Source organism: Streptomyces smyrnaeus, from assembly GCF_017676345.1.
GTDB lineage: Bacteria > Actinomycetota > Actinomycetes > Streptomycetales > Streptomycetaceae > Streptomyces > Streptomyces smyrnaeus.
Genome location: NZ_JAFFZM010000011.1, coordinates 224,782 through 269,565, shown reverse-complemented (window position 1 = coordinate 269,565; position 44,784 = coordinate 224,782). Strand labels below are relative to the sequence as shown.

The following is a 44,784-nucleotide window of genomic DNA, read 5'->3' as shown; positions in this document are numbered from 1 at the left end:
TATTCGTGAAGAAAGGCCCCGCCGATGACATCGGCGGGGCTTTTTTGTTTTTCACGGCATCTTCCGTGCCCGGTTTCCGCCGGCGGTTCCGCACCAGCCCTAGCCCTCCCTTCTCCCGCATCCCCTGTCTCCGTGAACAAGTCTTCGTCGTCAGCAGGCCATCGTGCGCAGTGTCCCCGACCCCGTGCACGCTCGGTGAGTGCTGCCGGGTAGGGTCGGGGGGTAGCGTCGGCACGGTTGCTCAGGAGGCCCACGGGTGGAGGTCCAGGAGACGCGGGTCCAGACGGATCGGGTCCTCACCATCCCGAACGTCCTCAGCATGGCTCGCCTGGTGGGCGTACCGGTGTTCCTGTGGCTGATTCTCTGGCCCGAGTTCGGCGGTCCGAACTGCGATCTCTGGGCGCTCCTCGTGCTCGCGCTGAGCGGAGTGAGCGACTACCTGGACGGCAAACTCGCCCGTAGGTGGAATCAGATCAGCAGTCTCGGCCGCATTCTCGATCCGGCCGCGGACCGGTTGTACATCCTCTCCACTCTGGTGGGTCTGACCTGGCGGGAGATTCTGCCGCTGTGGCTGACCCTCACTCTGCTGGCCCGGGAACTGCTGCTCCTGGTCATGGTGTGGATCCTGGACCGCCACGGCTATGCGCCGCCGCAGGTCAACTTCCTGGGCAAGGCCGCGACCTTCAACCTGATGTACGCCTTCCCGCTGCTGCTGCTCAGTGACGGAAGTGGCTGGGTTTCATCACTCGCAGCGATTTTCGGGTGGGCGTTCGCAGGTTGGGGTACTGCTCTCTATTGGTGGGCAGGGATCCTCTATGTGGTCCAGGTCCGCCGTCTGATCAGGGCGGACCCCGAGACGACCGGCTGAAACCCGCCTTTCCTCGCTTCGGAGGCCGGTTGCCCTGATTGAGCCTTTGTAGGTCATCCTGGAGGGGTCATGGTCGGGATGACCGTCGTCTGTACGAGGAGGACGCTTCCGATATGAAGGCCGTCGTGATGGCTGGCGGCGAAGGCACGCGCCTTCGGCCGATGACTGCGAGCATGCCCAAGCCGCTCCTGCCGGTGGTGAACAAGCCGATCATGGAGCACGTGCTGCAGCTGCTCAAGCGTCACGGGCTCACCGAGACCGTCGTGACCGTGCAATTCCTGGCCTCCCTGGTCAAGAATTACTTCGGCGACGGCGAGGAGCTCGGCATGGAGCTCACGTACGCCAACGAAGAGAAGCCACTGGGGACGGCCGGCAGCGTCAAGAACGCCGAGGAGGCCCTGCGGGACGATTCGTTTCTCGTCATCTCCGGGGACGCGCTCACCGACTTCGACCTCACCGACCTCATCAGGTTTCACCGGGAGCGCGGTGCGATGGTCACCGTGTGTCTGACCCGGGTACCGAATCCGCTGGAATTCGGCATCACCATCGTGGACGAGGACGGCAAGGTCGAAAGGTTCCTGGAGAAGCCGACCTGGGGGCAGGTCTTCTCCGACACGGTGAACACCGGCATTTATGTGATGGAGCCCGAGGTCTTCGACTACGTCGAGCCGGACGTGCCCGTCGACTGGTCCGGTGACGTCTTCCCTCAGCTGATGAAGGAGGGCAAGCCGATCTACGGCTACATCGCCGAGGGCTACTGGGAGGACGTCGGTACCCACGAGAGCTATGTGAAGGCCCAGGCCGACGTGCTCGAGGGCAAGGTCGACGCGGAGCGGGACGGCTTCGAGATCTCGCCCGGTGTCTGGGTGGCCGAGGGCGCAGAGGTGCACCCGGACGCGGTGCTGCGCGGCCCGCTCTACATCGGCGACTACGCGAAGGTGGAGGCCGGCGCGGAGATCCGCGAGCATTCCGTCATCGGCTCGAACGTCGTCGTCAAGAGCGGCGCCTTCCTGCACCGCGCCGTGGTGCACGACAACGTCTACATCGGCCCGCAGAGCAATCTGCGCGGCTGTGTGATCGGTAAGAACACCGACATCATGCGGGCCTCGCGCATCGAGGACGGCGCTGTCGTCGGGGACGAGTGCCTCATCGGTGAAGAGTCGATCGTCCAGGGGAACGTCCGTATCTATCCCTTCAAGACGATCGAGGCGGGCGCGTTCGTCAACACGTCCGTGATCTGGGAGTCCCGCGGCCAGGCGCATCTGTTCGGTGCCCGCGGTGTCTCCGGCATCCTGAACGTGGAGATCACCCCGGAGTTGGCCGTACGGCTGGCGGGCGCCTATGCGACGACGCTCAAGAAGGGCTCCACCGTCTGCACGGCCCGCGACCACTCCCGAGGCGCGCGTGCCCTCAAGCGGGCCATCATCTCCGCGCTCCAGGCGAGCGCCATCGACGTACGCGACCTGGAGAACGTGCCGCTTCCGGTGGCCCGGCAGCAGACCGCGCGAGGCAGCGCCGGCGGCATCATGATCCGTACGACGCCCGGTGTTCCGGACTCGGTCGACATCATGTTCTTCGACGAGCGGGGTGCCGATCTCTCGCAGGCCCGGCAGCGCAAGCTCGACCGCGTCTATGCGCGTCAGGAGTACCGACGGGCGTTCCCCGGCGAGATCGGTGACCTCAGCTTCCCTTCCAGCGTCTACGACTCGTACACGGGCTCGCTGCTGCGCGCCGTGGACACCACCGGCGTCGCGGAAGCCGGCCTGAAGGTCGTGGTCGACGCTTCCAACGGCAGCGCCGGGCTGGTCCTGCCGAGTCTGCTGGGTCGGTTGGGCGTGGACTCGCTGACCATCAATCCGGGTCTGGACGAGTCGCGCCCCACGGAGACGGCGGAGAGCCGGCGGGCCGGGCTGGTGCGGCTCGGGGAGATCGTGGCGTCGGCCCGTGCGGCGTTCGGAGTGCGCTTCGACCCGGTGGGGGAGCGCATCTCGCTGGTGGACGAGCACGGCAGGATCGTGGAGGACGACCGGGCCCTGTTGGTGATGCTCGACCTGGTGGCGGCCGAGCGGCGCAGCGGCCGGGTTTCGCTGCCGGTGACCACGACCCGCATCGCCGAACAGGTCGCCGCCTACCACGGCACACAGGTCGAGTGGACGACGACCTCTCCCGACGACCTCGCCCGGGTCAGCCGGGACGACGGCACCGTCTTCGGCGGGGACGGCCGGGGCGGTTTCATCGTCCCCGAGTTCAGTTCCGTCTTCGACGGTGCGGCTGCTTTCGTTCGGCTCATCGGGCTCGTGGCACGTACCCAGTTGACGCTCAGCCAGATCGACGCGCGTATCCCGAGGGCGCATGTGAGCCGACGTGATCTGGCAACGCCCTGGGCCGTCAAGGGACTTGTGATGCGTACCGTCGTGGAGGCGGCCGGGGACCGGTCGGTCGACACCACGGACGGGGTGCGTGTGGTCGAGTCCGACGGCCGCTGGGTGATGGTGCTGCCCGACCCGGCCGAGGCGGTCACCCATCTGTGGGCCGAGGGTCCCGATGAGGCCTCCGCGCAGGCTCTGCTGGACGAGTGGGCGGCCGTGGTGGACAGCGCGGGCCACTGAGCGTGACGGACTGAGCCCGGCGGCGGGACGTGCCCTGGCAGGGGCAAGTCCCGCCGCCTGAGGCAGGGGTGGGTGCATTCGGCGGCAGGGGTCTCGACGTGCGACGATGTGCGGCATGTCGCAGCAGCACCCCACTCGGAGCACCTCGTCGCGGTCCCCGCGGCTCGACGCTTCCATGTCGCTGCTGACCAATGTGATGGAGCACAGCCTCGACGACGGTTACGCGGAGGCCACCGCACGCCGGGGCGAGGTGGGCCGCTCCAGAATGCCGCGCACACTGCGGGCGAAGCTGGGGCTCGCCCTCGGGCTGGTGCTGGCGGCGCTGGTGGTGACCGTGGGGGCCGCGCAGGCGCAGATCTCCGCGCCGAGCGTGGCCAAGGAGAAGCAGGAGCTCATCGAGCGGATCGAGGCGGGCGGCGATCGGGCCGACCAGCTCCAGAAGGACGTCGACAAGCTGCGGGCCTCGGTCGAGCGCCGGCAGCGGAAGGCCCTGGAGCAGCACGGTGACGAGCGGGGGAAGACCACGGCCCTGCTCTCCGGTGCGACGGCGGTCGAGGGGCCGGGGCTCAAGCTGGTGGTGGACGACGCCGAGGACACCGAGTCCGGTGAAGGCGACGGGCCCCGCAAGACCGACGGTTTCTCCGACACGGGCAGGATCCGCGACCGCGATCTTCAGCGCGTCGTCAACGGACTGTGGGCGGCGGGCGCCGAGGCCATCTCGATCAACGGCCAGCGCCTCACGTCACGCTCGGCCATCCGCGCGGCGGGCGACGCCATCCTGGTCGACAACAAGCCGCTGGTTCCGCCCTATACGCTGCTGGCGATCGGGCCGGGGCAGCAGTTCTCCCGGACCTTCCAGGACAGCGTCGACGGCCAGTACCTGTACGTCCTGCACAAGGACTACGGTGCCAGAACGAGTATTTCCGTCCAGGACGAGGTGCGGCTGCCTGCCGCGCCGAGTCTGATTCTGAGAACAGCTGAACCTGTGCGGACAGGGAAGGGCAGCACATCGTGATCGCCGTACTGGGCCTCGTCGTGGGAGTCGTGGCCGGACTTGTCGTCCGGCCCGTGGTGCCGCTGGCGGTCGAACCGTATCTGCCCATCGCCGTCGTCGCAGCGCTGGACGCGGTCTTCGGTGGACTGCGCGCCATGCTGGACGGCATCTTCGACGACAAGGTGTTCGTCGTCTCGTTCCTGTCCAACGTGGTGGTGGCCGCGCTGATCGTCTTCCTCGGCGACAAGCTCGGGGTCGGTGCCCAGCTGTCCACCGGTGTGGTTGTCGTCCTGGGTATCCGGATCTTCTCCAACGCGGCCGCCATCCGTCGGCACGTGTTCAGGGCGTGAGGCCGATGAGTGACGACAGCACGCCGGGACAGGGACTTCCTCCGGAGCGCGGGCTGCCTCCGGAGCGCCGACTCCCACCGGAGCGCGAGCTGCCTCCGGAGCGGCAGGAGACGGCGGACGCGCAGGGCCGGGAGACGGCGGGCGCGCAGGGTGAGGACGGCGGCCCGCGGTTGACGGGACGGCAACGGCTCGCCAAGGCCGTATGGCCCCCGCGGGTGACGCGCGCCCAACTCATCGTCGCGCTCCTGCTCTTCGTCCTCGGCCTCGGGCTGGCGATCCAGGTGCGCTCCACGAGCGAGAACAGTGCGCTGCGCGGCGCCCGGCGCGAGGACCTGGTCCGTATCCTCGACGAGCTCGACGACCGCACCAAGCGGCTGGAGGACGAGAAGCGGCAGCTGGAGGGGCAGCGTACGCAGCTGGAGACCTCCTCGGACCAGGCCGAGGAAGCCCGTAAGCAGACCAGGCAGAAGGCGGCCCAGCTCGGTGTGCTCGCCGGTACGGTGGCGGCCGAGGGGCCCGGCATCCGGATGACGATCAAGGATCGGGCCGGGGCGGCGGATTCGGACGCGCTGCTCGACGCGGTCCAGGAGCTGCGGGCCGCCGGCGCCGAGGCCATGGAGGTCAACGGGGTGCGCGTGGTGGCGAGCACACATTTCACCGACAGCGGCGGCGGGGTCAGCGTGGACGGGCATAGGATCGAGCAGCCTTACCGTTTCGAGGTGATCGGCAAGCCCGCCGACCTGGAACCCGCGCTGAACATCCCCGGCGGAGTCGTGCAGACGCTGAAGAACAAGCAGGCCACGGTGGATGTGACCCGCTCGGGGAAGATCACTGTGGACGCCTTGCGACAGGCGAAGCGGCCTGACTACGCTCGGTCGTCATCACAGTGAGATGGTGATAGGAGTTTCGGGGGGTCGGCGGGCGAGTTGGGCACCGCGTGGTGGAAACTGTCTACGGGTCACGGACGTTATCCCGGCGTCGGAAGTGACCAGTGAGAGCATCGAGGGTCTGTCCTGCCCCACGGGCGGGTCTGTTTCGTGCGAGGGGAATCGCCCGTGAGTTTTTTTTCGAAGTTGTTCGGCAAGGGCCGCCGGGGCGGCGACACGGGTACCGCACGGCACCGTGCCCCTCAGGGCGCGGACCCGGCGGGAGCGCCGGAGGGCACCGAGCGCCCGCTCTTCCGTGATGAGGTGGCCGGACCCGGAGGAGACAATTCGGGTGGTCACGGGGCGTTTTCTGTTGACCCTGGCACACAGGGGCGCATAGGTTCCCAGGCACCGCCAACCTCAAATCCGGGTGGAGGTCCTGCCTTGCCGGTGTGTAACAGGTGTGGAGCCCGCGTCGCGGAAGCGAGCCGGTTCTGCTCCAACTGCGGCGCCCCCCTGAGGGGCGGTGTGCCTGCGGAAGGGTCGTCCGAGACGACGTCCACGATCTCCATCTCGGGGCTGGAGGCCTACGACTCCGAAGCGACCGGTCAGCATGTCTCTCCGGTGTTGCCGCCCGAGGCGCAGGCCGCGGTGGACGCGCTGCCCATGGGCTCGGCACTGCTTGTCGTACGGCGCGGCCCCAACTCGGGCAGCCGGTTCCTGCTCGACGGGGAGCTGACCACCGCCGGGCGTCACCCGGAGAGCGACATCTTCCTGGACGATGTGACCGTCTCGCGCCGTCACGTCGAGTTCCGGCGTGGGCCCGACGGTGTCTTCACCGTCTCCGACGTCGGCAGCCTGAACGGTACCTACGTCAACCGGGAGCGGATCGAGACGGGAGTGCCGCTCGGGAACGGCGACGAGGTGCAGATCGGGAAGTACCGGCTGGTCTTCTACGCGAGCCCGCGCACCTACTGACACCCCCGGCAGGGAGGCTCATGCTGCACACGCCGTCCGGCGGTGCCCGAGGGGGCACCGCCACCGGGCAGGAGAGCGAGCCGATGAGCATCGGCGCCGTCCTCCAGGCGCTCCGTGCGGAGTTTCCTGAGGTCACCGTCTCCAAGATCCGTTTTCTGGAGGCGGAGGGGCTGATCGAGCCGGCGCGTTCTCCGTCCGGGTATCGCAAGTTCCGGTCCGAGGATGTCGAGCGGCTCAGCTGTGTGCTGCGTATGCAGCGGGACCACTATCTGCCGCTGAAGGTCATCAAGGAGCATCTCGAAGCGGGCGGTGAGGCGGCCGACCGCCCGGCTGTCCCGGTGGTGCCGCCCCGCGATCCCAAGGAGCCGGAGGCGATCCCTCCGGCTCCCGCCGTGCGCATCGGGCGCCGCGAGCTGCTCCGGCTCGTGGGCGCGCGGGAGGCGGAGCTGGCCGAGTGGGAGAAGTACGGGCTGCTCGCCGCGGCCGAGGACGGTACCTACCGGCCGGCCGATGTGACCGTGGCACGGCTGGTGGCGCAGCTGGGCCGCTACGGGGTGGAGGCACGCCATCTGCGGGCGGTGAAGGCCGCGGCGGACCGGCAGCTGGATCTCGTCGAGCAGCTCGTGGCGCCGCTTCGCCGCCATCCGGACCAGCGGACCAGGACGCGCGCCGAGAGCACCGCCGAAGAGCTCACGGACCTCTCGGTGCGGCTCTACGGGGCCTTTGTGGAGTCCGCCGCGGGGGCGGCCCGCACGCGGGGTGACTGAAACAGCACACGGATGCCGGGGCCGGACGGCTGCCCGACTACCCAAACAGGCGCGGCACGGCCTAGGGTTGCTGTGTGAATGAGCTCGACGTCGTGGGTGTCCGGGTGGAAATGCCCACCAACCAACCGATCGTGCTCCTGCGAGAAGTGGGAGGCGACCGCTACCTCCCCATCTGGATCGGCCCCGGGGAGGCGACCGCGATCGCCTTCGCCCAGCAGGGCATGACTCCCGCACGCCCACTCACCCATGACCTGTTCAAGGACGTCCTGGAAGCAGTGGGTCAGGAGCTGACCGCGGTCCGCATCGTGGACCTGCGGGAAGGCGTGTTCTACGCGGAACTGGTCTTCGCCAGTGGTGTGGAAGTCAGTGCCCGTCCGTCCGACGCCATAGCGCTCGCTCTGCGTACCGGCACGCCGATCTACGGCAGTGACGGTGTGCTGGACGACGCGGGTATCGCGATTCCGGACGAGCAGGAGGACGAGGTGGAGAAGTTCCGCGAGTTCCTCGACCAGATCTCTCCGGAGGACTTCGGCACCAGCAGCCAGTGACGCTCCGCCGGGAGCCGCCGCCGGTCCGGGACTTCTCCCGGCCGGAGGCCGGGGAGAGGTGTGCGAGCGAGTCTGGCGCCGCTGACCAACCGGCCAGCTATTCCCCGGCCTAGGGCACGCGAAACCACTCTCCGGGGGATTATCACTCGCCGTGCCGAGTGTGGCGATCGTTGACGCACTCGGAGTGACTGCCTACCTTCATGTGGGCAGGTTCCGGGGGTAACCCGGGATGTGAAGGACGGAGGTCGGCGTGACAAGCACCGGCGGCGAAGGTACGGCGGCTGGCGACTCGTCCCTACCCGACGGCCCACCCCCGGCCTCCGGCCGGGAGATGCCCCCAGGGCGGCCGTCCCCCGCACCGACCCCCGGCCTGCGGCCGGGAGACGTCCCGGGGCCCCAGCCCGGCACTCCTGCCGAGCAGGTCGGCTACCGGGGTCCGACCGCCTGTTCGGCGGCCGGGATCACGTATCGGCAGCTGGACTACTGGGCCCGTACCGGGCTGGTCGAGCCCAGCATCCGCCCCGCCTACGGCTCGGGCACCCAGCGCCTCTACAGCTTTCAGGACATCGTCGTCCTCAAGATCGTCAAGCGGCTGCTGGACACCGGTGTCTCGCTGCAGAACATCCGCGCCGCCGTCCGGCATCTGCGCTCCCGGGGCCGAACCGACCTCGCCCGGATGACGCTGATGAGCGACGGGGCCACGGTCTACGAGTGTTCCTCGCCGGACGAGGTGGTGGATCTCCTGCAGGGCGGCCAGGGCGTCTTCGGTATCGCTGTCGGCGTGGTCTGGAAGGACGTCGAAGGCGCTCTGTCCCAGCTGCACGGGGAGCGCGTCGACACCGGCGAGACCCTGATCGGCAACCACCCCGAGGACGAGCTGGCCCGGCGCCGCAATCGCGCCGGCTGACGAGGCGACCCCACGCCGACCGGGGCTGCCCCTGGCCGTTGTACCGGCGGCATCACCGTCGGACCGAGCCACAGCGTCCGGTTGTCAGTGGTGTGCGGCACCATCAAGGGCGTGAGAGCGTCGCCGACCATCCTGCATCTGGACATGGACGCCTTCTTCGCAGCCGTGGAGCAGGCGTCCAAGCCCAGCCTGCGCGGGAAGCCGGTGGTGGTCGGCGGTCTCGGGCCGCGTGGGGTGGTCTCCACCGCCTCCTACGAGGCCAGACGCTTCGGGGTGCACTCCGCGATGCCCACGGCCCAGGCCAGAAGGCTGGCGCCGAACGCGGCGTATCTGGGCACGCGGTTCGGGCTCTACCGCGCGATCAGCGAGGTGGTGATGGAGTTGCTGCACGAGCTGTCGCCCCTGGTGGAGCCCCTGAGCCTCGACGAGGCCTTTGTGGACCTGGAGGCCGGGGAGGCGCTGGGAGGGACGCAGGGCGGCGCCGAGGGGGCGCGAGAGGTCGGTGAGCGGCTGCGGCGGGACATCGCAGCGGCCACGGGACTGACCGGCTCGGTGGGGCTCGCGGGATCCAAGATGCTGGCGAAGATCGCCTCGGAGCAGGCGAAGCCGGACGGCCTGGTCCTCATCCCGGTGGGCACCGAGCGCGACATGCTGGCGCCGCTGTCCGTGCGGACGCTGCCCGGGGTGGGTCCGGCCACGGCGGAGGTGCTGCGCAGGGCCGGTATCACCACCGTCGGGGAGGTCGTGGAAGCGGGCGAGGACGAGCTGCTGCGGCTGCTGGGCAGGGCGCACGGCACCTCGGTCCACGCGATGGCCCACGGCATCGACGACCGCCCGGTGGTGGCCGAGCGGGACGCCAAATCGGTCTCCGTCGAGGACACCTACGACGTGGACCTCACCGACCGCACCCGGGTGCGGCTGGAGGTGGAGCGGCTGGCCGGGCGCTGTGTGACGCGCCTGCGCGCCGCGGGCCGCTCCGGGCGCACCGTGGTCATCAAGGTGCGCAGCTACGACTTCTCCACCCTCACCAGGTCGGAGACGCTGCGCGGGCCCACCGACGACCCCGGCGTCGTCAAGGAGGCGGCGCTGCGGCTGCTGGACGGGGTGGACACCACGGCGGGCGTGCGGCTGCTGGGGGTCGGGGTCAGCGGGCTCGCCGACTTCACGCAGGAGGACCTGTTCGCGCAGGCCCAGGCCGCGCTGAGCCAGGAGACGGCGGACGGCGGCCGGCCGGAGGGTGCGCAGTCCCCGGCCACGGCCGAGGAAGGCCCGCGGGAGGGTGAGGGGCCGGTGCGGGCGGAGGGGGCGGCGAGGGAGCCGGGCGCCGCCGTCGAGGAGCCGGGCGCGGCGGTCCCCGCCGACCGGCGCTGGATCCCCGGCCGGGACGTGTACCACGCCCGGTACGGCAGAGGCTGGGTGCAGGGCAGCGGTGTCGGGAAGGTCACCGTCCGCTTCGAGGAGCCGGACACGCCGCCGGGCCGGGTGCGCACCTTCTCCGTCGACGACCCGGAGCTGGCGCCCGCCGAGCCGAGGATGCTGGACGCGGAGATCGCCGCGGTGCTGGCAGCTCAGTCCCCGGCGCCGGCGACCCGCCCGAAGTCACGGTCCGGGGGAGTGGGGGCGTCCCCGCCCGCCGGGACGTCGAGCCCGTAGTGGCGGTAGAGCTGCAGCTCCTGCTGGGGGGAGAGGTGCCGGCCGACGCCGAAGTCGGGCGCTCCCTTGATCAGGGCCCGCTCGAACGGGACGCGCAGCCCGGTGTCGTCCAGGCTGGCGGGCTCCAGCGGGACGAAGGCGTCACGGCTGAAGATGCCGGTACGCAGCGCCGCCCACTCCGGTTCGCCCGTGGCGTCGTCGAGATACACCTCGTCCACCGTGCCGATCTTGACTCCCTCGCTGTCGAACGCCTTGCGGCCGATCAGGCTCCGCGGATCTATGTCGGTCTGCACGGGTCTCCTCCACGGTGTCGCGACGTGTTCTTCACGCTCGTACCACCACGAAACGGCACTTTTCGGTTGATGGCTACTCGAGTTCGCTGCTTGAGTGCACTACGGGTTACCACTCAAGGGGGCGCTGATACTCTCGAAGTGGCTGTCGACCCCGTGCGGGAGAGTCCTCCGGCGTACGTTCCGGAGGCGCCGAAGGAGCAACTCCTCCCCGGAATCTCTCAGGCTCACGTACCGCGCGGACGAGGTCACTCTGGAAAGCAGGGCGGGCCCGGACCAGCACCGAAGCCCCTCCTCACCGACGGTGTAAGCCGAGCCTCCGGCACCTGGTGGCTCGGTGAAACTCTCAGGTCGAGATGACAGAGGGGGAGGCCGTCCGGGCACCCGTAAAGGTGCCCCTCGCAGGTCGCACAGACCAGGAGGCCCCCGCAGATGACTTCCCATCGCACCCCGCTCTCGGCACTGGAGAGCGGCACTCCCTTCGAGAGCCGCCATATCGGACCCGACGCCGGCGCGCAGGCCAAGATGCTCGCGCAGGTCGGCTACGGATCGCTGGACGAGCTGACCGCGGCGGCGGTGCCCGACGTGATCAGGAGCACCGAGCGGCTGCAGCTCCCCGAGGCCCGGAGCGAGGACCAGGTGCTGGCCGAGCTGCGCTCCCTCGCGCGCCGCAACCAGGTCCTGCACTCCATGATCGGCCTCGGCTACCACGGCACCGTCACGCCGCCGGTGATCCTGCGCAATGTGCTGGAGAACCCCGCCTGGTACACCGCGTACACGCCGTACCAGCCGGAGATCTCCCAGGGGCGGCTGGAGGCGCTGCTCAACTTCCAGACGGTCGTCGCCGATCTGACCGGGCTGCCCACCGCCGGAGCCTCACTGCTGGACGAGCCCACGGCCGCCGCCGAGGCGATGGCTCTCTCCCGCCGCGTCGGCAAGGTCGGCAAGAGCGGCGGCGGCGTCTTCCTGGTCGACGCCGACTGCCTGCCGCAGACTGTCGCCGTGCTGCGCACCCGCGCCGAGCCCACCGGTGTGGAGATCGTCGTCGCCGACCTGAGCGACGGCATCCCCGACGAGCTCGCCGAGCGCGGCGGGGTCTTCGGCGTGCTGCTCCAGTACCCCGGTGCCTCCGGCGCGGTGCGCGACCAGCGCCGGGTCGTCGAGCAGGCGCACGAACTGGGTGCCGTGGTCACCGTCGCGGCCGATCTGCTGGCGCTCACGCTGCTGACCTCGCCCGGTGAGCTGGGGGCCGACATCGCCGTCGGCTCCAGCCAGCGCTTCGGTGTCCCGATGGGCTTCGGCGGGCCGCACGCCGGCTACATGTCGGTGCGCGAGAAGTTCGCCCGCAGCCTGCCCGGCCGTCTGGTGGGTGTCTCCAAGGACGTGGACGGCGAGCAGGCCTACCGCCTCGCCCTGCAGACCCGCGAGCAGCACATCCGCCGTGAGAAGGCCACCAGCAACATCTGCACCGCACAGGTGCTGCTCGCCGTGATGGCCGGAATGTACGCCGCCTACCACGGCCCCGACGGACTGGCCGCCATCGCCCGCCGCACCCACCGCTACTCGGCGCTGCTCGCCGCCGGGCTGCGGGACGGCGGCGTGGAGATCGTCCACGACAGCTTCTTCGACACCGTCACCGCCCGTGTCCCGGGCCGTGCGGCCGAGATCACCGAGCGGGCCCGCGAGGCCGGAGTCAACCTGCGGCAGGTCGACGCCGACCACATCGGCATCGCCTGCGACGAGACGACGGGCCGCGAGCAGCTCACCGCCGTATGGCGCGCCTTCGGGGTCCCCGCGGACGCCGACCTCGACGAACTGGACGCGGCGACCGAAGAGGCGCTCCCCGGTGACCTGCTGCGCACCGACGAGTACCTCACCCATCCGGTCTTCCACGAGCACCGCTCCGAGACGGCGATGCTGCGCTATCTGCGGCGTCTGGCCGACCGCGACTACGCGCTGGACCGCGGCATGATCCCGCTCGGCTCCTGCACGATGAAGCTCAACGCCACCACCGAGATGGAGCCGATCACCTGGCCCGAGTTCGGCGCGCTGCACCCGTTCGCGCCCGCCGAGCAGGCCGAGGGCTATCTGACGCTGATCCGCGAACTGGAGGAGCGGCTGGCCGAGGTCACCGGCTACGACAAGGTCTCCCTCCAGCCCAACGCCGGCTCCCAGGGGGAGCTGGCCGGACTGCTGGCCGTACGCGCCTACCACCGGGCCAACGGTCAGGCACAGCGCACCGTCTGCCTCATCCCGTCCTCGGCGCACGGCACCAACGCGGCCAGCGCCGTGATGGCCGGGATGAAGGTCGTGGTCGTCAAGACCAGCGACAACGGTGACGTGGACGTGGCCGATCTGCACGCCAAGATCGAGCAGCACGGCGACGAGCTGGCCGTCCTCATGGTCACCTACCCCTCGACGCACGGCGTGTTCGAGGAGCACATCACCGAGGTCTGCGCCGCCGTGCACGACGCCGGTGGCCAGGTGTACGTGGACGGCGCCAACCTCAACGCCCTGCTGGGGCTGGCCCGCCCCGGCCGCTTCGGTGCCGACGTCTCGCATCTGAACCTGCACAAGACGTTCTGCATCCCGCACGGTGGCGGCGGCCCTGGCGTCGGCCCGATCGGCGTACGCGAGCATCTGGCGCCGTACCTGCCCAACCACCCGCTGCAGCCCGCCGCGGGTCCCGAGACGGGCATCGGGCCGGTCTCGGGGGCGCCGTGGGGCTCGGCCGGGATCCTGCCGATCTCCTGGGCGTATGTGCGGCTGATGGGCTCCGAGGGGCTGCGCAGGGCGACCCAGGTGGCGGTCTTGAGCGCCAACTACATCGCCAAGCGGCTGGAGCCGCACTACCCCGTGCTCTACACGGGCCCGAACGGACTGGTGGCGCACGAGTGCATCATCGACGTACGCCCGCTCACCAAGCAGACGGGTGTGAGCATCGACGACGTCGCCAAGCGGCTGATCGACTACGGCTTCCACGCGCCGACGATGTCCTTCCCCGTCGCGGGAACGCTGATGATCGAGCCGACCGAGAGCGAGGACCTCAACGAGGTCGACCGGTTCTGCGAGGCGATGATCGCCATTCGTGCGGAGATCGAGAAGGTCGGCACGGGGGAGTGGGACAGGGAGGACAACCCGCTGCGCAACGCCCCGCACACCGCCGCGATGCTCGGCCGCGAGTGGCAGCAGGGCTACGGACGCGAGGAAGCCGTCTTCCCGGCCGGTGTGCAGGCGTCCGACAAGTACTGGCCGCCGGTGCGCCGGATCGACGGCGCCTACGGTGACCGCAACCCTCATATGCGGTCGACTGCCGCCGCGCGCTAGGCGGCGGTGATGACGTGGCGCGCGCCGAGCGGCTTGTGCGGCGCGATGATCTGGCCGTCCGGCAGCAGCTCACCCGTGTCCTCGAAGAGCAGAACTCCGTTGCAGAGCAGGCTCCAGCCCTGCTCGGGGTGGTGGGCCACGGCGTGCGCGGCCTCCCTGTCGGCTGACTCCGCTGTCGGGCACGGTGGCTGGTGCTGGCACATTGTCGGTGTCGTCTTCCGTAGTGTTGTGGCGTCTGTCCTGCGGCTCTTGCTGTGCATGGCCGTTCCCCCGTAACCCCGTACGTGCGTACGTTCCGGTCCATCTCCCAGTGTTCCGCTGCTGGCTCGAATCCGCAGGGATTTCGCGTCAGCTCGTACCCAACCGCACAGACGCATCACCCGGGCGGGCGGTTGCGCCCAACTGCGCGGCTGTTCCGGGGGGTTCGGGTAATCGCGAAGAGTAGCCCATCCGGTGGAGCGCACAGCGGTGCAGGTGTGTCGCGGGACGGACGCCGGTCCCGCTCCGCCCCCGAGCCGGTCTCAGGCCGTACGCAGCAGCCCGGCCGCCTGCGGGTCCGTACCGGGAGCCGGCTGCGCCGCAGCCGCGGAGGCCACCAGCCTGCGCGTCAGTACGGGCAGCAGCGCATCCACCCGGTGCGCGGTGTGCGGGGCGATGCCGGGCGGCGCGGGGGCCAGCGGTATCAGCAGGTCGGCCGGGTCCGGCACGCCGCCGCACGGGTCGGCGGAGACGTCGGCGTGCAGCCACAGGGTGAGCATGTACAGCTCCGGCACCGACAGCAGCCGCGGCTGGTAGGGCGTCGGCAGCAGTTCGGCCTGGCGCATCGCCCGCACGGTCGACAGGACGTAGGGGCCCTGCCGGAACTGGCCGAAGGCCCAGCCGTCCGCCGTCATCACGGCTTCCGCCGTGCCGACGTACGCGCCCTGTGCGCCCTCACCGGCGGTTCCGTCGTCGGACAGCAGGAAGCGCCAGCCGGTCAGCCGGGTGCGCGGGGAGGCGGTCGCCGGTTCGTCGGCGCGTTCGGCGACGCGCTCCATGGCACGTTCGCGGGAGTGCGGCGCCACGCGTGCCATCTCGTACGCCGGGAGCGGGAGTTCGGGACGCAGGGGGCCCTGCGCGGTGCGCAGCGCCATGGGGGCTCGGGAGCCCCTGACCGCGCTCGGGGAGCCGAGAGCGGTCAGGACACTGCGCAGGGCGGGGGCCGGGGCCGAGGGTACGTGCAGCGGCATGGCGGGTCGCCTCTCTTGGGAGACACAAGGTGCTGGCGGGGGCGCGACGGCTGTGTCGGCGCGGGATGGGCCGCGGAAGCGGCTGGGAGGGGTCGACGGGGGCGGGCCGGGATCGCCAAGTCTCTGCCTCGTTCGCGCAGTTTATACGAGATGTGTTCGAGGAGTGTTTCCGCTAACGTGCCCCGTTGTTTCCCGTAAGGTCGTAACCGGTCGAATCTGCAGGCTTTTCACCTGCGGCGACGACGGGCATACGGGGTTGACCTCGGAATCTGGGGGAAACGCGGTCGGCCGGAAGATGCCGGTGTTTTTCACGGAAGCTGTGCCGCTGGGGCTGGACGCCGCCGTATGCCGAGGGAATGTGCCGTCCTGCATCCGCCAGCCTAGCGGCAGTTACCCGCCGCGTCAGCCCTGCCAGGCGTTATCCGTAGCGCGGCAGGGCATCATCGGTGCACGCTCGGCCGGGACCTCCGGCAGCATCCACCAGCAGGGAGGAAGCCCCCGATGGGAGAGAAGGTCGTCGCCGACAGGTTCGACCTGTCCGATCGACGGCGGTACCGACAGAAGCTGCACAAGTGCCTCCAGGGGCTGTGGCAGCTGCTGGAAGAGAAGAGGTTCGACCGGCCCAGGAATCTGATGGGGCTGGAGATCGAGCTGAATCTCTCGGACGCCCAAGGTCAGCCCCTCATGGTGAATGCGGAGGTTCTCCAGCACATCGCGAGCTCGGATTTCCAGACCGAACTGGGGCAGTTCAACCTCGAAGTGAATATCGTGCCGCACGCGCTCTCCGGAAGAGTTCTCGACCAGCTCGCCGAGGAACTGCGCACCGGGCTGGCCTACGCGGACCGGCAGGCCCGTGAGGTCGACGCGCGCATCGTCATGATCGGTACCCTGCCGACGCTCACGGCACGCGATCTGACCTTGGCCAACCTCACCGAGGGCGACCGCTACCGGCTGCTCAACGACCAGATCATGGCAGCACGCGGCGAGGAGATCTCCCTCGACATCGACGGTGTCGAACACCTGGTGAGCACCTCGGAGTCGATAGCGCCGGAGTCCGCCTGCACCTCCGTACAGCTCCACCTGCAGGTGACGCCCGGCCGGTTCGCCGACGTATGGAACGCGGCGCAGGCCGTCAGCGGCGCGCAGATCGCCATGGGCGCCAACTCGCCCTTCCTGTTCGGGCACGAACTGTGGCGCGAGTCGCGGATCCCGCTCTTCCTCCAGGCCACCGACACCCGCCCGCCGGAGCTGAGCGCCCAGGGAGTACGCCCGCGCACCTGGTTCGGGGAACGCTGGATCTCCTCCGCGTACGACCTGTTCGAGGAGAACCTGCGCTACTTCCCCGCCCTGCTGCCCATCTGCGACCAGGAGGACCCGCAGCGCGTGCTGGCCGCCGGCGGGGTGCCGGCGCTGCCGGAGCTGACCCTGCACAACGGCACCATCTACCGCTGGAACCGGCCCGTCTACGGAGTGATGGAGGGGGCCGCGCATCTGCGGGTGGAGAACAGGGTGCTGCCGGCCGGACCGACGGTGACCGATGTGCTGGCCAACGCCGCTTTCTACTACGGGCTGGTCCGGGCGCTGGCCGACGACCCGCGGCCGGTGTGGAACCGGATGCCGTTCGAGTACGCCGAGCGGAACTTCGACGCGGCCTGCCGGTACGGCATCGAGGCCGAGCTGTGGTGGCCGCGCTCCGGCCGGGGCACCGGGCTGGTGCGGCAGCCCGCCACCCGGCTGGTGCGCAACGAGCTGCTGCCGCTGGCCGCAGCCGGTCTCGACGCCTGGGGGGTGGAGCCCGCGGACCGCGACCGGTACCTGTCGGTGATCGAGGAGCGCTGCCGACTGCGGGTCAACGGCGCCTCGTGGCAGGCGGCGGCCTACCACCGCGCTGTGGACTCCGGACTCGACCGGGAGAAGGCGCTGGCCGCCGTCGCGCGTGCCTACTGCGAACGCGCGGCGGACGGCGCCGCCGTACACACCTGGGGCGAGGGGCCGTAGCCGGACGTGCGGAGAACGGCCGGGACAGGGCACCCCGATCGGCAGCGTTCCCGGCGTGTCGCCGCGGGCCGTTCCGTGGCGCGGGGCCCGGACTTCGGACACACCGGGCCCCGCACGTCGGCGCACCGGGCCCCCGCACGTCGGGCGCACCGGAGCCGTCGGGCAAGCTGGGACGTGGCAGGTCCGGTGGCGGTGCGACAGGAGGAGACGGGATGAGCACGGCGTCGGGAACTGGAGGTGCGCGTGCGCGCACAGGCGCCTGACGACCCGCTGCCCGCACCCGCGGCAGCCACCGCCGACGGGCTGCCGCGGCAGGCGCTCCGCAGCGAACTGCTGCTGGTGCTCGCCCTCTCGCTGGGAGCCAGCGCCGTCTCGTCGCTGATCAGCTTCGTCGGTGCGCTGACCCGACCGGGCGGGCTGGCCGACCAGGCCGCCCGGCTCAACTCCTCGCAGGCACCCGGCCGGCCCTGGCTCGACCTGGCCTGGCAGCTGTTCGGGATCGCGACCGCGCTGGTACCGGTCGCGCTGGTCGCGCACCTCCTGGCGCGCGAGGGGGCTGGCGGCCTGCGGGTACTCGGCTTCGACCGTCGCAGGCCCGCCTTCGACCTGAGCTGGGGCGCGGCTGCGGCTGCGGGTATCGGCGGCTGCGGCATCGGCCTCTATCTGCTGGCGCAGGCCGGCGGCTTCAACCTCACGGTGGAGCCCGAGTCACTGCCCGACGTGTGGTGGAAGTACCCGGTGCTGATCGCCTCCGCCGTGCAGAACTCCGTGCTGGAGGAGGTGATCGTCGTCGGCTATCTGCTGCGTCGGCTCGACCAGCTGGGTTGGTCGCCGCTCGCCTCGCTCTTCGCGAGCGCCGTGCTGCGCGGCTCCTACCATCTCTACCAGGGCATCGGCGGGTTCTTCGGCAACCTGGCGATGGGGCTCGTCTTCGGCCTCCTCTACCGGCGTTGGGGCCGCGTGGGGCCGCTGGTGGCGGCCCACGCGCTGATCGACATCGTCGCCTTCGTCGGCTACGCGCTGCTCGCGGGTCGGGTGGACTGGCTGCCCACACCGTGAGGCCGCGGCGATGAGCGGCACGGGCCGCCGCAGGACCTACAGCCGTGTACGCAGCTTCGCGTCCAGCACCGTGATCGCCTGACCGTTCAGCAGGGTGCGGTCGCCGCGCAGCGTGGTGCGCACATAGCCGGTGCGGCGCGACGCCTGGAGGCCGGTCAGCGTCTCGCGTCCGAGCCGGCGTGACCACAGGGGCGCGAGCGCGGTGTGCGCGCTGCCGGTGACGGGGTCCTCCGGGAGCCCTTGGGAGGGTGCGAAGACGCGGGAGACGAAGTCGTGCCCCGGCTCGCCCGGCGCGGCGTGCGAGGACGGTGCCGCCGCGGCCGTCACCACCACGACCGGGGTGGGGAGCGCGGCGACGGCGGCGGACTCGGGGGTCAGTTCGCGCAACGTCTGCTCGTCGGCGAGCTCCAGCACCAGCATCCCCAGCGTGCCGGTGTCCCAGGCGGCCACGGCGTCGGCGCCGAGGGCCTGCGGGACGCCGTCCGGCACCGGGACCGGCGCCGGACGGGCGGTGGGGAAGTCGAGGGTGAGCGTGCCGTCCGGCTCCCGGGTGGCGCTGAGCACCCCGCTGCGGGTACGGAAGCGCACCCGCTCGCCCTCGCCCAGCAGGCCGTCCTCGGCGAGCACATGGGCGGTGGCGAGCGTGGCGTGACCGCACATGTCCACCTCCGTCGTCGGTGTGAACCAGCGCAGCGCCCAGTCGGCTTCGGGGTCGCCGGGCACCGGGTGCGCGTAGGCGGTCTCGGACAGGTTGAGCTCGGCTGCGACGGCCTGGAGGCGGGAGTCGTCCGGCAGTCCGTCCTCGTCCATCAGGACGACGGCGGCGGGGTTCCCGGTGTAGGGCCGGGCGGCGAACGCGTCAACGGTACGGAGTCTCATGGCCCGGGACGGTACGACGCCGGGGCGGCCGGGGGCAGCGCCAATTCCCCGCGCGTGGCTTGAACAGCTGTGCGAGAGGCGCTGCTCAGGTGCAGGGTGCCCCGGGATGTGCGCTGCCGACCCCCGGAGCCGGCCGAGCCCGGCTCAGCACCGTTCGTACAGGTGCCCGTCCTCTCCCTCCGGCCGGACATCCAGATCCCGCCGGACGATCGACAGCCGCTCGCCCCATGTGCGGCAGGCCGCCGCGAGCCCCTTGGCCGTGTACTCGACGTCCAGCACCCGGTCGTCGTACGCCTTCGCGTAACTCCCGCACTCCTGGTACTGCCCGCACTCCTCCGTCACGGCGAAGTCGAACCCCATCGCGGCGCGCTGGTCCAGCAGTTCCTGGGCGTTCTTCTGGCCGGCCGCCATCCCGCTCCGGTGCGCGCGCCGGGTCAGCAGTGCGGCGAACTTCACGTTGTCGGCCCGGGTGAGGCGCTTTCCGGAGCGCTCGTAGGAGTCGAGGTTGTCCAGTTCGACCGCCTGGAACCCCTTGTCGGCGCAGCCCTCGATCCAGCCGCCGACGATACGGGCCAGCGCCTTGCGGCGCGCGGCGGTGGAGGTGTCGAGCAGTGCCTCGTTCCAGTCGGTGTCCATCACCGGCTTGCCGCCCGCCCCGTGCAGCACCAGGTCGGGGTGGTGCCGCTGCCACCAGTCCAGGGCGTCGGGCTGGGCCTGGAAGCCGTTGACGTAGCAGATGCTGTACCGCCCGGCTGCCGGCTTGTGCGCGCGGTCCCGGGAGACCACGCGCACCCCGTCGGGCGGCGGGTAGGCGCCGCCGATCTGGTAGTCGAAGCCCGCGTGTACGGGCGGGGGTGCGGGGCGGTCCGCCGTGGAGGTGCGGTCGCGCTCCGGGGTGCTGTCGCCCGGTTCGGCGCCGCACCCGGCGAGCACGGCCACCGCGAGAAGGGCGGCGACGAGTGCCGGAACCCGGCGGTTGCGGTCCGCTGAGACGACACGGGTGGACATACGGGCGACTCCTGACGCTTGCGGGAAGGCGCCGGCCGCCCCCCGGCGCCCAGCTTACGGAGCCGGTCGTGGCCCGCCCGCAGAGCTCCCCGTACGGCAGAAGGGCAGGTCGGCGGGGTGGTGGCCGGTGCTCGGCCGCGCGATGGCGGCAGGTGCTTGCCGACCGATGCCTTCCGATATATCGTTGAAGCATCGCGACGGATCAAAGATACGATGTGAAGGAGTCAGCGATGTATCCCTACGGAACGGAACACGAAATGGCACAGGGTGCTCGGCAGTACGGCCCGGGCCGCGAGCGTGGCGGAGGGGGAGCCGGTGGCGGTCCCTGCGGCCCGCACGGTCATGGCCCGGGCCGCGGATACGGCCCCGGGCGGGGGCGGGCGGCCTTCGGCCCCTTCGGGCCGCCCTTCGGCGGCGGACCCTTCGGCGGCCGTGGGCGCGGCCGGGGCGGGCCCCGGGGCCGGGCGCGGCGCGGCGACGTCAGGGCGTCGATCCTCGCGCTGCTCAAGGACCGCCCGATGCACGGCTACGAGATGATCCAGGAGATCGCCGAACGCAGTGGCGGTGCCTGGAAGCCCAGCCCCGGCTCCGTCTACCCGACCCTCCAACTGCTGGAGGACGAAGGCCTGATCGTCAGTGAGAGCGAGGGCGGCAAGAAGCACTTCTCGCTCACCGACGCGGGCCGGACCGAGGCCGAGGCCGGCGCCGAGGCCCCCTGGGAGGACGCGGGGCGCGGTGCCGACTGGGAGGCCCTGCAGGAGGTGCGTACCGCGGCCGGAGGGCTCGCCTCGGCCTTCCAGCAGGTGTGGGCGACAGGCACCGAGGAGCAGCGCGAAAAGGCGCTCCGGGTCGTCAACGACGCCCGCAAGAGTCTCTATCTGATCCTCGCCGAGGAAGACTGAGGCCCCGCCGCCCGCAGGGCGCGGAGTCGCGCGTCTCCTTCCCAAGGAGGAGACGTCCGACATCCGCGCCCACCCATGGGGGGACCGGCATATGCCACGGCACGCCGATGATTTTTCACAGGTGTGTGTGATGTGGTGGTTCGGTGCACAGTTCTACACCGCCCAGTCTCTCGGCCGAAGCGGGGTTCGACGCCGCCGTCGACCCGCAGGCCAGCGCTGCGCTGGCCGATGTGATCGCGACCGCGCGCCGCCGCGCGGCGCGGGACGGCGACCAGCAGATCGACACGGCGCACCTGCTGCACAGCCTGCTGGAGTCAGACAGCGGCACCTGGGAACTGCTGGACGGCGGCGGCCCGCAGATCGGCAAGCTGCTCGGCTATCTCGTGCAGCGCAGCATCGGCTACGGCCTGCGCTGGCAGAGCACGGTGGAGGATTCCGGCGCCGTGCCGGCCGTCTCCGACCAGCCCGGTGCGGTGCCCGGTTGGTCGCCCAGCGCGCAGGCGGCCCTGGAACTCGCCGCCCGCCGCGCCGGGCGGCTGGGGAGGGCGCGGACGGAGGGCGTCGACCTGTTCGCCGGTGTGGTGGCCGACCCGGAGTGCCGGGGCGCGGAGGTGCTGCGCCGCGCGGGGGTCGACGTGGAAGAGCTGGCCGCCCGGCTCGGGGTCGCCGACGGCGCCTGAGGCCACCTGGTGGGGCCCGAGGCCGCTGCGTCCCCTCGGCGGCAGGGGGCCGTACGCCGACGAGACCGTGCGCCGACGGCTCGGATCCGTCCGGACCGTGGATGTCAGGGGTATCGGGGATGACACTCCTGTCGGCGCTTGAGATGATGCGGCGATGCGCACCGACTCGTCCACCACGGGCGTCTCCCGCGCCCGCACCTCGGGCCTCGTTCTCGCGTTGGTCTCCGCCTGCGCGTTCGGCAGTTCGGGCGTCGCGGCCAAACCGCTCATCGAGGCCGGGCTGGAGCCCCTGCACGTCACCTGGCTGCGCGCCGCGGGCGGGGCGCTGGTCATGCTGCCGCTGGCCTGGCGGCACCGGGCGCTGGTACGGGAGCGGCCGTGGCTGCTGGTGGGCTTCGGGTTGCTCGCGGTCGCCGGTGTGCAGGCCTTCTACTTCACCGCGCTCTCCCGCATCCCGGTCGGCGTCGCGCTGCTGATCGAGTATCTTGCCCCCGCGCTGGTGCTGCTGTGGGTGCGGTTCGTCCAGCGCCGTGCGGTGACACGGGCCGCCGCCGTCGGCATGGTGCTCGCGGTCGGGGGCCTCAGCTGCGTCGTCGAGGTGTGGGCCGGGCTGCGGCTCGACGGGCTCGGACTGCTGCTCGCGCTGGGGGCCGCCTGCTGCCAGGTGGGGTACTTCGTGCTCTCGGACCACGGCAGCAGCGTCGAGGAGGGTGACGCGGCCAGGCCGCCCGCCGACCCGATCGGGGTCATCGCCTATGGACTGCTGATCGGCGCGTTGGCGCTGACCGTGGTCGCCAGGCCCTGGCACACCGACTGGTCGGTGCTCGGCGGCAGCGCCCAGTTGCAGGGCACCGGGGTGCACGGGCTGGCGCTGCTGGTCTGGATCGTGCTGGTGGCCACCGCGACCGCATATCTGACCGGAGTCGTTTCGGTACGGCGGCTGTCTCCCGCGGTGGCGGGTGTGGTGGCCTGCCTGGAGGCGGTCATCGCCACGGTGCTCGCCTGGGTGCTGCTCGGCGAGCACCTGAGCGCCGTCCAGTTGACGGGTGGTGCCGTGGTGCTGCTGGGCGCCTTCATCGCCCAGCGGTCCACCCCCAAGGCGCCGGCCGACGACGCCGCACCGGTGGCCGGGTCCCCCGGTCCCGCCGGTGCGGCGGCGGACGTCAGCGCGCGGTGAGGTAGCCGGGCAGCGGGATGTCCGGCGAGAGGTCGCCGGCCGGTATCGGAGCGCCGTGGACGGTGGAGACGGGCAGTACGCCGCTCCAGTACGGCAGGCCGAGGTCTTCCGGCTCGTCGTTGGGCCCGCCGGTGCGGGACTTCGCCGAGACCTCCTCCAGGTCCAACCGGACGACGGCAGTGGCGGCCAGCTCCTTCGGATTCGCCCTGCGTGAGTCGTCGGCCCGGCCCGGTACGGCGTTCTCCACGATCGCGTCCAGCGCCAGCAGCCGTTCCTCCTGATCGGTGACCTGGTGTGCGAGGCCGTGCGCCACCACGGAGCGGTAGTTGACCGAGTGGTGGAAGGCCGACTTGGCCAGAACCAGCCCGTCCAGATGGGTGACCGTCACACACACCGGCACCCCGGCGTCGTTCCGGCCCGCCTCGCGCAGCGGGCGGGAGCCCGTGGAGCCGTGCACATACAGCCGTTCCCCCACCCGGGCGTACAGCGTGGGCAGTACGACAGGCGCACCGTCCCGGACGAAGCCGAGATGGCACAGGTAGCCCGCGTCGAGGATGGCGTGCACCGATTCGCGGTCGTAGGCCAGGCGCTCGCGCGCCCGGCTGCCGGTGGTGCGCGCGGTGGGGGTGTAGGTCGCCGGGGTGGAGGGCGGGTCGTCCATTGCACACTCCTATTGCACTAGTGCATAATATTTTTTGTGCTAGGATACTACCGGATCGAAGGTCGTGGCGCAGCGGAGATCGCGGACAGCGTGGAGCGGGGCGTGGGCAGCGGTGCGCTCACGCCGGGCGAACCGCTGCCGCCACTGCGGGAGCTGGCGGCCGAGCTGGGTGTGAACCCCAATACCGTGGCTGCCGCCTACCGCACCCTGCGTGACCGCGGCGTCATCGAGACCGCGGGGCGACGGGGCAGCCGGATCCGGCAGCGGCCGGCCACCGCACCCCGCGAATCGGTCCGGGTCGAGCCACCCGCGGGCGGTGTCGACATCTCCACCGGCAACCCCGACCCCGCGCTGCTTCCGCCGCTCGCCACCGCCTTCGCCGCCTCCGCCGACCGGGCGGCACACGCCCCGGTGCTCTACGGCGCACCGGACGCCGACCCCGGATTCGCGGCGCTGGCCCGGGCGGCGCTGGATGCCGACGGAGTGCCCGCCGGGCCGCTCGCCGTCACCTCCGGCTCGCTCGACGCCATCGAACGTGTCCTGGCGGCACATCTGCGTCCCGGAGACGCCGTCGCCGTCGAGGACCCCGGCTGGGGCAGCCTGCTCGACCTCGTACCCGCGCTCGGACTGCGCCCGGTGCCCGTGGCCGTGGACGACGACGGACCGCTCCCCGCCGAACTGGAGCGTGCCCTCGGTCAGGGGGCACGCGCCGCCGTCGTCACCGACCGCGCGCAGAACCCGACGGGCGCCGCTGTCTCGCAAGCCCGCGCCCGGGAACTGCGGGCCGTGCTGAGGGACCGTCCCGGGACGCTGCTGATCGAGGACGACCACGGGCACGGCATCGTCGACCTTCCGCTGCACCCCCTCGCGGGCGTCACCCGGACGTGGGCGCTGGTGCGTTCGACCGCCAAGGCCTACGGGCCCGATCTGCGCCTGGCCGTACTGACGGGTGACCCGCTCACCGTCGACCGGGTCCGCGGCCGCCAGCGGCTGGGCCCCGGCTGGGTCAGCCACCTGCTGCAGCGCGCCGTCGCCCACCTGTGGGAGGCCGGCGCGACGGACCCGGCGCGGGTGGCCGGCGCGTACGACACCCGGCGCACGGCGCTGGTGGACGCGCTCGCCGCGCGGGGCGTCACCGCGCGGGGACGCAGCGGTATGAACGTATGGGTGCCGGTGCGGGACGAGACCGGTCCGGTGGCGCGGCTGCTCCAGGCCGGCTGGGCGGTGGCCCCCGGTGCCCGCTTCCGGCTCGCGTCCCCGCCGGGGCTGCGCGTGACCGTCTCGCCGCTGGCGCCGGGCGACATCGACCGCCTCGCCGACGACCTCACCAGGGCGCTGCGTCCGGCTCAGGCGGGGCGCTACGACTGACCTGGGCGGCGCCGGTTCCGCCGCTCACAGCTTGCGGAAGTCCCAGGAGGCGACCGACTCGGGCACCAGCTTCAGCCAGGCGTGCCGCCCGTCGTACGGCATCTGCGCCATACCGAAGTACTTGGCCGGGAACAGCCGTTCCACCTCGGCCAGTTCCGGGAAGGGCGCTCCGCCGCGCGGGGCCTCCCCGACGAACTCGGCGCTGCCGGACAGTTCGACGCCGCGCAACTGCCCGTACTCCTCGCCGTCGTCCACCAGTACGGCGAGCCGGGGGTCGTTGCACAGTTGCGTCCACCGTCTGCTGCGGACGAGCGAGTACAGCCACAGCGCCTCACCGTCCCAGCAGAACCACAGCGCGCCCACATGCGGTGCCCCCTGTCGGCTCACCGTGGCGACCCGGCAGGTGCGCTGGGCGCGCAGGAAGGCGTCGCGTTCTGCCGGCGTCATCATGATGCGGCGTCCTCGCCGCTGCTGTGCCTCGGCCATGCGTCTCCGCCTTCCCGAGCCGAACCGGGTGTTCCCGACCGAGCTGTTGCTGACGAACCGTCAGGAAATCATGGTGGCTCTTCCCGTCCGACGCAACGGTCCCTATCCTGCGGGCGCCCGACGACCCGGCGCCCGCAAGCCCTCACGACGGAAGGGAAACTGGGATGCCCCCGACCGATCGGCTCGCCGCTCAGCTCGACCCGGCCACCACCGCACTGCTGACGGTCGAATGCCAACGCGGCGTCGTCGGCGAGGAGAGCGCCCTGCCCGAACTCGCCCACCAGGTACGGAGCACGGGCGTGCTGGACCGGATCGCGCAGCTGACCGCCACCGCCCACCGGGCCGGCGTCCAGGTGCTGCACGCCGTCGCCGAGCGCCGCCCCGACGGCAGGGGAGCCGGCCGGAACGCGCGACTGTTCCGCGCGGCGGAGCGGCTTGCCGTGCAGCAGTTGACGGGATCGACCGCCGTGCAGGTTGCCGAGCCCGTCCCGGTGGCCGACCAGGACCTCGTCGTACGGCGGCTGCACGGGCTCTCGCCGCTCGCCGGTACGGACGTGGACGCGCTGCTGCGCAACCTCGGTGTGCGTACGCTCGTGGTCACCGGTGTCTCGGCGAACGTGGCGGTGCCCAACGCCGTCTTCGACGCCGTCAACCTCGGCTACACCGCCGTGGTACCGGCCGACGCCATCGCCGGGGTGCCGGCCGACTACACCGCCGCGCTGGTGCGTCACACCCTGGCGCTCGTCGCGACGGTCACCACAGCCGACGAGGTGGCGGGCTGCTGGCGGGACTGAACAACCGCTCACCCTGGCAGGGGCGCTGACCCTGGACCGGGTGCGGGGTCGTCCGGGCCGCTGTCAGCTCTCCGTGCGGAGTCGTCCGCTGGCCTCACCCGGGTCGAGGGTGATGGCCCCGGCGGGGCAGAGGCCGACGGCCGTGCGGGCGGCTGCCCGGTGCTCGGGGGCCGGTGCGGGGCGCAGCAGCACGACCAAGCCTTCCTCGTCGTCCTGGTCGAAGACCTCCGGAGCCGTCAGGGCGCACATACCCGCCCCGGCGCAGCGCCCACGGTCGACGCTCAGCAGCAGCGGCTGCGGTGTGTCGCTCATGGTGCTACTCCTTGTCCCAGGTGACGGGCAGGCTGATCACGCCGTAGATGTTGGAGCGGTCGCGCAGCGGCACCTCCTGCGGCGGCACGGCGAGGCGCAGGGTGGGGAAGCGGGCGAACAGCGCGGGGAACGCGACGGTCATCTCGACACGGGCGAGCTGCTGGCCGAGGCACTGATGGGCGCCGTGGCCGAAGGCCAGGTGTCCGGTGGCCCCGCGGTGGAGGTCGAGCCGGTCGGGGTCGGGGAACCTGCGCGGGTCGCGGTTGGCGGCCTGCACGGACACGGTCACCGTCTCGCCCGTCCGGATCAACCGGCCCTCCACCTCGACGTCTTCGAGCGCGGCCCGCGGAATCGGGTCGGCCACGCTGAGGTAGCGCAGCAACTCCTCCACGGTCTGCCCGGCGAGAGCGGGGTCGGCGCGCAGGGCGTCGAGCTGGTCGGGGTTGCTCAGCAGGGCGAAGGTGCCCAGGCCGAGCATGTTCGCGGTGGTGTCGAGACCGGCGGCCAGCAGCAGCCCGCCGATTCCCGCCAGCTCCTCGTCGGTGAGGTCGGAGGTGGTCAGATCGCTGAGCAGGTCGTCGGTGGGCTCGGCGCGCTTGGCGAGCACCAGTTCGTTCAGGTAGTGGGACAGCGCCGTATAGGCGTCGCCCTTCGCCTCCACCTCCGCCGTCTGGTCGAAGAGGGCCGCCACCTGGCTCTGGAAGCGCTCCCGGTCGGCGTACGGCACGCCGAGCAGTTCGCAGATCATGAGTGCGGGTACGGGCTGCGCGAAGGCCGCGACCAGGTCGGCCGTGGGCCCGGCCTGTTCCATGGCGTCCAGGCACTCGGCGGTGAAGTGCTGGACGCGCTCGGTGAGGCGACGCATGCGGCGGACGGTGAACTTCCCCGTGAGCAGGCGCCGGTAGCGGGTGTGCTCGGGGGCGTCGAGGCCGATGATGTCGCCGACCGGCGCCGGTGGCAGCTGTTCGGGCAGCCCCGGCATCGGTATCGGCGGGTGCAGGAGTTCGTAGCGTGAGCTGAAGCGCGGGTCGGACAGGACCGCGCGGGCCGCGGCATGGCCGGTGACCAGCCAACCGATGTGTCCGTCGGCGCAGCGCATCCGGCGCAGCGGCTCGTCGCTCGGCGCGGTGAGTCCGGTGGGCGGATCGAAGGGGCAGCCGGTGCGCCGGTCGGTGGGCAGGGTGGGCGGCCCTTCGGTGGTGGCGGCGTCGGCGGTGGTGCCGGCGGCCGTCGGGTCGTACGACATGGGTCCTCCTGCGAGCGTCGTTGCGGGACGTGGAAGGTCCGGATCGGCGCACTGGCTCGATCGGCGCGGTGGTTACCGCTTGGCACCCGCCTTGAAGGTGCGGCGCGCCCACACGTAGCCGACCAGGCACAGCGCCACGCACCAGGTGAGGCCGACGGCCGCGCTGGAGCCGATGCCGGTGCCGAGCCACAGGCCGCGCAGGGTCTCGATGATCGGTGTGAACGGCTGGTTATCGGCGAACCAGCGCAGACCGTCCGGCATGGACTCGGTGGGTACGATGGCGCTGCCGATGAACGGCATGAACGTCAGCGGCATCGGTATGTTGCTGGCGGTCTCCGGGTTCTTGGCGACCAGGCCGATGCCCGCGGAGATCCAGGTCAAGGCCAGAGTGAGCACGGTGAGCAGGCCGAGCGCCGCAACCCACTCGACGGGCGTGGCGTCGGGACGGAAGCCCATCAGGAGGGCGGCGGCGATGACGAGGGCGATGCTGGTCATCGTCTGGATCACACTGCCGACGACATGGCCGGTCAGGAACGAGGCCCGGGAGATCGGCATCGTACGGAACCGGTTGACGATGCCCTCGGTCTTGTCGACACACACGCTGACCGCGGTGGTCAGGGCCCCGGAGGTGGCGGCCATCAGGATGATGCCGGGCGCGACGTAGTCGATGTAGTCGCCGCCGCCGGTGGGCATGCCGCTGATGCCGGTGCCCAGGGCGCTGCCGAAGACGTAGTTGAACAGCAGCAGCATCATCAGGGGCATGATGACGACGGTCAGCGTCAGCGACGGGTAGCGCATGGCCTTCTTGAGGTTGCGCCGCAGCATCGTCCTGGAGTCTCTCGCGGCGTAGGACACGGTGGCCATCAGGCGTTCTCCTTGGGCGAGTCGACGGCGTCGGCGGGACGGGACTGACCGGTGAGGGTCAAGAAGACGTCGTCAAGGTCGGGGGTGTGCACGGTGAGCGACTCGGCCTGGACGGCGGTGGCCTCCAGGGCGTCGAGGACGGCCCGCAGATTGGGGATGGAGCCGTCGCTGGGGATCTGCAGGGTGAGGGACTCCTCGTCACGGGCGGCGATACCGAAGATGCCCGCGGCGGTCTCGAGGCTCTGGGCGTCGGCGAACCGCACCCGGATGTGGCCGCCGGGGATGCGCTGCTTCAGCTCCTCGGCAGTGCCCTCGGCGATCAGCCTGCCGTGGTCCAGCACGGCGATGCGGTCGGCGAGCTGGTCGGCCTCTTCGAGGTACTGGGTGGTCAGGAAGATGGTCACGCCGTCGTCGGCGACCAGACCGCGGATGATCTCCCACATGGTGCGCCGGCTGCGCGGGTCGAGACCGGTGGTGGGCTCGTCGAGGAAGATGATCCGGGGGTCGCCGACCAGGGTCATCGCCAGGTCCAGCTTGCGCCGCATACCGCCGGAGAAGGTGTGGGCGGTCCTGCCCGCCACCTCGGCGAGATCGAAGCGGCGCAGCAGGTTCTTGGCCCGCCGCTTGCCCTCGCGCCGGTCGAGGTGGTGCAGATCGGCCATGAGGAGCAGGTTCTCCTCGGCCGTCAGCAGATTGTCGACGGCCGAGAACTGGCCGGTGACGCCGATCGCGGAGCGCACGGCGTCGGCGGCCCGGGTCAGATGGCAGCCTGCGACCTGGACCTCGCCGGCGTCGGCGTCGATGAGGGTGGAGAGGATCTCCACCGTGGTGGTCTTGCCGGCGCCGTTGGGCCCCAGCAGCGCGAAGACGGTGCCTTCGGCGATGTTCAGATCGATGCCGTCGAGCACGAGTTTGTCGCCGTAGGACTTGCGCAGCCCCTCGGCGGTGATCGCCGGCGCCGTCGCCTTCGGGGCGGTCGGCGCGGATGTCCGGGTGGCAGTCATGCCGCTTTCCTCTCCGGGATGGGACGTTCGTTGGCGGTGCACGAGTCAGGCGCGGCGGACGACGATGTCGCCGACCCCGCCGCGGGCGTACACCTCGACGGTCTCGTCCGAGGCCGCGGGACCTGCGGCGGAGCCGAGCGAGTTGCGTACCGCGCCGTACTTGGTGGTCACGTCGAGCCAGGCGGCGGTGCCCTCGTGGATGCCCACTTCGAGGTCGCCGACGGAGGTGCGCAGGTCGATCCGGCCACGGGCCACGTCACCGACGCGGATGCCACCGGTGGCGGCCACCGCGGTGACCCCGGCGTGGGCGACACCGATCTCGGTGCGGCCGTTGGCGGACTTGGTGCCGACGCTGCTGTGCGCGGTACCGACCCAGATGTCGCCGTTGGCCGCGGAGATCTTCAACTCGCCGGTGACCTCACCGATCCCGGTCGCGCCGTTGCTGTTCTTGATGCCGGCCGCGCCGGCGACCGTGCCGATCTCGATCCGGCCCCCGCCGAGGACTTCGATGTCCCCGGTCGCGCGGGCCAGGCGGATGTCGCCGAGGTCGGTCCTGAGGTCGGCAGCCGCCACCTCATCGACCTGGAGGTCGCCGAACCCCGTCTTGAGCGTGACGTCCCCCAAGCGGCCTTCGCAGAACAGACCGCCCATGCCCGAGGTGGCCCGGACATCCGATCCGGCGGGCAGTTCGACGCTCACCTCGATGGCGCCCGGCTTGCCGAACAGGGACCGCTTCTTGGGTGTCTTGACGGTGAGGCGGCCATCGGAGCAGGTGACCTGGGTCTGCTGCACGGCGCGTACGTCGTTGTCGTCGGATCCGTTGCGCGGCAGCACCTCCACGACCGTGTCGGTGCGCTCGCCCGCGCTGATGCGGGCGGTACCGACCTCCAACTCGAAGGTGGCAGAGATCGGTTCCGGGGTCTCGAAAGCAGGCATGGCTGTCCCGTCCTCTTGGCTTGGGTGGGTGATCCCGCTGGTGAGGCGGGTGAGGAGTGACGTCGGCCGGATCGGCGATCGGCCGGTGACGGAGGGGCAGGGGCCGGGCGTGCGGCCCTAGCGGACCCAGCCGGTGAAGCCCCGGCCGCCCGAGTCCTTGCCGCGGCCCGGCGAACTCGGGCGCTCCGCGCCGTCGAGGGCGGTGGACACGGCCCGCACCAGCCAGGCGTTGACCGACAGCCCCTCCGCCGCAGCGGCGCCCTCGGCGCGGGCCTTGAGGTGCGCGGGAAGACGGAAGTTGATCCGGGCCATGGTGCTGTCGTCGGTGTCGGCGGGCGGGGGCGGTGGGGGCGCGGCAGCGGCGGGTTCCGTGACCGGCTCCCGCACCTCCGGGAACGGCTCGGGAGCGGGTGGCGCCGTCACCACGAACTCCGGGTCGAGGCCGCGCAGTCGTACGTCGACCGAGCCCGGCGCCAACTCCCGGGTGACCTCGCCCATGGCGGCGGACAGCGCGTTGAGGAGGGTCAGACGGGCGGCCGACTCCAGGGGGGCGGTGAGCCGCTCGGCGAGGGCGCGGGCGTCGTCGCCGCCGGCGTCAGCGGCGACCGCGAGTTCTTCCCGGAGGTTGTCGACGTAGGGCGTGAGGTCCATGGCGCCATGATGGCACATCTGTGGCGCCATGGCGAGCCATCGTGGCCAGCGTCGGCTCCCTCGGTGCCTTTGTCGGCTCTGACCTGGGGCTCCTCCCTTTCAGCGGGAAGTCGGGGTGTACGTGTCGATGCGGAGCCGTACCTGTGCGGGCGCCATGGTGACGCCATCATGGCGCCATTTGAGGGGTAGGCCTGGTGCCACCGCGTCGGTGGCTGCTGCGCGCGATGTCTGCCGTCCCGTACCTCCGGTGAGCGCGGGGCCGGCTCGCCGGTGGCGGCGTACGTCCACGGGGCGCGACCCGGTGAGGCGGTCGTCCCCGGGTCCGCCGGACACGGCAACCGGACTGCCCGGGCGGGCCATGTGGCGCCGCGCCCACCAGGCGCCACCCCGCACGCGTTTCGCCATCGTCAGGCCGACGAGTTCAAGCGTTGGCGCAGGGTGGCGGCGAAGTCCTGGGCCATCTCCAGGCGGGCGCGCAGCGTCTCGCAGCGTGCGTCGGCCACCTCGCGGTACGCATCGAGCCTTGCGCGGAGCCGCTGTCGCTCCTCGTCCGTGGGCGGGTCGTCCGTGGCGGCGATCCGGTCGGTGATCTCCAGCAGGTCCCGCATCTCCTCCAGGGAGAAGTCCAGCGGCTTCATCCGGCGGATGACCATCAGGCGCTCGACATCGGCCTCGGTGTAGAGCCGGAACCCGCCCTTGCTGCGGGCCGAGGGGATGACGAGACCGACTTCCTCGTAGTGCCGGATGGTGCGTAGCGACAAACCGGTCCGTTCGGCAACCTCACCGATCTGCATCTGCCGCTCACTCATCGCCGTGCCTTCTCCTTCTGCTGTACGCCTGGTTGCGACATCGTGACGCTTTCGGGCGCACGTAGCGTCAATCACAGGATCTCAAGGCGGGTTCACCTGTGATCCACGGTCCGCGGGCCGCACTCTTCCCTCACGTCAGGGTAGAGTGTTCATGTGTTCGCCTTCGCCGGCCAGTCGTCTTCGCTGTCCCGTACACGCTAGAGGCGATCTGGCCGCGGCAAGGGCCCCGACCGGGCCTTGGTGGCACCCGAGTCTTCCGGGCAATGATGCCCGATCGGCAACCGCGCGGTTGCCGTCCTGGTCCGGCGAGGTCCCCGCTGAGACGGCCGGGCCGCCGGGGGTTCCCACTCCTCGCGGAGTCAGTACGACGCGTGTGCGTCCACGGCCTGGACGCACGCCCGAACAGAAACGGTTGCATGTCCTCACCGCTGTCGGCAGCTGCCAAGCTGCGCCTGTCCAAGCCGGAATGGCTCGCCTCTCCCAAGGTGCTGCGCACCGAGGTGCTGGCCGGTCTTGTGGTGGCCCTCGCACTGATCCCCGAGGCGATCTCCTTCTCGATCATCGCCGGCGTCGACCCGAAGGTCGGCCTGTACGCGGCCTGCGTCATGGCGGTGGTGATCTCCATCGTCGGTGGCCGCAAGGCCATGATCTCGGCCGCCACCGGAGCCGTGGCCCTCGTGGTCGCCCCGCTGAACAGCGAGTACGGGCTGGGTCATCTGATCGCCGCCGTCATCCTCGGCGGCGTCTTCCAGATGATCCTGGGGGCTCTTGGCGTCGCCAAGCTGATGCGGTTCGTCCCCCGCAGCGTGATGGTGGGCTTCGTCAACGCGCTGGCCATCATGATCTTCATGGCCCAGGTGCCGGAGATGACCCATGTGCCGTGGCCGGTCTACCCGTTGATCGCCGCGGGCCTGGTGCTGATGGTCCTCTTCCCGAAGATCACCAAGACGGTGCCCGCGCCGCTGGTGTCCATCATCATCCTGACGGTGGTCACCGTCGCCGCCGGTATCGCCGTACCCACGGTCGGCGACAAGGGCAAGCTGCCCAGCTCGCTTCCCGTCCCCGGCCTGCCCGATGTGCCCTTCACTCTGCACACGCTCACCGTCATCGCCCCCTACGCCCTGGCGCTCGCACTGGTCGGGCTCATGGAGTCGCTGATGACGGCCAAGCTGGTCGACGACATCACCGACACCCGCTCCAACAAGACCCGTGAGTCGATCGGTCAGGGCATCGCCAATGTCGTCACCGGCTTCTTCGGCGGCATGGGCGGCTGCGCCATGATCGGCCAGACCATGATCAACGTGAAGACGTCCGGCGCGCGCACCCGCCTGTCCACCTTCCTGGCCGGGGCCTTCCTGCTCGTGCTGTGCATCGTCTTCGGCCCGGTGGTCTCCGACATCCCCATGGCGGCGCTCGTCGCGGTCATGGTCCTGGTGGCCGTCGGCACCTTCGACTGGCACTCGATCCAGCCCAGGACGCTCAAGCGCATGCCGGCCGGCGAGATCGCGGTCATGGCCATCACGGTCGTCGTGGTGGTCGCCACCGACAACCTCGCCATCGGTGTCGTCGTCGGTTCGATCACCGCCATGGTGATCTTCGCCAAGCGCGTCGCCCACCTCGCCGAGGTGTCCGGAGTCGTCGATCCGGAGGGCAAGCAAGTCGTCTACGCCGTCACCGGCGAGCTGTTCTTCGCCTCCTCCAACGATCTCGTCTACCAGTTCGACTACAAGGACGACCCGGACGACGTCGTCATCGACCTGTCCGACGCACACATCTGGGACGCCTCCTCCGTCGCCGCCCTCGACGCGGTGGAGACCAAATACGCCCAGCGCGGCAAGAAGGTCACGATCGTCGGCCTGAACGAGCCCAGCGCCGATATGCACCAGCGCCTGGCCGGACAGCTGACCGGCAGCCACTGAACAGCCCACCGCCCGGCCCACCCTGCGCCTGGTGCCTGTCTCCGGTGATACGCGGCCGTCGACGTGCTGGACGGGACCCGGCGGCCGCGAGCTCCCCTCCTGGGGGCACCCCAGGTTCTCGCCCCGCCTTCTGCGTCGGGTGCAGGCGCAGAAGGCGGGCATCGCCGCGATGGGCTTCGCGGCGCACCGGGCCCTGATGTGCCGGTGTCACCACCTGAAGCTTTCCAAGGACGAGCCTTGCGGCGGCACCGGGAGGCGGCCGGTGCCCCGCCACGGATACCAAGGACAGACGGGCGTATAACCTGGGAAAATGCTCCCCGAAGTCACAGCCACGCGCTACGTCACGGCACTGCGCGAGGGCGGTTCGCTCCCCGGTCTGGTCGAGGCCGACGACCTGGGGACCTATGTCATGAAGTTCACCGGCGCCGGGCAGGGCCGTAAGACGCTGGTGGCCGAGGTGCTGTGCGGCGGGCTCGGCCGACGGCTCGGCCTGCGGGTGCCCGAACTGGTGCAGGCCTGGCTCGACCCGGTGATCGGGTTGTCCGAGCCCGACGAGGAGGTCCAGCAGCTGCTGAAGGCGAGCGGCGGGCTCAACCTCGGCATGGATTTCCTGCCCGGCTCGCTGGGCTTCGACCCGCTCGCCTACCAGGTGGGCCCCGAGGAGGCCGGGCGGGTGGTGTGGTTCGACGCGCTCGTGAACAACGTCGACCGCTCCTGGCGCAACCCCAACATGCTGGTGTGGCACGGCGATCTATGGCTGATCGACCACGGTGCGACGCTGGTCTTCCACCACAACTGGCCCACCGCGCAGGCCGCCGCCGAGCGGCCCTACGACGCCTCCGACCACGCACTGGCCCCCTTCGCACCGCTGACCGACCAGGCCGCGGCAGAGCTGGCGCCGCGGGTCACCGAGGAGCTGTTGGCCGAGTGTGCCGCCGAGATCCCCGACGAGTGGCTCGTGGACGAACCCGGGTTCGCCGGCCCGGACGAGGTACGCGCCGCGTACACCCAGGTCCTGGCCTCCCGCGCCCGTACGATCCATGAGCGGATCACGCTCGGCGAGCCGAGCAAGGACGGGCCCTCGCAAGCGCCGGGGTGGCTCACCGGGAAGGGCGGCGGTGCCAAGTGACGCGGATTCGTACGGCAACAGGTGCGCGTGGCGGTCGCGGCGATCTCGATGTGTTCGAGTACGCGCTGCTGCGTGTTGTTCCCCACATCGAGCGCGGGGAGCTGATCAACGCGGGTGTTCTCGTCTACTGCCGGGCGCGCTCCTTCCTCGCCGCGCGTACCCATCTCGACGAGGACCGGCTGTACGCCCTCGACCCGTGCGCCGACGTCCAGGGCGTGCGGGCGGCACTGCACGCGGTGGAGGGGGTGTGCGACGGGGGGCCGCAGGCGGGACAGGCGGCCGGGGACGATGTGGGCCGGCGCTTCCGGTGGCTGGTCGCGCCGCGCAGCACGGTCGTCCAGCCCGGACCGGTGCACACCGGGCTGACCGCCGACCCGGAGGCCGAGAGCGAGCGCCTGCTGGATCTGCTGGTGCGGTGAGGCGCACCGGGGGCCTCTCCACCGGGAGGCCGGGCCGGGCCAGGGGCGGCGTCGGCCGTGGCCGGGGCCTCCGGCTCCGCCCGTGGGCGGGCGTTGACACCGCATCGCCCGCCCCATAGCGTCACGACTGCCAAAGGTACTAAGCGGTTGCTCACCCACTCAGGCCGAGGAGAGACCAGCATGTCCAGCACCGAGCAGCGAGTCGCGATCGTGACGGGGGCCGCCCGAGGGATCGGCGCGGCCACGGCCGTCCGCCTGGCGGCCCAGGGCCACGCCGTCGCCGTCCTCGACCTCGACGAGGCGGCCTGCGCCCAGACCGTCGAGCAGATCAGCCAGCAGGGCGGCAAGGCGCTCGCCGTCGGCTGTGACGTCTCCGACTCCGCGCAGGTGGAGACTGCTGTCGCCCGGGTCGCCGAGGAACTCGGTGCGCCCGTCGTACTGGTGAACAACGCCGGGGTGCTGCGCGACAACCTGCTGTTCAAGATGAGCGACAGCGACTGGGACACGGTCATGAACGTGCATCTGCGGGGTGCCTTCCTGATGTCCCGGGCCTGCCAGAAGCACATGGTGGACGCGGGCTACGGCCGTATCGTCAACCTCTCCTCGTCCTCCGCGCTCGGCAACCGCGGCCAGGTCAACTACGCGGCGGCCAAGGCCGGTATGCAGGGCTTCACCAAGACCCTGGCCAAGGAGCTGGGCAAGTTCGGTATCACCGCCAACGCGGTGGCCCCCGGCTTCATCGCCACCGACATGACCGCCGCCACCGCCGAGCGGGTGGGCATGGGGTTCGAGGACTTCAAGGCGGCAGCGGCCGGCCAGATCCCCGTTCAGCGGGTGGGGGAGCCGGAGGACATCGCCAACGCCGTCGCGTTCTTCGCCGACGAGAAGGCGGGCTTCGTCTCCGGTCAGGTGCTGTACGTCGCCGGCGGACCCCTCAACTGACGGCCGGCAAGGAGCGGAACAGATGACAGAGCAGACAGCGGGCGGCCCACGGCCCGACACCGGGAAGGTCGCCCTCATCACGGGCGGCAGCCGCGGCATCGGCTACGGCATCGCCGAGGCGCTCGTGGCACGCGGCGACCGGGTGTGCATCACCGGGCGGAACGAGGACGCGCTCAAGGAGGCCGTCGACAACCTCGGCCCCGACCGGGCGATGGCCGTCGCGGGCAAGGCGCACGACCTCGCGCACCAGGCGGCGGCCGTCGAGCGGGTGATGGAGGCCTACGGGCGCATCGACCACCTGGTCAACAACGCGGGTACCAACCCGGTGTTCGGACCGATGGCCGAGCTGGACCTGGCCGTCGCGCGCAAGGTGTTCGAGACGAACGTGATCTCGGCACTGGGCTTTGCGCAGCGCACCTGGGCCGCCTGGCAGCAGGAGCACGGTGGGACGATCGTCAACGTCGCCTCCATCGCGGGCGTCTCGGCCTCCCCGTTCATCGGCGCCTACGGTATGAGCAAGGCGGCGATGGTCAACCTGACCCAGCAGCTCGCGCACGAGTTCGCGCCGAAGGTACGGGTGAACGCGGTGGCGCCCGCAGTGGTCAAGACGAAGTTCGCCGTCGCGCTCTACGAGGGCCGCGAGGAGGAGGCGGCCGCGCGCTATCCGATGGGCAGGCTCGGCGCCCCGGAGGATGTGGCGGGCGCGGCCAAGTTCCTCACGTCCGACGAGGCGGGCTGGATCACCGGTCAGACGCTGACCGTGGACGGCGGCCTCTTCCTCAACGCGGGCGTCGAATAACGTCGAACAACACGGCGGGCCCGCTCGTGCGGCCGTCGACCAGGTGCCGGACCGCACGGTCCGGCACCCCGTCGGCACCGCGCCGGGACCACTCCCGCGCCCGGAAGCCTGTTCCGATCCCGTTCCGCTCCGTCACGGCTGTGGCTGGGGTAATGTCCAAGCGTTTTCCCGCAGTTGGGTGCCGCCCAGTACCGAGGGCGCACCCCATGGGCACCGCACCAGCAGTACAGGCACCGCCGACTGAGGAGCGCGCACGTGTTCGACCGGAAAGGGCTGCTGAGAGCCGCAGCGACCATACTCACCCTCGTTCTCGTGGCCGGGTGCGGTTCGCTCCCGGGTGGCGACGGGGACGAGGAACGCAAGATCGTGGTCGGTACCACAAGCGCTCCCAGCACTCTCGATCCGGCTGCCGCGTGGGACGGCTCCTGGGAGCTGTACCGGAACATCTTCCAGACCCTCATGACCATCCCCAGCTCCGGTACGACGCCCGAGCCGGAGGCCGCCCGGAACTGCGCGTTCACCGACTCCGCCAGCCGGATCTACCGCTGCGAGCTGCGCAAGGGGCTGAAGTTCTCCAACGGCCGGCCGCTGGACGCGGAGGCGGTCAAGCACACCTTCGACCGCATCACGTCGATCGAATCCCCGTCCGGCCCCGCCGCGCTGCTCGCCAATCTGCGCCGGGTCGACACCCGGGGCAGTCACGTCGTGATCTTCCGGCTGGAGAAGTCGGACGCGACCTTCCCGTTCATCCTCTCCACCCCGGCCACCTCCCTCGTCGACCCCGAGGAGTATCCGGGCGCCACCTTGCGCCCGGGCAACACGGCGACCGGTTCGGGCCCGTACGAGCTCAAGAGCTACCAGCCGGGCAAGCGGGCCGTGCTCGTCGAGAACGACGACTACAAGGGCACCGCGAAGATCAGGAACGACGCGGTGACCATCAGGTACTACAAGCGGTCGGCGCAGATGGTCAGCGACCTGGAGGCCGGCCGGATAGACCTCACCTACCGGGGCCTGACGCCGAGCCAGATCATGGAGTTCCAGGACGCGGCCGCCACGGGTGACACCTCCGTCGACCTGAGCGAGATGACCGGCTCCGAGGTGCATTTCCTGGTCTTCAACCCGAAGGACAAGCAGGCCGGCAAGCTCGCCGTGCGCCGCGCGGTCGCCCAGCTCGTCGACCGCAAGGAGCTGGTGCGCGAGGTCTACGACCGGACGGCCACCCCCCTCTACTCGATGGTGCCCACGGGCATCGCCGGGCACACCAACGCCTTCCTCAACCGTTATGGGGAGCCCGATCCCGACCGGGCGCGCAAGACCCTCCGGAATGCTGGAATCACCGACAAGGTGCGACTGACCCTCTGGTACTCCGAGGGCCGCTACGGGGACTCGACGAGCCGCGAGTTCGCCGAACTCAAGGAGCAGCTGGAGGACTCCGGCCTGTTCGACATCACCCTCAGGTCCCGTTCCTGGGACGCGTTCCAGAAGGGCTACCTCGCCGGCGAGTACCCCGTCTTCGGCCGCGGCTGGTCCGGCGACTTCCCCGACGCCGACAACTACATCACCCCCTTCCTGGGTGAGGAGAACGCGGTGGGAACCCCGTACCGGAACCGGGAACTGACCGAGGAGCTGCTGCCGTACTCGCGGCGGCAGAGTGACCGCGGAGCTGCCGGACAGTCGTTCGCCAAGGCGCAGCGGATGATGGCCGACGACGCGCAGCTGCTGCCGCTGTGGCAGGGCAAGATCTACATCGCCGCGGAGAAGGACGTCGCGGGTGTCGAGTCGTCGGTCGACGCCTCCGTGATCATGCGCGTGTGGGAGCTGTACAAGAAGTCGAGCTGGTAGCAGGCCTGTCAGTGCCGGGCGATACCTTCGGTGCGAACAGTGAGCACCACCCATGAGCACCACCGCAGCGGAGGTATCAGCGCGTGAAAGAGATGCTGCCCCAGTCCTGGCAGGGCGTCCTCGGGGAGGAGACCGAGAAGCCCTACTTCAAGGAACTGGCGGAGTTCGTCGAGGAGGAGCGGCAGCGCGGCCCGGTCTACCCGCCCCGCGAGGAGGTCTTCGCCGCCCTCGACGCGACCCCGTACGAGCAGGTGAAGGTGCTCGTCCTGGGCCAGGACCCGTACCACGGTCCGGGCCAGGGCCACGGCCTGTGCTTCTCGGTCCGCCCGGGCGTCAAGACGCCGCCCTCGCTGCGCAACATCTACAAGGAGATGCGCGACGAGCTGGGCCACCCCGTGCCCGACAACGGCTATCTGATGCCCTGGGCCGAGCAGGGCGTGCTGCTGCTGAACGCGGTGCTGACCGTGCGCGAGGGCGAGGCCAACTCGCACAAGGGCAAGGGCTGGGAGAAGTTCACCGACGCCGTGATCCGCGCCGTCGCCGACCGTCCCGACCCGGCGGTGTTCGTGCTGTGGGGCAACTACGCGAAGAAGAAGCTGCCCCTCATCGACACCGAGCGGCACGCGGTGGTGGAGGGCGCTCACCCCTCGCCGCTGTCGGCCAAGCGCTTCTTCGGCTCCCGGCCCTTCACCCGGATCGACGAGGCCGTCGCCGCGCAGGGCCACACCCCGATCGACTGGCGCATCCCCGACCTGGGCTGAGCCACGCGGGGCTCCTCCTTGGATGAGCGCCATTGTCAGAGGCGGCCGTTAGCGTCGTAGACCCAGCACACGGCGAACGGGAGGAGCCCCTCGTGGCGGAGCCCCAGCACGACGCGCCCCAGGGCGGCCAGGACGCGACGATGGTCAGAATCGGCCAGGCGATCATGCTGCATCGCGGTGGTGACCGGGAGGAGGCCCGGAACCGCTTCGCCGCGCTGTGGACGGAAACCGACGTGGACGCCGACCTGTTCCACCGCTGCACCATCGCGCACTACATGGCGGACACCCAGGACGACCCGGCCGACGAGCTCGCCTGGGACCTGCGCGCCCTGGCGGCGGCCGACGCCCTGGACCAGGACCGGGTCAGCTGGGGCGAGCACCAGCTCGCGGTCCGCTCGCTCTACCCCTCCCTGTATCTCAACCTCGCCGCCGACCACGTCAAGCTCGGCGACGAGGAGGCGGCCCGGCAGGAGCTGGAGCGGGCGCGGGCCAAGCTCGACGCGCTGCCGGCGGACGCGTACGGCGAGGGCATCCGTGCCGCCATCGAGCGCCTGGAGAAGCGGATCGCCGACGGCGCGGCCTCGCCCGGTGGCGCCGTGGACGGGTCGAGCGGCGGCACGGACCAGCTGCCGTAACCGGCCCGGGCCGTGGCCCGACCGGTGGCCGAAGCCGCGTCACCTGCCGTAGGCGGCACGGCAGATGCGCGCCTGTGCGCTGTCCGGCTTCCAGCGTCCGTAGGCCTCGCCCAGCTCGCACACCCCGGAGCCGGCTCCGGACCGACCGGCGCCGTGGTGGGGACCGTGCTGCTCACGCGCGCCGCTGCCGCGCCCGCCGCCGTCGGCGCCTCCATGGCCCGGGAGGCCACCCCGAGCGGGCGGAGCCTGCACAGGGGCGCCGGGCAGCGGTGCCGGACGGGGCGCGGGCTGTTGCGCCGAGCGCGCCGTCGAGCCTGTGGCGTTCCCGGTCCGGTCGGTGCCGGGCGAGGAGCCGTGCCGCGGGGATTCCGCTCGGTGCCGCCCCGGAGTGGTCGCCGGACCGGGCAGCTGCGACAGCGCCTCTGTCGCGGGCGGGCGCACCAGGCGAGGTGGTTGCGCGGCCCGGTGGCCGGGGGTGGGGGAGTGGTGCGGCGAGGGCCCTTCGCCGGGCGTACCGGTGTTGCCGGAGACGGTGAGGCACCCTGTGGCGGCCGAGAGTGCCACCCCCGCGACGGCCATGGCTTTCGTCATACGTGTCACTCCCGCAACTCTTCCCACCCGCGCCCGGCCGGGGAAGTCCCCTCAGGGGTGATCAAGGGGCGTTCAGAAGCCCGTTGCCCCGTCGATGCGCTCCCGCAGCAGATCGGCGTGGCCGTTGTGCCGTGCGTACTCACCGATCATGTGCAGATGGATCCACCGCAGGGAGTAGATCCAGGTGGGGCGCCGGGGATCGGTGCCCACAGCGTCGAGGGTCCGCCCGGCGGCGGACCTGCGGGCTCGTTCCACCTCGCGTTGCCAGGCGGCCAGCGTCTCGGCTCCGGTGCCGGCCCCGGCCGCCCCGGAGCCGTCGTCGGGGGCGTCGGCGGTCCAGCGGGCCGGGGTGGCGTCCTGCTCGCCGAACACGAACCGGAACCAGTGGCGTTCCACGTCGGTCATGTGCCGCAGCAGGCGCAGCAGCGTCAGATCGGACGGCGGTGCCGAGACCGTCCGCAGCTGCTCGTCGCTGAGCCCTTCGCACTTCGCGGCCAGCGTCGCGCGCTGGAAGTCCAGCCACTGCTCCAGCAGTTGCCTCTCGGAGCCGTTGCCCTGGGGAAGCGGGAGCCCGCTCACGGCCCCGACGGGACGGCGCTGGTACTGGTCGCTGTCGGTCGCCCGGGCTCCGGCCGTCGCCCGGGCCGGTCGGGCTGTCCGGTCCGGGTCGGCCGGCTGTTCCTCTTGAGACGTCATGGGGTCATCCTCGTCCCGGGCAGTGCGTGCAGCGACCCGCTTCCGGAAGTCTCCGTCGGCCTGGGCCGGGCCGCCTCAGCCGCTCGGGCGCGGTGGAGCCGGCGGCGCCGGGCGTCGCGCGCTGTGGTGGGGAGCGCCGACCGGCGCTCGCCCCGGCGCACGTATGCTGCGCAGGCGCAATCACCCGTACAGCTGTGAGGGAGGGCCCGTGAGGATCGGTGTGATCGGTCTCGGTGACATCGCCAAGAAGGCGTATCTGCCGGTGCTCATGGCCCAGCCGGGCCTGGAACCGCACCTGGTCACCCGCACCCCGGCCACTCTCGCGTCGGTCGGGGACGCCTACCGCGTCCCGGCCGCCCACCGGCACACCGACCTGGACGGGCTGCTCGCCGCGCGCCCCGACGCCGCGTTCGTACACGCCGCCACCAGCGCCCACCCCGAGCTGGTGCACCGGTTGCTGGACGCCGGCGTACCCACCTTCGTCGACAAGCCCCTCGCCTACGAGCTCGCCGCCTCGCGCGCCCTGGTGGAGCTGGCCGACAGGCGGCGCACCACCCTCGCCGTCGGCTTCAACCGGCGGCACGCCCCCGGTTACGCGCAGTGCCTGGAGCACCCGCGCGATCTGATCCTCCTCCAGAAGCACCGGGTGGGTCTGCCCGAGGAGCCGCGCAGGATGGTGCTGGACGACTTCATCCACGTCGTCGACACCCTCCGCTTCCTCGTCCCCGGCGAGGCCGACCACATCGCCGTCCGGGCCAGGGTCCGCGCCGGGCTGCTGCACCACGTGGTGCTCCAGCTCGGGGGCGACGGCTTCACCGCGCTCGGCGTGATGAACCGGCTCTCCGGCTCGGCCGAGGAGCTCCTGGAGGTCTCGGGACAGGACACCAAGCGCGAGGTGCGCGACCTCGCGGAGATCATCGACCACAAGGGCCAACCCAGCGTGCGCCGCCGCGGCGACTGGGTGCCCGTCGCCCGCCAGCGCGGCATCGAGCAGTCCGTGCTCACCTTTCTCGACGCCGTGCGGGAGGGGCGCACGCTCAGTGCGCAGGACGCCCTGCGCACGCACGAGCTGTGCGAGCGCGTCGTCACCGATGTGCTGGAGCAGGCGCGCTGAGCTCTGCACGGCCCTGGGACCGGCGCCCCCGCGCCGCCCGTACGCCCTCCACCACGCCGTAGGCCGCCAGCGAGCTGAGCACCAGCCACACCGTCCAGTCGCCCCAGCGCACGTACAGCGTCGTACCCGTGGCCAGCGGTACCTCCACGACCTGCACCGCGCTGGTGTCGGTGCCCATCGGCGACCCGAGCCGCTCCCCTTCGGGGCCGTGGAAGACGCTGACCCCGGTGAGCGTCGAGTGCACCATGGGCCGGCCCGATTCGGCGGCCCGCAACGCCGCCAGCGACGCATGCTGCTCCGGTGCCCAGCTGTCCTGGAAGGTGGAGGTCGACGACTGCGCCGTCAGCACCTGCGCGCCGTCGGCGACCAGATGCCTGCTCATGTCGGGGAACGCCGTCTCGAAGCAGATCAGCGGGCCGAAGCGCAGCCCGTTCTTCCGCATCACCACCGGGGTGTCGCCGCGGTGACGGTCCTCGTTCGCCGCACGCCCCACCGAGGTGGCCCAGCCGAGGAGCGACCGGGCCGGCACGTACTCGCCGAACGGCACCAGCCGCATCTTGTCGTAGCGCTGTCCGGTCAGGCCCTTCTCGTCGACGAGGACGGAGCTTTTGAAGATGCCGGGCCGGTCGCCGCGCCGTGAGTCGACGTTCACCAGCAGCGGTGCGCCGGTCGACCGGGAGAGCGCGGCGAGCCTGCGCTCCAGCGCCGGGTGGCTCCCCAGGTCGTAGCCGACACTGCTCTCGCCCCACACCACCAGGTCCGGATCGCGGCCGGCCAGTTGGCGGGTCAGCTCCTCACCGCGCTCGAACCGCGCCTGCCGCGAGGGCGTCTCGCCGATCTGCACGACGGCGATCCGGGTGTGACCCGCGGGCTCGGGCCGCGGGGCCCACAGCCACACCGCGCTGGTGACGAGGGCGACGGACACCAGTGCCACCACGGCGCCCACCCGGGCCCGGGGCGTGGCCAGCAGCGCGGCCACCATGGTGTTCACCGCCACCACCAGGAAGCTCACCAGCCATACGCCGCCCACCGAGGCCAGTCGCAGCGCGGGCGGCACCTCCCACTGGCTCGCGCCCAACAGCCCCCAGGGCCCGCCCAGGTACTCCCACGATCTGACCAACTCCGCCAGCAGCCACCCCGAGGGGACCAGCACCACGGCCGCCGCCAGCCGGCCGGAGCCGGGAGTCCCGGCCAACAGCCGGTGCACCAGCCAGCCCCACGGCAGCCACAACAGTCCCAGCAGCGCGGCGAGCAGGACGATGAACACATGCAGGCTCGGCATCAGCCAGTGGTGCATCGCCAGCATGAACCCCGTACCGCCCAGCCAGCCCGCGAACGCGGCGGCGCGGCCCGAGGGCGCGGTACGCAGCAGCAGCAGCCACGGCACGAGCGCCACATAGGCGAGCCACCACAGCGAGGGTTCGGGGAATGCCAGGGCGGGCACGGCGCCCGCCACCAGCGGCAACGTCATGCGCACCCAGCGGGGCGCCGGCCACGGACGCATGGGCCCCCTCCTTCATCCGGTGCTCTGATCACCAGTGTGCGGGAGGGGGTGCGTGGGAGCGAGAGGGCGTACTGGGGCGGGCGCGGCGCACCTGCACACATGTGTGCGCCGCTGTGTGCGCCGCGCCCGCGGCGGCGTCATGGTGCGGGCACCGGGTGGCGGTTCGCGGGAGCGCGGGGGCCGGGGACGACCGCGACTCGTACCGCTGCCTCC

General features: G+C 71.2%; 45 protein-coding genes, 1 pseudogene and 1 riboswitch (1 of these 47 only partly in view). Of the genes and pseudogenes, 28 read left to right on the top strand and 18 right to left on the bottom strand.

All coding sequences use genetic code 11. The annotated features are described in order from the left end of the window. Positions 1–256: 256 nt before the first annotated feature. From clsA to JW613_RS19915, 11 genes and pseudogenes are all read left to right on the top strand, one after another. Complete coding sequence (gene clsA, locus JW613_RS19960) at positions 257–868, top strand: cardiolipin synthase ClsA (RefSeq protein WP_209212177.1); 612 nt, start codon at positions 257–259, stop codon at positions 866–868. Between the two features lie 113 nt (positions 869–981). Beyond that, entirely contained in the window at positions 982–3,477 is a 2,496-nt protein-coding gene (locus tag JW613_RS19955; protein ID WP_099878381.1) for a mannose-1-phosphate guanyltransferase, read from the top strand. Between the two features lie 115 nt (positions 3,478–3,592). Then, positions 3,593–4,492 (top strand): DUF881 domain-containing protein, encoded by a 900-nt coding sequence (locus JW613_RS19950; RefSeq protein ID WP_209212176.1) that lies wholly within the window; start codon positions 3,593–3,595, stop codon positions 4,490–4,492. Then, positions 4,489–4,821 carry a small basic family protein gene (locus JW613_RS19945; RefSeq protein ID WP_019358093.1) on the top strand — a complete coding sequence of 111 codons (333 nt, stop codon included), beginning with the start codon at positions 4,489–4,491 and terminating at the stop codon, positions 4,819–4,821. The genes JW613_RS19950 and JW613_RS19945 overlap by 4 nt, the downstream gene beginning before the upstream one ends. Before the next feature lie 5 nt (positions 4,822–4,826). After that, positions 4,827–5,711 (top strand): DUF881 domain-containing protein, encoded by an 885-nt coding sequence (locus JW613_RS19940; RefSeq protein ID WP_209212175.1) that lies wholly within the window; start codon positions 4,827–4,829, stop codon positions 5,709–5,711. A gap of 147 nt (positions 5,712–5,858) precedes the next feature. Continuing rightward, a pseudogene (locus tag JW613_RS36820) lies at positions 5,859–6,200 on the top strand (zinc ribbon domain-containing protein); the annotation flags it as partial. 15 nt (positions 6,201–6,215) lie between these two features. Further along, on the top strand, positions 6,216–6,665 hold the full coding sequence (locus JW613_RS36600; RefSeq protein WP_307842592.1) for an FHA domain-containing protein: 450 nt from the start codon (positions 6,216–6,218) through the stop codon (positions 6,663–6,665). Between the two features lie 20 nt (positions 6,666–6,685). Further along, entirely contained in the window at positions 6,686–7,432 is a 747-nt protein-coding gene (gene ftsR, locus JW613_RS19930; RefSeq protein WP_209212174.1) for a transcriptional regulator FtsR, read from the top strand. 74 nt (positions 7,433–7,506) lie between these two features. Next, positions 7,507–7,980, top strand: a complete 474-nt coding sequence (locus JW613_RS19925) for a bifunctional nuclease family protein (RefSeq protein ID WP_026004895.1) — start codon at positions 7,507–7,509, stop codon at positions 7,978–7,980. A gap of 250 nt (positions 7,981–8,230) precedes the next feature. After that, complete coding sequence (locus JW613_RS19920; RefSeq protein WP_099878369.1) at positions 8,231–8,887, top strand: MerR family transcriptional regulator; 657 nt, start codon at positions 8,231–8,233, stop codon at positions 8,885–8,887. 111 nt (positions 8,888–8,998) lie between these two features. After that, on the top strand, positions 8,999–10,540 hold the full coding sequence (locus JW613_RS19915) for a DNA polymerase IV (protein ID WP_209212173.1): 1,542 nt from the start codon (positions 8,999–9,001) through the stop codon (positions 10,538–10,540). Here JW613_RS19915 and JW613_RS19910 read toward each other — a convergent pair. Continuing rightward, positions 10,456–10,833, bottom strand: a complete 378-nt coding sequence (locus JW613_RS19910; RefSeq protein WP_209212172.1) for a PRC-barrel domain-containing protein — start codon at positions 10,831–10,833, stop codon at positions 10,456–10,458. The genes JW613_RS19915 and JW613_RS19910 overlap by 85 nt on opposite strands. A 146-nt stretch (positions 10,834–10,979) precedes the next feature. Then, positions 10,980–11,077: riboswitch (glycine riboswitch) on the top strand. A gap of 185 nt (positions 11,078–11,262) precedes the next feature. On the opposite strand from JW613_RS19910, the gene gcvP reads away from it, so the two are divergent. Further along, entirely contained in the window at positions 11,263–14,157 is a 2,895-nt protein-coding gene (gcvP, locus tag JW613_RS19905; RefSeq protein ID WP_209212171.1) for an aminomethyl-transferring glycine dehydrogenase, read from the top strand. Here the strand turns inward: gcvP and JW613_RS19900 are convergent. After that, complete coding sequence (locus JW613_RS19900) at positions 14,154–14,360, bottom strand: DUF5999 family protein (protein WP_209212170.1); 207 nt, start codon at positions 14,358–14,360, stop codon at positions 14,154–14,156. The two genes, gcvP and JW613_RS19900, sit on opposite strands and share 4 nt — an antisense overlap. Positions 14,361–14,678: 318 nt before the next feature. After that, a complete protein-coding gene (locus JW613_RS19895; RefSeq protein WP_209212169.1) occupies positions 14,679–15,386 on the bottom strand; it encodes a hypothetical protein in 708 nt (235 codons plus the stop codon). A 501-nt stretch (positions 15,387–15,887) separates the two neighbouring features. Between JW613_RS19895 and JW613_RS19890 the strand changes: the two genes are divergently transcribed. Together JW613_RS19890 and JW613_RS19885 are read left to right on the top strand one after the other, a co-directional pair. Further along, positions 15,888–17,384, top strand: a complete 1,497-nt coding sequence (locus JW613_RS19890; protein WP_209212168.1) for a glutamate-cysteine ligase family protein — start codon at positions 15,888–15,890, stop codon at positions 17,382–17,384. A 270-nt stretch (positions 17,385–17,654) separates the two neighbouring features. Then, complete coding sequence (locus tag JW613_RS19885; protein ID WP_209212196.1) at positions 17,655–18,443, top strand: CPBP family intramembrane glutamic endopeptidase; 789 nt, start codon at positions 17,655–17,657, stop codon at positions 18,441–18,443. A gap of 36 nt (positions 18,444–18,479) precedes the next feature. Here the strand turns inward: JW613_RS19885 and JW613_RS19880 are convergent, their stop codons facing one another. Further along, complete coding sequence (locus JW613_RS19880) at positions 18,480–19,322, bottom strand: PhzF family phenazine biosynthesis protein (protein WP_209212167.1); 843 nt, start codon at positions 19,320–19,322, stop codon at positions 18,480–18,482. Between the two features lie 144 nt (positions 19,323–19,466). Beyond that, positions 19,467–20,330, bottom strand: coding sequence for an endo alpha-1,4 polygalactosaminidase (locus JW613_RS19875; RefSeq protein WP_209212166.1), 864 nt, complete (start codon positions 20,328–20,330; stop codon positions 19,467–19,469). 257 nt (positions 20,331–20,587) lie between these two features. Here JW613_RS19875 and JW613_RS19870 point away from each other — a divergent pair, with 257 nt between their 5' ends. The 3 genes from JW613_RS19870 to JW613_RS19860 all read left to right on the top strand — a co-directional run bounded on the left by JW613_RS19870 (position 20,588) and on the right by JW613_RS19860 (position 23,089). Further along, positions 20,588–21,232 (top strand): PadR family transcriptional regulator, encoded by a 645-nt coding sequence (locus tag JW613_RS19870; protein WP_245225946.1) that lies wholly within the window; start codon positions 20,588–20,590, stop codon positions 21,230–21,232. 143 nt (positions 21,233–21,375) lie between these two features. Continuing rightward, positions 21,376–21,912, top strand: a complete 537-nt coding sequence (locus tag JW613_RS19865) for a Clp protease N-terminal domain-containing protein (protein ID WP_209212164.1) — start codon at positions 21,376–21,378, stop codon at positions 21,910–21,912. Positions 21,913–22,066: 154 nt separating this feature from the next. Then, positions 22,067–23,089, top strand: coding sequence for an EamA family transporter (locus JW613_RS19860; RefSeq protein ID WP_209212163.1), 1,023 nt, complete (start codon positions 22,067–22,069; stop codon positions 23,087–23,089). Here the strand turns inward: JW613_RS19860 and JW613_RS19855 are convergent. Then, positions 23,076–23,750: a pyridoxamine 5'-phosphate oxidase family protein gene (locus JW613_RS19855; RefSeq protein WP_209212162.1), complete on the bottom strand. Its 675-nt coding sequence runs from the start codon at positions 23,748–23,750 to the stop codon at positions 23,076–23,078. The genes JW613_RS19860 and JW613_RS19855 overlap by 14 nt on opposite strands. Before the next feature lie 36 nt (positions 23,751–23,786). On the opposite strand from JW613_RS19855, the gene JW613_RS19850 reads away from it, so the two are divergent. Beyond that, entirely contained in the window at positions 23,787–25,118 is a 1,332-nt protein-coding gene (locus JW613_RS19850) for an aminotransferase class I/II-fold pyridoxal phosphate-dependent enzyme (protein WP_209212161.1), read from the top strand. Between the two features lie 24 nt (positions 25,119–25,142). On the opposite strand, the gene JW613_RS19845 is transcribed toward JW613_RS19850, so the two are convergent. Further along, positions 25,143–25,604, bottom strand: coding sequence for a pyridoxamine 5'-phosphate oxidase family protein (locus tag JW613_RS19845; RefSeq protein ID WP_209212160.1), 462 nt, complete (start codon positions 25,602–25,604; stop codon positions 25,143–25,145). 164 nt (positions 25,605–25,768) lie between these two features. Here JW613_RS19845 and JW613_RS19840 point away from each other — a divergent pair, with 164 nt between their 5' ends. After that, entirely contained in the window at positions 25,769–26,398 is a 630-nt protein-coding gene (locus tag JW613_RS19840) for a cysteine hydrolase family protein (RefSeq protein WP_209212159.1), read from the top strand. Positions 26,399–26,461: 63 nt separating this feature from the next. Here JW613_RS19840 and JW613_RS19835 read toward each other — a convergent pair whose 3' ends face one another. The 7 genes from JW613_RS19835 to JW613_RS19805 all read right to left on the bottom strand — a co-directional run bounded on the left by JW613_RS19835 (position 26,462) and on the right by JW613_RS19805 (position 32,220). Then, a complete protein-coding gene (locus JW613_RS19835) occupies positions 26,462–26,710 on the bottom strand; it encodes a ferredoxin (RefSeq protein ID WP_209212158.1) in 249 nt (82 codons plus the stop codon). A 4-nt stretch (positions 26,711–26,714) separates the two neighbouring features. Further along, positions 26,715–27,956, bottom strand: a complete 1,242-nt coding sequence (locus JW613_RS19830; protein ID WP_209212157.1) for a cytochrome P450 — start codon at positions 27,954–27,956, stop codon at positions 26,715–26,717. Between the two features lie 72 nt (positions 27,957–28,028). Then, positions 28,029–28,820, bottom strand: a complete 792-nt coding sequence (locus JW613_RS19825) for an ABC transporter permease (protein WP_209212156.1) — start codon at positions 28,818–28,820, stop codon at positions 28,029–28,031. Continuing rightward, positions 28,820–29,824 carry an ATP-binding cassette domain-containing protein gene (locus JW613_RS19820; RefSeq protein WP_209212155.1) on the bottom strand — a complete coding sequence of 335 codons (1,005 nt, stop codon included), beginning with the start codon at positions 29,822–29,824 and terminating at the stop codon, positions 28,820–28,822. Before JW613_RS19820 ends, JW613_RS19825 begins: the two co-directional genes overlap by 1 nt. A 45-nt stretch (positions 29,825–29,869) precedes the next feature. After that, positions 29,870–30,760 carry a DUF4097 family beta strand repeat-containing protein gene (locus JW613_RS19815; protein ID WP_209212154.1) on the bottom strand — a complete coding sequence of 297 codons (891 nt, stop codon included), beginning with the start codon at positions 30,758–30,760 and terminating at the stop codon, positions 29,870–29,872. Positions 30,761–30,877: 117 nt separating this feature from the next. Then, the gene (locus JW613_RS19810; protein ID WP_209212153.1) at positions 30,878–31,411 is read right to left on the bottom strand and encodes a toxin-antitoxin system HicB family antitoxin; all 534 of its coding nucleotides are present in this window, start codon (positions 31,409–31,411) and stop codon (positions 30,878–30,880) included. A gap of 407 nt (positions 31,412–31,818) precedes the next feature. Continuing rightward, positions 31,819–32,220: a MerR family transcriptional regulator gene (locus tag JW613_RS19805; protein WP_209212152.1), complete on the bottom strand. Its 402-nt coding sequence runs from the start codon at positions 32,218–32,220 to the stop codon at positions 31,819–31,821. A gap of 416 nt (positions 32,221–32,636) precedes the next feature. Here JW613_RS19805 and JW613_RS19800 point away from each other — a divergent pair, with 416 nt between their 5' ends. The 8 genes from JW613_RS19800 to JW613_RS19765 all read left to right on the top strand — a co-directional run bounded on the left by JW613_RS19800 (position 32,637) and on the right by JW613_RS19765 (position 40,666). Continuing rightward, complete coding sequence (locus JW613_RS19800; RefSeq protein WP_209212151.1) at positions 32,637–34,139, top strand: SulP family inorganic anion transporter; 1,503 nt, start codon at positions 32,637–32,639, stop codon at positions 34,137–34,139. Between the two features lie 310 nt (positions 34,140–34,449). Then, on the top strand, positions 34,450–35,268 hold the full coding sequence (locus JW613_RS19795; RefSeq protein ID WP_209212150.1) for a HipA family kinase: 819 nt from the start codon (positions 34,450–34,452) through the stop codon (positions 35,266–35,268). Next, complete coding sequence (locus tag JW613_RS19790) at positions 35,265–35,687, top strand: DUF3037 domain-containing protein (protein WP_209212149.1); 423 nt, start codon at positions 35,265–35,267, stop codon at positions 35,685–35,687. Before JW613_RS19795 ends, JW613_RS19790 begins: the two co-directional genes overlap by 4 nt. Before the next feature lie 180 nt (positions 35,688–35,867). Next, a complete protein-coding gene (fabG, locus tag JW613_RS19785) occupies positions 35,868–36,629 on the top strand; it encodes a 3-oxoacyl-ACP reductase FabG (protein WP_209212148.1) in 762 nt (253 codons plus the stop codon). Positions 36,630–36,651: 22 nt separating this feature from the next. Next, on the top strand, positions 36,652–37,428 hold the full coding sequence (locus JW613_RS19780; RefSeq protein WP_209212147.1) for an SDR family oxidoreductase: 777 nt from the start codon (positions 36,652–36,654) through the stop codon (positions 37,426–37,428). A 255-nt stretch (positions 37,429–37,683) separates the two neighbouring features. Next, complete coding sequence (locus JW613_RS19775; RefSeq protein ID WP_209212146.1) at positions 37,684–39,270, top strand: ABC transporter substrate-binding protein; 1,587 nt, start codon at positions 37,684–37,686, stop codon at positions 39,268–39,270. A gap of 83 nt (positions 39,271–39,353) precedes the next feature. After that, a complete protein-coding gene (locus JW613_RS19770; protein WP_307865956.1) occupies positions 39,354–40,031 on the top strand; it encodes a uracil-DNA glycosylase in 678 nt (225 codons plus the stop codon). A 92-nt stretch (positions 40,032–40,123) separates the two neighbouring features. Beyond that, a complete protein-coding gene (locus JW613_RS19765) occupies positions 40,124–40,666 on the top strand; it encodes a hypothetical protein (protein WP_307842589.1) in 543 nt (180 codons plus the stop codon). A gap of 39 nt (positions 40,667–40,705) precedes the next feature. On the opposite strand, the gene JW613_RS19760 is transcribed toward JW613_RS19765, so the two are convergent. Both JW613_RS19760 and JW613_RS19755 read right to left on the bottom strand, forming a co-directional pair. After that, positions 40,706–41,257 (bottom strand): hypothetical protein, encoded by a 552-nt coding sequence (locus JW613_RS19760; protein ID WP_209212145.1) that lies wholly within the window; start codon positions 41,255–41,257, stop codon positions 40,706–40,708. Between the two features lie 72 nt (positions 41,258–41,329). After that, positions 41,330–41,953, bottom strand: a complete 624-nt coding sequence (locus tag JW613_RS19755) for a DinB family protein (protein ID WP_209212144.1) — start codon at positions 41,951–41,953, stop codon at positions 41,330–41,332. A gap of 208 nt (positions 41,954–42,161) precedes the next feature. Between JW613_RS19755 and JW613_RS19750 the strand changes: the two genes are divergently transcribed. Next, positions 42,162–43,067, top strand: coding sequence for a Gfo/Idh/MocA family protein (locus JW613_RS19750; RefSeq protein WP_209212143.1), 906 nt, complete (start codon positions 42,162–42,164; stop codon positions 43,065–43,067). On the opposite strand, the gene lnt is transcribed toward JW613_RS19750, so the two are convergent. Further along, positions 43,039–44,571 (bottom strand): apolipoprotein N-acyltransferase, encoded by a 1,533-nt coding sequence (gene lnt, locus JW613_RS19745; protein WP_209212142.1) that lies wholly within the window; start codon positions 44,569–44,571, stop codon positions 43,039–43,041. The two genes, JW613_RS19750 and lnt, sit on opposite strands and share 29 nt — an antisense overlap. 137 nt (positions 44,572–44,708) lie before the next feature. Continuing rightward, positions 44,709–44,784 carry the 3' end of a DMT family transporter gene (locus JW613_RS19740; RefSeq protein ID WP_209212141.1) on the bottom strand. It continues 959 nt past the right edge of the window, so 76 of the gene's 1,035 nt are visible here — the last part of the coding sequence; its start codon lies beyond the right edge, outside the window; the stop codon is at positions 44,709–44,711.

Excerpts from the sequence above, each read along its gene's own strand:
- JW613_RS19955 (WP_099878381.1), top strand. The coding sequence starts at position 982 with ATGAAGGCCGTCGTGATGGCTGGCGGCGAAGGCACGCGCCTTCGGCCG.
- JW613_RS19950 (WP_209212176.1), top strand. The coding sequence starts at position 3,593 with ATGTCGCAGCAGCACCCCACTCGGAGCACCTCGTCGCGGTCCCCGCGG.
- JW613_RS19940 (WP_209212175.1), top strand. The coding sequence starts at position 4,827 with ATGAGTGACGACAGCACGCCGGGACAGGGACTTCCTCCGGAGCGCGGG.
- ftsR (WP_209212174.1), top strand. The coding sequence starts at position 6,686 with ATGCTGCACACGCCGTCCGGCGGTGCCCGAGGGGGCACCGCCACCGGG.
- gcvP (WP_209212171.1), top strand. The coding sequence starts at position 11,263 with ATGACTTCCCATCGCACCCCGCTCTCGGCACTGGAGAGCGGCACTCCC.
- JW613_RS19900 (WP_209212170.1), bottom strand. The coding sequence starts at position 14,360 with ATGTGCCAGCACCAGCCACCGTGCCCGACAGCGGAGTCAGCCGACAGG.
- JW613_RS19895 (WP_209212169.1), bottom strand. The coding sequence starts at position 15,386 with ATGCCGCTGCACGTACCCTCGGCCCCGGCCCCCGCCCTGCGCAGTGTC.
- JW613_RS19890 (WP_209212168.1), top strand. The coding sequence starts at position 15,888 with ATGGGAGAGAAGGTCGTCGCCGACAGGTTCGACCTGTCCGATCGACGG.
- JW613_RS19880 (WP_209212167.1), bottom strand. The coding sequence starts at position 19,322 with ATGAGACTCCGTACCGTTGACGCGTTCGCCGCCCGGCCCTACACCGGG.
- JW613_RS19875 (WP_209212166.1), bottom strand. The coding sequence starts at position 20,330 with ATGTCCACCCGTGTCGTCTCAGCGGACCGCAACCGCCGGGTTCCGGCA.
- JW613_RS19870 (WP_245225946.1), top strand. The coding sequence starts at position 20,588 with ATGGCACAGGGTGCTCGGCAGTACGGCCCGGGCCGCGAGCGTGGCGGA.
- JW613_RS19860 (WP_209212163.1), top strand. The coding sequence starts at position 22,067 with ATGCGCACCGACTCGTCCACCACGGGCGTCTCCCGCGCCCGCACCTCG.
- JW613_RS19855 (WP_209212162.1), bottom strand. The coding sequence starts at position 23,750 with ATGGACGACCCGCCCTCCACCCCGGCGACCTACACCCCCACCGCGCGC.
- JW613_RS19845 (WP_209212160.1), bottom strand. The coding sequence starts at position 25,604 with ATGGCCGAGGCACAGCAGCGGCGAGGACGCCGCATCATGATGACGCCG.
- JW613_RS19840 (WP_209212159.1), top strand. The coding sequence starts at position 25,769 with ATGCCCCCGACCGATCGGCTCGCCGCTCAGCTCGACCCGGCCACCACC.
- JW613_RS19835 (WP_209212158.1), bottom strand. The coding sequence starts at position 26,710 with ATGAGCGACACACCGCAGCCGCTGCTGCTGAGCGTCGACCGTGGGCGC.
- JW613_RS19830 (WP_209212157.1), bottom strand. The coding sequence starts at position 27,956 with ATGTCGTACGACCCGACGGCCGCCGGCACCACCGCCGACGCCGCCACC.
- JW613_RS19825 (WP_209212156.1), bottom strand. The coding sequence starts at position 28,820 with ATGGCCACCGTGTCCTACGCCGCGAGAGACTCCAGGACGATGCTGCGG.
- JW613_RS19820 (WP_209212155.1), bottom strand. The coding sequence starts at position 29,824 with ATGACTGCCACCCGGACATCCGCGCCGACCGCCCCGAAGGCGACGGCG.
- JW613_RS19815 (WP_209212154.1), bottom strand. The coding sequence starts at position 30,760 with ATGCCTGCTTTCGAGACCCCGGAACCGATCTCTGCCACCTTCGAGTTG.
- JW613_RS19810 (WP_209212153.1), bottom strand. The coding sequence starts at position 31,411 with ATGGACCTCACGCCCTACGTCGACAACCTCCGGGAAGAACTCGCGGTC.
- JW613_RS19805 (WP_209212152.1), bottom strand. The coding sequence starts at position 32,220 with ATGAGTGAGCGGCAGATGCAGATCGGTGAGGTTGCCGAACGGACCGGT.
- JW613_RS19800 (WP_209212151.1), top strand. The coding sequence starts at position 32,637 with ATGTCCTCACCGCTGTCGGCAGCTGCCAAGCTGCGCCTGTCCAAGCCG.
- JW613_RS19795 (WP_209212150.1), top strand. The coding sequence starts at position 34,450 with ATGCTCCCCGAAGTCACAGCCACGCGCTACGTCACGGCACTGCGCGAG.
- fabG (WP_209212148.1), top strand. The coding sequence starts at position 35,868 with ATGTCCAGCACCGAGCAGCGAGTCGCGATCGTGACGGGGGCCGCCCGA.
- JW613_RS19780 (WP_209212147.1), top strand. The coding sequence starts at position 36,652 with ATGACAGAGCAGACAGCGGGCGGCCCACGGCCCGACACCGGGAAGGTC.
- JW613_RS19760 (WP_209212145.1), bottom strand. The coding sequence starts at position 41,257 with ATGACGAAAGCCATGGCCGTCGCGGGGGTGGCACTCTCGGCCGCCACA.
- JW613_RS19755 (WP_209212144.1), bottom strand. The coding sequence starts at position 41,953 with ATGACGTCTCAAGAGGAACAGCCGGCCGACCCGGACCGGACAGCCCGA.
- lnt (WP_209212142.1), bottom strand. The coding sequence starts at position 44,571 with ATGCGTCCGTGGCCGGCGCCCCGCTGGGTGCGCATGACGTTGCCGCTG.